66 protein-coding genes (2 of these 66 cut by a window edge) are annotated in these 53,742 nt (G+C 61.3%); 33 read left to right on the top strand and 33 right to left on the bottom strand.

The genetic code is table 11. The features are described from left to right. The 3 genes in view from JP75_RS15870 to hemC are tightly spaced (at most 24 nt apart) and all read right to left on the bottom strand, a layout consistent with a single transcriptional unit that may run on beyond the window. Positions 1 to 416: the beginning of a COG4223 family protein gene (locus JP75_RS15870; protein WP_035084814.1), read on the bottom strand. 841 nt of this gene lie to the left of the window's left edge; only the first 416 of its 1,257 coding nucleotides appear in the window; the start codon lies at positions 414 to 416; the stop codon falls past the left edge of the window. Between the two features lie 24 nt (positions 417 to 440). Then, complete coding sequence (locus JP75_RS15865; protein WP_152565868.1) at positions 441 to 1,172, bottom strand: uroporphyrinogen-III synthase; 732 nt, start codon at positions 1,170 to 1,172, stop codon at positions 441 to 443. A gap of 8 nt (positions 1,173 to 1,180) precedes the next feature. After that, positions 1,181 to 2,119 (bottom strand): hydroxymethylbilane synthase, encoded by a 939-nt coding sequence (hemC, locus tag JP75_RS15860; protein WP_035084813.1) that lies wholly within the window; start codon positions 2,117 to 2,119, stop codon positions 1,181 to 1,183. A gap of 99 nt (positions 2,120 to 2,218) precedes the next feature. Between hemC and tsaD the strand changes: the two genes are divergently transcribed. The 4 genes from tsaD to JP75_RS15840 are packed head-to-tail and all read left to right on the top strand — an operon-like array spanning position 2,219 to position 4,990. Further along, positions 2,219 to 3,277, top strand: a complete 1,059-nt coding sequence (tsaD, locus tag JP75_RS15855; protein WP_035085124.1) for a tRNA (adenosine(37)-N6)-threonylcarbamoyltransferase complex transferase subunit TsaD — start codon at positions 2,219 to 2,221, stop codon at positions 3,275 to 3,277. After that, complete coding sequence (locus JP75_RS15850; RefSeq protein ID WP_035084811.1) at positions 3,267 to 4,253, top strand: NAD(P)H-dependent glycerol-3-phosphate dehydrogenase; 987 nt, start codon at positions 3,267 to 3,269, stop codon at positions 4,251 to 4,253. Before tsaD ends, JP75_RS15850 begins: the two co-directional genes overlap by 11 nt. A gap of 4 nt (positions 4,254 to 4,257) precedes the next feature. Then, the gene (locus tag JP75_RS15845) at positions 4,258 to 4,551 is read left to right on the top strand and encodes a YciI family protein (RefSeq protein WP_035084808.1); all 294 of its coding nucleotides are present in this window, start codon (positions 4,258 to 4,260) and stop codon (positions 4,549 to 4,551) included. Between the two features lie 4 nt (positions 4,552 to 4,555). Then, positions 4,556 to 4,990, top strand: a complete 435-nt coding sequence (locus JP75_RS15840) for an EVE domain-containing protein (protein ID WP_035084804.1) — start codon at positions 4,556 to 4,558, stop codon at positions 4,988 to 4,990. Positions 4,991 to 5,107: 117 nt separating this feature from the next. Here JP75_RS15840 and JP75_RS15835 read toward each other — a convergent pair whose 3' ends face one another. Then, the gene (locus JP75_RS15835) at positions 5,108 to 5,407 is read right to left on the bottom strand and encodes a hypothetical protein (protein WP_035084800.1); all 300 of its coding nucleotides are present in this window, start codon (positions 5,405 to 5,407) and stop codon (positions 5,108 to 5,110) included. A gap of 119 nt (positions 5,408 to 5,526) precedes the next feature. On the opposite strand from JP75_RS15835, the gene rimM reads away from it, so the two are divergent. The 4 genes from rimM to JP75_RS15815 all read left to right on the top strand — a co-directional run bounded on the left by rimM (position 5,527) and on the right by JP75_RS15815 (position 8,595). Beyond that, positions 5,527 to 6,063, top strand: coding sequence for a ribosome maturation factor RimM (rimM, locus tag JP75_RS15830; RefSeq protein WP_035084797.1), 537 nt, complete (start codon positions 5,527 to 5,529; stop codon positions 6,061 to 6,063). Between the two features lie 9 nt (positions 6,064 to 6,072). After that, entirely contained in the window at positions 6,073 to 6,768 is a 696-nt protein-coding gene (gene trmD, locus JP75_RS15825; RefSeq protein WP_035084794.1) for a tRNA (guanosine(37)-N1)-methyltransferase TrmD, read from the top strand. Positions 6,769 to 7,061: 293 nt separating this feature from the next. Further along, positions 7,062 to 7,604 carry a 50S ribosomal protein L19 gene (rplS, locus tag JP75_RS15820; RefSeq protein ID WP_035084791.1) on the top strand — a complete coding sequence of 181 codons (543 nt, stop codon included), beginning with the start codon at positions 7,062 to 7,064 and terminating at the stop codon, positions 7,602 to 7,604. A 178-nt stretch (positions 7,605 to 7,782) separates the two neighbouring features. After that, entirely contained in the window at positions 7,783 to 8,595 is an 813-nt protein-coding gene (locus tag JP75_RS15815; protein WP_035084788.1) for an exodeoxyribonuclease III, read from the top strand. A gap of 3 nt (positions 8,596 to 8,598) precedes the next feature. Here JP75_RS15815 and JP75_RS15810 read toward each other — a convergent pair whose 3' ends face one another. From JP75_RS15810 to JP75_RS15795, 4 genes are all read right to left on the bottom strand, one after another. After that, on the bottom strand, positions 8,599 to 9,207 hold the full coding sequence (locus JP75_RS15810) for a DUF930 domain-containing protein (RefSeq protein ID WP_035084785.1): 609 nt from the start codon (positions 9,205 to 9,207) through the stop codon (positions 8,599 to 8,601). 113 nt (positions 9,208 to 9,320) lie between these two features. Further along, the gene (locus JP75_RS15805) at positions 9,321 to 9,773 is read right to left on the bottom strand and encodes a Crp/Fnr family transcriptional regulator (RefSeq protein WP_035084783.1); all 453 of its coding nucleotides are present in this window, start codon (positions 9,771 to 9,773) and stop codon (positions 9,321 to 9,323) included. 113 nt (positions 9,774 to 9,886) lie between these two features. Further along, positions 9,887 to 10,570: a response regulator transcription factor gene (locus tag JP75_RS15800; protein WP_035084782.1), complete on the bottom strand. Its 684-nt coding sequence runs from the start codon at positions 10,568 to 10,570 to the stop codon at positions 9,887 to 9,889. A 128-nt stretch (positions 10,571 to 10,698) separates the two neighbouring features. Beyond that, positions 10,699 to 11,382: a YggS family pyridoxal phosphate-dependent enzyme gene (locus tag JP75_RS15795; RefSeq protein ID WP_035084780.1), complete on the bottom strand. Its 684-nt coding sequence runs from the start codon at positions 11,380 to 11,382 to the stop codon at positions 10,699 to 10,701. Positions 11,383 to 11,521: 139 nt separating this feature from the next. Between JP75_RS15795 and leuS the strand changes: the two genes are divergently transcribed. From leuS to holA, 3 genes are read left to right on the top strand one after another with little or no spacing between them, the layout of a single operon-like run. Then, positions 11,522 to 14,134, top strand: coding sequence for a leucine--tRNA ligase (gene leuS, locus JP75_RS15790; protein WP_035084778.1), 2,613 nt, complete (start codon positions 11,522 to 11,524; stop codon positions 14,132 to 14,134). Continuing rightward, complete coding sequence (gene lptE, locus JP75_RS15785) at positions 14,121 to 14,627, top strand: LPS assembly lipoprotein LptE (protein WP_035084774.1); 507 nt, start codon at positions 14,121 to 14,123, stop codon at positions 14,625 to 14,627. The genes leuS and lptE overlap by 14 nt, the downstream gene beginning before the upstream one ends. After that, positions 14,624 to 15,646 carry a DNA polymerase III subunit delta gene (holA, locus tag JP75_RS15780; RefSeq protein WP_035084771.1) on the top strand — a complete coding sequence of 341 codons (1,023 nt, stop codon included), beginning with the start codon at positions 14,624 to 14,626 and terminating at the stop codon, positions 15,644 to 15,646. Before lptE ends, holA begins: the two co-directional genes overlap by 4 nt. Positions 15,647 to 15,742: 96 nt before the next feature. Here the strand turns inward: holA and JP75_RS15775 are convergent, their stop codons facing one another. The 8 genes from JP75_RS15775 to hemE form a co-directional block, all read right to left on the bottom strand. Then, positions 15,743 to 16,618 (bottom strand): ParB/RepB/Spo0J family partition protein, encoded by an 876-nt coding sequence (locus JP75_RS15775; protein ID WP_035084768.1) that lies wholly within the window; start codon positions 16,616 to 16,618, stop codon positions 15,743 to 15,745. Positions 16,619 to 16,628: 10 nt separating this feature from the next. Next, on the bottom strand, positions 16,629 to 17,429 hold the full coding sequence (locus JP75_RS15770; RefSeq protein WP_035084765.1) for a ParA family protein: 801 nt from the start codon (positions 17,427 to 17,429) through the stop codon (positions 16,629 to 16,631). A 22-nt stretch (positions 17,430 to 17,451) separates the two neighbouring features. Then, positions 17,452 to 18,099: a 16S rRNA (guanine(527)-N(7))-methyltransferase RsmG gene (rsmG, locus tag JP75_RS15765; RefSeq protein ID WP_051960775.1), complete on the bottom strand. Its 648-nt coding sequence runs from the start codon at positions 18,097 to 18,099 to the stop codon at positions 17,452 to 17,454. Continuing rightward, positions 18,099 to 19,961, bottom strand: a complete 1,863-nt coding sequence (mnmG, locus tag JP75_RS15760) for a tRNA uridine-5-carboxymethylaminomethyl(34) synthesis enzyme MnmG (protein WP_035084762.1) — start codon at positions 19,959 to 19,961, stop codon at positions 18,099 to 18,101. Before mnmG ends, rsmG begins: the two co-directional genes overlap by 1 nt. Positions 19,962 to 20,136: 175 nt before the next feature. Beyond that, on the bottom strand, positions 20,137 to 21,429 hold the full coding sequence (gene mnmE, locus JP75_RS15755) for a tRNA uridine-5-carboxymethylaminomethyl(34) synthesis GTPase MnmE (protein ID WP_035084760.1): 1,293 nt from the start codon (positions 21,427 to 21,429) through the stop codon (positions 20,137 to 20,139). Between the two features lie 13 nt (positions 21,430 to 21,442). Then, positions 21,443 to 22,708: a transcription termination factor Rho gene (gene rho / locus JP75_RS15750; protein ID WP_035084758.1), complete on the bottom strand. Its 1,266-nt coding sequence runs from the start codon at positions 22,706 to 22,708 to the stop codon at positions 21,443 to 21,445. A 293-nt stretch (positions 22,709 to 23,001) separates the two neighbouring features. After that, a complete protein-coding gene (gene hemJ, locus JP75_RS15745; RefSeq protein ID WP_035084755.1) occupies positions 23,002 to 23,427 on the bottom strand; it encodes a protoporphyrinogen oxidase HemJ in 426 nt (141 codons plus the stop codon). Between the two features lie 8 nt (positions 23,428 to 23,435). Beyond that, positions 23,436 to 24,461 carry a uroporphyrinogen decarboxylase gene (hemE, locus tag JP75_RS15740; protein ID WP_035084752.1) on the bottom strand — a complete coding sequence of 342 codons (1,026 nt, stop codon included), beginning with the start codon at positions 24,459 to 24,461 and terminating at the stop codon, positions 23,436 to 23,438. A gap of 448 nt (positions 24,462 to 24,909) precedes the next feature. On the opposite strand from hemE, the gene JP75_RS15735 reads away from it, so the two are divergent. Genes JP75_RS15735 through dnaQ form a run of 4 tightly spaced genes read left to right on the top strand, consistent with a single transcriptional unit; the run spans position 24,910 to position 27,651 of the window. Continuing rightward, entirely contained in the window at positions 24,910 to 25,512 is a 603-nt protein-coding gene (locus JP75_RS15735) for a Maf family protein (protein WP_035084750.1), read from the top strand. Between the two features lie 2 nt (positions 25,513 to 25,514). Continuing rightward, positions 25,515 to 26,345 (top strand): shikimate dehydrogenase, encoded by an 831-nt coding sequence (locus tag JP75_RS15730; RefSeq protein ID WP_084587718.1) that lies wholly within the window; start codon positions 25,515 to 25,517, stop codon positions 26,343 to 26,345. A 2-nt stretch (positions 26,346 to 26,347) separates the two neighbouring features. Next, a complete protein-coding gene (gene coaE / locus JP75_RS15725) occupies positions 26,348 to 26,944 on the top strand; it encodes a dephospho-CoA kinase (RefSeq protein ID WP_035084743.1) in 597 nt (198 codons plus the stop codon). Beyond that, positions 26,944 to 27,651 (top strand): DNA polymerase III subunit epsilon, encoded by a 708-nt coding sequence (gene dnaQ / locus JP75_RS15720; protein ID WP_035085119.1) that lies wholly within the window; start codon positions 26,944 to 26,946, stop codon positions 27,649 to 27,651. The genes coaE and dnaQ overlap by 1 nt, the downstream gene beginning before the upstream one ends. A gap of 181 nt (positions 27,652 to 27,832) precedes the next feature. Here the strand turns inward: dnaQ and secB are convergent, their stop codons facing one another. Then, entirely contained in the window at positions 27,833 to 28,351 is a 519-nt protein-coding gene (gene secB / locus JP75_RS15715; protein ID WP_035084741.1) for a protein-export chaperone SecB, read from the bottom strand. Between the two features lie 93 nt (positions 28,352 to 28,444). Continuing rightward, positions 28,445 to 28,909, bottom strand: a complete 465-nt coding sequence (locus JP75_RS15710) for an FxsA family protein (RefSeq protein ID WP_244446327.1) — start codon at positions 28,907 to 28,909, stop codon at positions 28,445 to 28,447. Positions 28,910 to 29,045: 136 nt separating this feature from the next. On the opposite strand from JP75_RS15710, the gene JP75_RS15705 reads away from it, so the two are divergent. Genes JP75_RS15705 through JP75_RS15695 form a run of 3 tightly spaced genes read left to right on the top strand, consistent with a single transcriptional unit; the run spans position 29,046 to position 30,741 of the window. Next, positions 29,046 to 29,771, top strand: a complete 726-nt coding sequence (locus tag JP75_RS15705; RefSeq protein WP_035085115.1) for a Tim44/TimA family putative adaptor protein — start codon at positions 29,046 to 29,048, stop codon at positions 29,769 to 29,771. A 23-nt stretch (positions 29,772 to 29,794) separates the two neighbouring features. After that, positions 29,795 to 30,376 carry a Smr/MutS family protein gene (locus JP75_RS15700; protein ID WP_035084738.1) on the top strand — a complete coding sequence of 194 codons (582 nt, stop codon included), beginning with the start codon at positions 29,795 to 29,797 and terminating at the stop codon, positions 30,374 to 30,376. Continuing rightward, on the top strand, positions 30,373 to 30,741 hold the full coding sequence (locus JP75_RS15695) for a helix-turn-helix domain-containing protein (RefSeq protein WP_035084735.1): 369 nt from the start codon (positions 30,373 to 30,375) through the stop codon (positions 30,739 to 30,741). Before JP75_RS15700 ends, JP75_RS15695 begins: the two co-directional genes overlap by 4 nt. Before the next feature lie 272 nt (positions 30,742 to 31,013). Here the strand turns inward: JP75_RS15695 and hslU are convergent, their stop codons facing one another. From hslU to JP75_RS15675, 4 genes are all read right to left on the bottom strand, one after another. After that, a complete protein-coding gene (gene hslU / locus JP75_RS15690) occupies positions 31,014 to 32,324 on the bottom strand; it encodes an ATP-dependent protease ATPase subunit HslU (protein WP_035084732.1) in 1,311 nt (436 codons plus the stop codon). Next, positions 32,321 to 32,839 carry a GNAT family N-acetyltransferase gene (locus tag JP75_RS15685; protein ID WP_035084728.1) on the bottom strand — a complete coding sequence of 173 codons (519 nt, stop codon included), beginning with the start codon at positions 32,837 to 32,839 and terminating at the stop codon, positions 32,321 to 32,323. The genes hslU and JP75_RS15685 overlap by 4 nt, the downstream gene beginning before the upstream one ends. Positions 32,840 to 32,841: 2 nt before the next feature. Beyond that, a complete protein-coding gene (gene hslV, locus JP75_RS15680) occupies positions 32,842 to 33,396 on the bottom strand; it encodes an ATP-dependent protease subunit HslV (protein ID WP_035084725.1) in 555 nt (184 codons plus the stop codon). An 82-nt stretch (positions 33,397 to 33,478) separates the two neighbouring features. After that, positions 33,479 to 33,820, bottom strand: coding sequence for a cupin domain-containing protein (locus JP75_RS15675; protein WP_035084722.1), 342 nt, complete (start codon positions 33,818 to 33,820; stop codon positions 33,479 to 33,481). Between the two features lie 123 nt (positions 33,821 to 33,943). Here JP75_RS15675 and hisB point away from each other — a divergent pair, with 123 nt between their 5' ends. From hisB to coaA, 8 genes are all read left to right on the top strand, one after another. Next, the gene (hisB, locus tag JP75_RS15670; RefSeq protein WP_035084719.1) at positions 33,944 to 34,531 is read left to right on the top strand and encodes an imidazoleglycerol-phosphate dehydratase HisB; all 588 of its coding nucleotides are present in this window, start codon (positions 33,944 to 33,946) and stop codon (positions 34,529 to 34,531) included. 193 nt (positions 34,532 to 34,724) lie between these two features. After that, positions 34,725 to 35,081: a hypothetical protein gene (locus tag JP75_RS15665; RefSeq protein ID WP_035084716.1), complete on the top strand. Its 357-nt coding sequence runs from the start codon at positions 34,725 to 34,727 to the stop codon at positions 35,079 to 35,081. Continuing rightward, complete coding sequence (gene hisH / locus JP75_RS15660; RefSeq protein WP_035084712.1) at positions 35,078 to 35,731, top strand: imidazole glycerol phosphate synthase subunit HisH; 654 nt, start codon at positions 35,078 to 35,080, stop codon at positions 35,729 to 35,731. Before JP75_RS15665 ends, hisH begins: the two co-directional genes overlap by 4 nt. Then, on the top strand, positions 35,728 to 36,459 hold the full coding sequence (gene hisA / locus JP75_RS15655; protein ID WP_035085114.1) for a 1-(5-phosphoribosyl)-5-[(5-phosphoribosylamino)methylideneamino]imidazole-4-carboxamide isomerase: 732 nt from the start codon (positions 35,728 to 35,730) through the stop codon (positions 36,457 to 36,459). Before hisH ends, hisA begins: the two co-directional genes overlap by 4 nt. Then, on the top strand, positions 36,456 to 36,785 hold the full coding sequence (locus JP75_RS15650) for a hypothetical protein (RefSeq protein ID WP_051960772.1): 330 nt from the start codon (positions 36,456 to 36,458) through the stop codon (positions 36,783 to 36,785). Before hisA ends, JP75_RS15650 begins: the two co-directional genes overlap by 4 nt. Next, positions 36,782 to 37,582, top strand: coding sequence for an imidazole glycerol phosphate synthase subunit HisF (gene hisF / locus JP75_RS15645; protein ID WP_035084710.1), 801 nt, complete (start codon positions 36,782 to 36,784; stop codon positions 37,580 to 37,582). Before JP75_RS15650 ends, hisF begins: the two co-directional genes overlap by 4 nt. A gap of 156 nt (positions 37,583 to 37,738) precedes the next feature. Next, positions 37,739 to 38,056 carry a phosphoribosyl-ATP diphosphatase gene (locus JP75_RS15640; protein ID WP_035084707.1) on the top strand — a complete coding sequence of 106 codons (318 nt, stop codon included), beginning with the start codon at positions 37,739 to 37,741 and terminating at the stop codon, positions 38,054 to 38,056. Continuing rightward, the gene (gene coaA / locus JP75_RS15635; RefSeq protein WP_051960771.1) at positions 38,056 to 39,009 is read left to right on the top strand and encodes a type I pantothenate kinase; all 954 of its coding nucleotides are present in this window, start codon (positions 38,056 to 38,058) and stop codon (positions 39,007 to 39,009) included. Before JP75_RS15640 ends, coaA begins: the two co-directional genes overlap by 1 nt. Positions 39,010 to 39,156: 147 nt before the next feature. Here the strand turns inward: coaA and JP75_RS15630 are convergent, their stop codons facing one another. Further along, the gene (locus JP75_RS15630; RefSeq protein ID WP_035084701.1) at positions 39,157 to 39,507 is read right to left on the bottom strand and encodes a VOC family protein; all 351 of its coding nucleotides are present in this window, start codon (positions 39,505 to 39,507) and stop codon (positions 39,157 to 39,159) included. Between the two features lie 145 nt (positions 39,508 to 39,652). On the opposite strand from JP75_RS15630, the gene dapB reads away from it, so the two are divergent. Then, complete coding sequence (gene dapB, locus JP75_RS15625) at positions 39,653 to 40,465, top strand: 4-hydroxy-tetrahydrodipicolinate reductase (protein WP_035084698.1); 813 nt, start codon at positions 39,653 to 39,655, stop codon at positions 40,463 to 40,465. Positions 40,466 to 40,480: 15 nt separating this feature from the next. After that, positions 40,481 to 41,095 (top strand): 2,3-bisphosphoglycerate-dependent phosphoglycerate mutase, encoded by a 615-nt coding sequence (locus JP75_RS15620; RefSeq protein WP_035084696.1) that lies wholly within the window; start codon positions 40,481 to 40,483, stop codon positions 41,093 to 41,095. A 51-nt stretch (positions 41,096 to 41,146) separates the two neighbouring features. Here the strand turns inward: JP75_RS15620 and JP75_RS15615 are convergent, their stop codons facing one another. Continuing rightward, positions 41,147 to 42,016, bottom strand: coding sequence for a methylated-DNA--[protein]-cysteine S-methyltransferase (locus JP75_RS15615; protein WP_035084694.1), 870 nt, complete (start codon positions 42,014 to 42,016; stop codon positions 41,147 to 41,149). Positions 42,017 to 42,091: 75 nt separating this feature from the next. Then, entirely contained in the window at positions 42,092 to 42,577 is a 486-nt protein-coding gene (locus JP75_RS15610) for a DUF2244 domain-containing protein (RefSeq protein WP_160194701.1), read from the bottom strand. Between the two features lie 45 nt (positions 42,578 to 42,622). On the opposite strand from JP75_RS15610, the gene nth reads away from it, so the two are divergent. Beyond that, entirely contained in the window at positions 42,623 to 43,297 is a 675-nt protein-coding gene (gene nth / locus JP75_RS15605; protein WP_035084689.1) for an endonuclease III, read from the top strand. A 147-nt stretch (positions 43,298 to 43,444) separates the two neighbouring features. Here nth and JP75_RS15600 read toward each other — a convergent pair whose 3' ends face one another. Next, complete coding sequence (locus JP75_RS15600) at positions 43,445 to 43,897, bottom strand: DUF2214 family protein (RefSeq protein WP_035084687.1); 453 nt, start codon at positions 43,895 to 43,897, stop codon at positions 43,445 to 43,447. Positions 43,898 to 43,954: 57 nt separating this feature from the next. Here JP75_RS15600 and JP75_RS15595 point away from each other — a divergent pair, with 57 nt between their 5' ends. Both JP75_RS15595 and JP75_RS15590 read left to right on the top strand, forming a co-directional pair. Continuing rightward, complete coding sequence (locus tag JP75_RS15595; protein ID WP_035084684.1) at positions 43,955 to 44,515, top strand: TetR/AcrR family transcriptional regulator; 561 nt, start codon at positions 43,955 to 43,957, stop codon at positions 44,513 to 44,515. A gap of 238 nt (positions 44,516 to 44,753) precedes the next feature. After that, positions 44,754 to 45,755, top strand: a complete 1,002-nt coding sequence (locus JP75_RS15590; protein WP_035084681.1) for an adenosine kinase — start codon at positions 44,754 to 44,756, stop codon at positions 45,753 to 45,755. 189 nt (positions 45,756 to 45,944) lie between these two features. On the opposite strand, the gene JP75_RS15585 is transcribed toward JP75_RS15590, so the two are convergent. Continuing rightward, complete coding sequence (locus tag JP75_RS15585) at positions 45,945 to 46,712, bottom strand: TIM barrel protein (RefSeq protein WP_035084678.1); 768 nt, start codon at positions 46,710 to 46,712, stop codon at positions 45,945 to 45,947. Then, complete coding sequence (gene pyrF, locus JP75_RS15580) at positions 46,709 to 47,410, bottom strand: orotidine-5'-phosphate decarboxylase (RefSeq protein ID WP_035084675.1); 702 nt, start codon at positions 47,408 to 47,410, stop codon at positions 46,709 to 46,711. The genes JP75_RS15585 and pyrF overlap by 4 nt, the downstream gene beginning before the upstream one ends. Positions 47,411 to 47,564: 154 nt before the next feature. On the opposite strand from pyrF, the gene JP75_RS15575 reads away from it, so the two are divergent. Further along, complete coding sequence (locus tag JP75_RS15575) at positions 47,565 to 47,999, top strand: MarR family winged helix-turn-helix transcriptional regulator (RefSeq protein WP_051960770.1); 435 nt, start codon at positions 47,565 to 47,567, stop codon at positions 47,997 to 47,999. Here the strand turns inward: JP75_RS15575 and JP75_RS15570 are convergent. Both JP75_RS15570 and JP75_RS25405 read right to left on the bottom strand, forming a co-directional pair. Next, on the bottom strand, positions 47,996 to 48,601 hold the full coding sequence (locus JP75_RS15570) for a histidine phosphatase family protein (RefSeq protein ID WP_035084673.1): 606 nt from the start codon (positions 48,599 to 48,601) through the stop codon (positions 47,996 to 47,998). The two genes, JP75_RS15575 and JP75_RS15570, sit on opposite strands and share 4 nt — an antisense overlap. A gap of 3 nt (positions 48,602 to 48,604) precedes the next feature. Next, positions 48,605 to 49,150 (bottom strand): NADPH-dependent FMN reductase, encoded by a 546-nt coding sequence (locus tag JP75_RS25405; RefSeq protein WP_051960769.1) that lies wholly within the window; start codon positions 49,148 to 49,150, stop codon positions 48,605 to 48,607. Positions 49,151 to 49,273: 123 nt separating this feature from the next. Between JP75_RS25405 and JP75_RS15560 the strand changes: the two genes are divergently transcribed. Then, a complete protein-coding gene (locus JP75_RS15560; RefSeq protein ID WP_035084670.1) occupies positions 49,274 to 49,681 on the top strand; it encodes a VOC family protein in 408 nt (135 codons plus the stop codon). A 306-nt stretch (positions 49,682 to 49,987) separates the two neighbouring features. Here JP75_RS15560 and dnaJ read toward each other — a convergent pair whose 3' ends face one another. The 3 genes from dnaJ to JP75_RS26595 all read right to left on the bottom strand — a co-directional run. Next, positions 49,988 to 51,121, bottom strand: coding sequence for a molecular chaperone DnaJ (gene dnaJ, locus JP75_RS15555; protein ID WP_035084667.1), 1,134 nt, complete (start codon positions 51,119 to 51,121; stop codon positions 49,988 to 49,990). 452 nt (positions 51,122 to 51,573) lie between these two features. Next, positions 51,574 to 53,478, bottom strand: a complete 1,905-nt coding sequence (gene dnaK, locus JP75_RS15550) for a molecular chaperone DnaK (protein ID WP_035084665.1) — start codon at positions 53,476 to 53,478, stop codon at positions 51,574 to 51,576. 258 nt (positions 53,479 to 53,736) lie between these two features. Then, positions 53,737 to 53,742 carry the 3' portion of a hypothetical protein gene (locus JP75_RS26595; RefSeq protein ID WP_035084662.1) on the bottom strand. Its footprint extends 327 nt past the window's final position, so the window shows 6 of its 333 coding nt (coding positions 328-333); the start codon falls outside the window, past its right edge; its stop codon occupies positions 53,737 to 53,739.

The following is a 53,742-nucleotide window of genomic DNA, read 5'->3' as shown; positions in this document are numbered from 1 at the left end:
GTGACGGTTTCGAGCTCCGGCACGGCCGTGGCAATGGTTGCTATACGCGGATCCGCCGGCTGCGGCGCCGGAGCGACCGCGGGCCAATAGCCCAATAGTGCCAGCCCATAGGCGGCACCCAGACCCACGATACCCCCGACAAGACCAGCAAGCCACGCCGCCCCTGCCCCAGCTTCGGCCGAAGGAACCAGCGGCGGTGTGATCGGCTTTGATTCGGGTTTCGGCGTCGTCGCGCTGGCCGGACCGGGCTTGAACGCTTCGGGCTTGGCCTCCGGCTCAGGCTTCGCTGTCGCGCTTGGCTTGACCGATTCGGCCGGGCGCGCCGTGCCTTCGAGCACCGGCGGCTTTACCGCGCCGGACTTGCCGGCGGGGCTGGTTGGGGTTGCGGCGCTTGCCTTGTCCTTGGGATCAGCCATGTGCCTTCCTTTTGCCTGGCCCGATCATGACCCAGATTGCTCGCGGGCAAAAGCCAGCGCCAGGGACATCATCGCTTCTTCATCCGGCCGATCGGCCAGATGCACGCGGGTAAAATGCTGTTCGACAAGCGGCTGCGCCACGTTTTCCGAGAGGCAGAACAGCACGAGGTCGCGCCTTTTTGCCGCGCTCAGCCTCGGCCCGACGAGATGGCAGAAAATTTCGGCCGTTCGCCGCGAATAGACCAGCGCCGCGCCAAGCTCGCCGCTTTCGAGTGCCGCCAGCGTCCCATCGGGAAAACTTGATTCGGCGACCATGTCATAGACCGTCGCCGTCACCACCATGATTCCATGGGGCACGAGCGCCTGGGCGAGATCGCCACTGAGATGTTTGCCGGCCGGATAAAGCACCGGCCCCTCGATCCCAGCCAAAGCCAACATGGTCGACAGCCGCTCGAATGTACCGCCGGCGCTGAACACTTCGTCAAATCCAAGCGCCCTTGCCTCATGCGCCGTGCGATCGCCCACCGCATAGACCGGCAGATGCAGCAAGTCCGCCAGCACCCCCTTGTCCTCCAGCGCCCGCAAGGCATTGGTGCTGGTGACCGCCAGGGCAGCAAATCCCGATAGATCAGGCAGGTGAAAATCGAGCGCCGCCCGGGTCAGCAATGGCGCTGCCACTGCCTCGATGCCGAGCGCCGCCAGCCGGTCGATACTGGCCTGGGCGTCGGGCTCGGGGCGGGTGACAAGCATGCGCATGATCTTTTTCACGCCATCCACTGTTCGAGCCAATCGGGCCCGGCCTGATCGAGCAGGTCTTTTCCGACTTTTTCGCCCAAGGCCTGGGGATCACCACCGCTGGCTTCAGCGCGAAATGTCGTCTGCCCATCAAGGCTCAGGATTTCGCCCTTGAGCGTCAGGGTGCCGGCCTGCTCTTGGGTCCAGGCGCCAACCGGCGTGCGGCAGGACCCGTCGAGCACGGCCAACATGGCTCGCTCGGCCGCGATCCGCGCATGCGTCGGCGCATGATCGAGCGGGGCGACGAGATCGAGAAAGCGCCTGTCGCCACTGCGCACGGCAAGCCCGATGGCCCCCTGGGCCGGCGCGGGCATGAAATTGTCGACGTCGAGAATGCTCGTGGCGCGATGCGTTTCACCGAGCCGATTGAGGCCGGCCATGGCGAGCAGCGTCGCATCCGCTACGCCATCCGCCAGCTTTTGCAGCCGCGTATGCACATTGCCGCGGAAGGGCACGATGTTGAGATCAGGTCGCAGCCGCAAGGCCTGCGCGGCGCGGCGAATGGACGAGGTGCCGAATTTTGCGCCCTCGGGCAATCGGTCGATGCCCGCCGCCTTCAGGGACAAGAAAGCATCACGCACATCTTCGCGCTCGAGAAACGCCGCCAGCGCCATCTCTGCGGGCAAGCCCGTCGCTACGTCCTTGCTCGAATGCACCCCGATATCGACGCGCCCCGAAAGCAGCGCCTCGTCGATCTCCTTGGTGAAAACGCCTTTGCCGCCAATGGTCGAGAGAGAAACATTGGCGTCCTGGCTGCGATCGCCGCCGGTCGAAAACACTTCGATGTGAATGTCGTCTTCACCAACGCCATGCGCTGCAGATAGCAGGCTGCGCACCAGTTTCGCCTGGGCCAGCGCCAGCGGGCTACCGCGCGTTCCGATCCGGGCGAAGGGGGCTGGCGATTGCATTATGGCTCTGTCCTAGTGTAGCGAAAACCGTCATGGGCGCCTCGCGCCGCCTCACCCTTGGGAGTAGACCAGTTCGTCGTGACCGGGCAAGCGCAAGCCATCATTCTGGGTATCGAGACAAGCTGCGATGAAACCGCGGCTTCCATAGTCGTGCGGGATCAATCCGGCCACGGCACCATTCGTTCCAACGTGGTGCGCAGCCAGCTCGACGAGCATGCCGCCTTTGGCGGCGTGGTGCCCGAACTTGCCGCCCGCGCCCATGTCGAATGGCTCGATCACATCATCGCGCAGGCGATCGACGAGGCCGGCATCGACCTCAATGACATCGACGCCGTCGCTGCCACGGCCGGCCCTGGCCTCATCGGCGGCGTGCTGGTCGGCCTCACCACCGCCAAGGCGCTTGCCGCCTCGCTCGACAAACCACTGATTGCCGTCAACCACCTCGAAGGCCATGCCCTTACCGCACGGCTGACCAATGGCGTGAAATTTCCGTACCTGATGCTGCTCGTTTCCGGCGGCCATAGCCAATTCGTGCTGGTGCGCGGCGTCGGCGACTATGAGCGCTGGGGCGGCACCATCGACGACGCGCTGGGGGAAGCCTTTGATAAGGTCGCTAAGCTTTTGTCACTGGGCCATCCCGGAGGCCCCGCGGTCGAGCGGATCGCCCAGCAGGGCGACCCCAGGCGCTTCAAGTTCCCGAAACCGCTGCTGCGCGAAGAGCGGCTCGATTTTTCCTTCTCCGGTTTGAAGACTGCCGTGCGCCTGCAGGCCGAAGCGCTGGCGCCGCTGAGCGACCAGGACGTCGCCGACATCGCGGCCAGCTTTCAGGAGACAGTGGCACAGATCGTCGGTTTCCGAGCACGCCAGGCGCTCGAGAAATTTGCGGCTGAGTTTCCGGGCGAACCGATTCGCCTCGTCGTGGCCGGCGGCGTCGCCGCCAATCGTCGCATTGCCGAGGCGCTGCAAAAGCCCTGCACCGAGTTCGGCGCCGATCTCATCGTGCCGCCCATTGCGCTTTGCACCGACAATGGTGCCATGATCGCCTGGGCCGGCGCCGAGCGCCTGGCGCTCGACGATACCGATAGCCTGACCATTGCCGCCCGGCCGCGCTGGCCGCTGCAGGACGAAGACATGCGGGTGAAAAGCCATGGCACTTGAGACAGTTGCTGTTCTCGGGGGAGGCGCCTGGGGCACCGCTCTCGCGCAGGCCGCCGCCATGGCAGGCCGCAAGGTGACGCTGGTCCTCCGCAACCCGGCGCAGGCCGACGCACTCAACGCCACCCATGTCAATGAAGCCGCCCTGCCCGGCCAGGTACTGCTCTCCAATATCTCGGCCAGCGCCGAGCCAGTCCCCGCCGATATTTTTATCCTCGCCGTGCCGGCACAGGCGACGCGAACACTGCTCACATCGCTTGATGCGAAATTGCTGACAGGCAAGCCGGTCGTGCTTTCGGCCAAGGGGCTCGAAACCGGCACTCTGGCCCGGCAGAGCGAGATTTTGGCCGACATGGCGCCCGATGCCATTGGCTATGTACTCTCGGGCCCAAGCTTTGCCGCCGATGTCGCTGCGGGCCGGCCGACCGCCGTCACCCTTGCCGGCGACGATGCCAGCGCCACTTCGGACCTTGCCACCGCGCTCGCTGGCCCCAGTTTTCGGCCCTATGCGGCCGATGACCGGATTGGCGTCGAAATCGCCGGTTCGCTGAAAAATGTCTATGCCCTCGCCTGCGGCGCCGTCGAAGGCGCCAATCTCGGTGCCTCCGCCCGCTCGGCCCTCATTGCCCGCGGCTACGCTGAAATGGCCCGCATGGTGCATGCCCTCGGCGGCTCCGCCCATACGCTGACCGGCCTTGCCGGCCTCGGCGATCTCACGCTGACCTGCACTTCGGTGCAGTCGAGAAACTATCAGTTCGGTATGGCGCTCGGCGCCGGGCGTCGGACGGCCGACATTTTGGCTGGTGGCGCTAAGCTCGCCGAGGGTGTTGCCACCGCGCCGGTCGCCGCGGCCCTTGCCAAAAGTCTCGATGTCGACGCCCCGCTGGTCGACGCCGTCGACGCCTTCGTTGCCGGCCGCGCCGATATCGCCACCATCGTTGCGGGCTTGATGTCCCGCCCGCTCAAGAGGGAACACTGAGAAAATGCTCTATGCCATGATCGCCAAGGACGCGCCCGGCGCCCTGCAGACCCGCCTCGATACTCGTCCGGTCCATCTCGAGCACCTGAAGTCGCTGGGCAATAAACTGGTTTTTGCCGGTGCCCTGCTCAATGCCGAAGAGCAGCCGGAAGGCTCCATCGTCGTCTTCGCAGCCGAAACTCTGGCGGAAGCCGAAGCCATGGCGGCCGCCGATCCCTTCGTGCCGGCCGGCGTCTTTGCCAGCTACGAGGTCAAGCGCTGGCGCATTGCCATCAACAACACCTCAGTGGAGTTCTGATCCCATGGCTTACTGGCTGATGAAATCCGAGCCGGACGTTTTTTCCTTCGACGATCTCGTCGCCAAGACCGGCCGCGGCGAAGTGGAAGAGTGGCATGGCGTTCGCAACTATACGGCGCGCAACAATATGAGGGTCATGGCCGTCGGCGACGAAGCCTTCTTCTACCACTCCAATATCGGCAAGGAGATCGTCGGCATCATGAAGGTGGTGGCATCAGCCCATCCCGATTCGACCGCCGAACTCAATGCCAAGGGCGAAGTGGTGTGGGAATGTGTCGACGTGCAGTCGGTAAAGCCGTTTCCGCGTCCGGTGACCCTTGCAGAGATCAAGGCCACGGAAGCGCTGGCTGAATTCGAGCTGGTGAAATATTCGCGCCTGTCGGTGTCGAAGGTCAGCGAAGCTGAGTGGAAGATGCTGTGCAAGATGGGTGGCTTATAAGCGTCCCGAAGGGCGGGCGCTGCGTCCCACCCTCCTCGTCACCACCGCAAGATGGATTGCCGGGACAAGCCCGGCAATGACGACAGATTGGGAAATGGATTCACGTGAAACGTTGGCTTAGTCCCGCGGCACGAAGGTAAACTCGGCCTCGTTCCCACCCGCTGGGTCATCGGTCACTTCAATGGCCAAATTACCCTTCTCCAGTGCCACGAACCACTCCTCCCAGCTTACCAACTGAAACCCGTCGATCCGGTCCGGCCCCTCATTGCCCTCGGCATTGAGTGCGTCCTGCCCGAACGTGAGCTGCAGCACCGTGCGGATGCCGGTGCCGTCGGGCACATCCATCAGGACGGGATTGCCACCGCGTGCCTCCACCCATTCACGAATAGCCCTGCGGTCGGTGAGAATTTGGGACATGACGCTCTCCTTGGAATCTCTTGCGAGAAGAAAGCGCCATGCGGCGCAAGGTTCCGCCGTTTGCGCTGGGGCACAAGCCTGCTAAGGGTGCAGCTCTCTTTCAGCCAATAGGGACGAAAATGGCAGCGCCAGAGAACCGCATTCTGATGGGCAAGATCGGCGCCGCCCATGGCATCAAGGGCGAAGTCCGCATCACCACTTTCACCGGCGATCCCGAAGCCATCGCCAGCTATGGCCCGCTCGACACCGACCGTCCCGGCCTCACCGTGACCATCGAGACGGCGCGCCTCAACAAGACCGTGCTCGTTGCCCGCCTCAAGGGTATTCGCGATCGCAATGCGGCAGAGCTTCTCAACGGCGTTTCCCTTTTCGTCGATCGCAGCCGCCTGCCCGACCCGGATGACGAGGACGATTTTTATCACGCCGACCTCATTGGTCTCGATGCCCGCCTCGATACCGGCGTCAGCATTGGCGAAGTTTCGGCCCTCCTCAACTACGGTGCCGGCGATCTCCTCGAAGTGCGCGACCCGCGCTCGGGCGATACCTTTCTTTACCCCTTTACCAAGGCCGTCGTGCCGACCATCCGCATTGCCGACGGCTTTTTGGTGATTGCCCCGCCGCTCGACGCCGAGCCGGGCGAGGAAGAGCCGGACTGAGCGGAATAAATGTTTTCGGCTGATATTATCACCCTCTTTCCCGATCTCTTTCCGGGGCCGCTCGGCGCCTCTGTCCTGGGCCGCGGCATGGCCGACGGGCTCTGGACCCTGCGCGCCACGCATTTGCGGGATTTTGCCACGGACAAGCACCGCACCGTCGACGACACCCCTTCGGGTGGTGGCGCCGGCATGGTGCTGAAGCCCGATATTCTCGCCAAGGCCATCGATGCCATTGCCCCCGCCGGCGATCCGCGCCCACGCATTCTCATGTCGCCTCGGGGAAAACCGCTGACCCAGGCCCGCGCCCATGAACTGGCGACCGGCCCCGGCGCCGTCATCGTCTGCGGCCGCTTCGAGGGTGTTGACCAGCGCGTCATCGATGCGCGAAATCTCGAAGAGATTTCCATAGGCGACTATGTACTTGCCGGCGGCGAGGTAGCGGCCATGGTGCTGCTTGAAGCCGTGGTTCGGCTGATCCCCGGTGTGCTCGGCGCTTTGGACAGCCGCGACGAGGAGAGTTTTGAAAACGGGCTGCTCGAATATCCGCACTATACGCGGCCCCAGACGTTTGAGGGCACGGATATTCCCGCCGTCCTGACCTCCGGCGACCACGCCAAAATCGCCAGATGGCGGCATGAGCAATCGCTGGCTCTGACCAGAGCAAGACGGCCGGATTTGCTGAAGGCAGATCTCCAAAGAAATTGATATCCCCCTCAGTCGTCATTGCCGGGCTAGTCCCGGCAATCCATCTCGCCTCCGCATGGACCACCGGGACAAGCCCGGTGGTGACGACGGATTTGAAGATTTGGCGTTCGACCTCTTTTAGGCGCCCAAAAGACCCAAAACGCTGGACTCTCCGCCTGTTTTACCCTATGAGCCGCCCATTCGTGCGTCCGGGATCGGACCCGGCGTGCGCCAAGACCAAAAAGACTACCCTCCGTTATCAAACAAGACCGGGTGACAAAGTCGCCCCACGATAAGATCAGAACGGATCGAAAATGAGCAGCATTATCGAACAGCTCAATGCCGAGCAGGTTGCCCTGCAGGCTGCCAAGCGCGAACTCCCTGAATTCACCCATGGCGATACCGTCAAGGTGTGGGTCAAGATTCGCGAAGGCGACAAGGAACGTCTCCAGGCCTATGAAGGCGTCGTGATTGCCCGCTCCGGCGGCGGCATCACCGAAAGCTTCACCGTGCGCAAGATTTCGTACGGCGAAGGTGTGGAACGCGTCTTCCCGCTTTACTCGCCCAATATCGCTTCGGTCGAAGTGATCAAGCGCGGTAAGGTCCGTCGCGCCAAGCTCTACTACCTGCGTGATCGTCGCGGTAAATCGGCTCGTATTTTCGAATCGACCAACGCTCGTACCCGCAAGATCGAAGCCGGCGAACGCGAAGCAGCCCAGGCCGCTCGCGAAGCCCGCGAAGCTGAAAAGATCGCCGCTGCCGAAGCCTTTGCCGCCGAACAGGCCGCCAAGGACGCGGAAGCTGCAGCCGCCGCTGCTGCCGCAGCATCGGCTGAAGGCGAAGCCAAGAGCGAATAAGCTTTTAGCTCAAGCTTGAACGATTAGAGCCCGGCCGCAAGGTCGGGCTTTTTTGTTGGCCACTGACACCTCCCGTCAGCAGTCCGCCCTGCCCTGCCATTTCCGGCTTTACCCCTGCCCCGGCTTGGTCCTAAAAGTGCCTCGGCCCAAAAGCCCTGCAAAAGTCCGGATCTCCCCCATGACCCTTTCCGTCGTCACCTGGAACATCAATTCGGTTCGCCTGCGCCTCGATATGGTGCTCGATTTTCTGCGCCAGTATCAGCCCGACGTCCTGATGCTGCAGGAGATCAAGTGCACCAATGACCAGTTCCCGCGCAATGCCTTCATCGAGAACGGCTATCCGCACATGGCGGTGCATGGGCAGAAGGGCTATCACGGCGTCGCTATCGTCTCGAAATTCCCGCTGACCGACGTATCGAGCCGGGTCTTCTGCGAAATCCCCGAATCGCGCCACGTCTCGGCGCTGGTCGATATCGGCCATGGCCCCTTCACGCTGCACAATTTCTATATTCCGGCCGGCGGCGATGAGCCCGACCCGGAGCTCAACCCAAAATTCAAGCACAAGCTGGGGTTCCTGTCCGAGCTGAAAACCTGGTTCAACGAGCCGGTGTTTCAGCGTGGCCATCTCATCGCCGGCGATTTCAACATTGCCCCGCACGAGAACGACGTCTGGAGCCACAAGCAACTCCTGAAGATCGTCAGCCACACGCCGGTCGAAACCGAAGCGCTCAATGGCCTGCTTACGGGCGGCCATGGCTGGGTCGATATCGTGCGCAAGCACGTGCCCTATGACCAGAAACTCTATTCCTGGTGGAGCTATCGCAGCGCCGACTGGAACGCCGCCGACAAGGGCCGGCGTCTCGACCACATCTGGTCCACCGCCGATGTCGCCGATCAGTCCATTGGCGCGGAAATCATCCGCCCCGCCCGCGGCTGGACCGACAAGCCATCGGACCACGTGCCGGTGATCGCGCGCTTCGCAAAACCATAGAAATCACTCGTCGGTGCCGTTGAGAAAGTGAGCTTCCCACTCGCTTTCCGGCACCAATTCGCCCAAAACATATTCGAAGGCGGCCACGCTGCGGATATCTGATGCCACCGCGCAGCGATAACGGATATGGCGCCATGTTCCGTGGCTGCGGAAGGCCCCGCCATCGGCAACGAGATCGAGCCCGGCCACATCGATCGAATCGAAGGCATAGCCAACCAGCGCATCGGGCGCCTCCCCCGGCTCCGTCTCGCGCAACTGCTCCAGCGCTTCGATATTGCAAAGCTGGATGACCTGCTCCTCGTTCGCGAGGAGCGGAAAGTTTTCCCGCACCTCGCTGTTTACAGGGTCATCAAGGATCGATGCCGCATAAAACTGCGTCGCCGCGGTCATGCCATCGCCCTGCTCCGGCGCGGATGGTGCCTCCCGGGGTTCCGGATTTTCGACCGGCGCGGCAAGCGGTTCGACCTCAAGACTTGGCGCTGAGAGCATCTTGGCCGCTGCCGTAGGCCTGGCCGGCGCCTCGGCTTCGGGGATGAGATCGACGATAATCGCGCCCGAGGGCGGGACGGGCAGCGGCTTGGGCACCGAAAGCCAGAAAATCGCTGCGAGCAACAGACCATGCGCCAGGAGCGATCCGGCGAACGAACCTTGTTTCCGCCAATGCAATTGAACCGCGCCCCGCATAGGTTGGGCGTGAACCGGCTTTGCGGCTGATTTTGGGAGTTTCAGCGGCTCTTCATCTTCCGCCGCAGCGGATCGAGCGCGCCGAGATAGCCGTTGAGCTCGCGTTCGATGCGCTGCGCCGCTTTCTGAGCCAGCTCAGGATATTGCCGAACCAGCTTCAAGAATGCCGTGCGCGGCACGAAGAGCAGTTCGCAATCGGTGACGGCGGTGATGGTCACGGGCCGTGGCTTGTCGAGAATCAGCGCCATGGTGGAAACGACGCTGCCCGGTTCCGACAGCGCATAGGGCTTTCCGGCCTCGACGCCCTCATTGCGCGCCTTGAGCGTGCCTTCGATCAGCACATAGGCGCCCTCGGGCACGGTTCCGGCCTTGTAGATGACTTCGTCGGCTTCGACATGGCGGCGATCGCTGGCAAAGCCCAGCATGCGCCGCTGCTCGTCGTCACATATCATGAAGAAATCGGCCCGCCCCAGAATGGCGGCCGCATCGTCCATTCTCATCAGCCACAGACCCGAATGCGCCCCGCCCGCCGAAAAGCTTCCGGCGGGTCAACGCATCTGTCTATAGGGCAGTTTTTCCACTTTATGAACACCCTTGACGGGCTTGCTCATGGAACGAGGCGATATCCCCCGTCTTCCGTCACCAGAAGCCGTGCATTGGAGGGGTCGCGCTCGATCTTTTGGCGCAGACGGTAGATATGCGTTTCGAGCGTATGGGTGGTCACGCGATTATTGTAGCCCCAGACTTCCTTGAGCAGCACATCGCGCGTGATCGTCTTCGGACCCTGGCGGTAAAGATACTTCAAAATGGAAGTTTCCTTGTCCGTCAGCCGCACTTTTATGCCGTCATTGCTCTCGAGGAGCTTTGCTGCCGGCTGAAAGCTGTATTGGCCGATGGTGAAAACGGCATCCTCGCTCTGGTCGTGCTGGCGCAGGGCCGCATTGATGCGGGCGAGCAGCACGGGGAAGCGGAAGGGTTTGGTGAGATAATCATTGGCCCCCGAATCGAGCCCCTTGATCTCGTCGGCCTCGGTGTCGTGCCCGGTCAGCATCAGCACCGGGCTCTTGAAACCTTCCTGGCGCATCAGTTTGACGGCGTCGCGGCCATCCATGTCGGGCAGGCCGACATCGAGAATGGTCAATTCGACATTGTTCTCGCGCAGGGCTTTCAGCGCATCATTGGCGGTGCCGGCTTCGACAATGTCGAATTCAGGCTGGCTCTTGAGCTGCTCGACCAGGGTTTCGCGAAGATCCGCATCGTCGTCTACAACAAGGATGCGTCGCTTATTCATTGCAGTCTCCGGACTTTTACATTCAGCGGACCAAGATCACATCATTGCGACCTGTTCTTGGCCCGCCAATCACATCGACGTTATTCGGCTCAAAGTAACGCCGGCACCCCGGAAAAAGTTGCAGCGCCTCAAATTTGATCGCGCCGGCCGAAGAGCGCGGAGCCGACGCGAACATGGTTCGCCCCCATGGCGATGGCCGTTTCGAAGTCGCCGCTCATGCCCATGGAGAGGTTTTCGACCCCTGACAGTTTCGCCAGCCCCGCCAATTGCGCGAAGTAAGGCCCGGCCGGCTGTGCATCGGGCGGAATGCACATCAGGCCCACAATATCGAGGCCATGCACCTCGCGGCAACGCGCCACGAACGCTACCGCCTCATCGACCGGAATGCCCGCCTTTTGCTCTTCGCCGCCAATATTGACCTGCACGAAACACGGCAGACGTTTTCCCGCGCGGCTCATTTCCTCGGCCAGAACACCGGCAAGCTTTTCGCGGTCGACCGTCTCGATGACATCGAACAGGGCCACGGCTTCGCGCGCCTTGTTGGTCTGGAGCGGCCCGATCAAATGCAGCTCGACATCGGGAAACGTCTCGCGCAGCCCCGGCCACTTCTCCTTGGCCTCCTGCACGCGATTCTCACCAAAAACACGCTGCCCCGCTTCGAGAAACGGCCGCACTTGGTCCGCGTCAAAAGTCTTCGATACCGCAATGAGTTCGACGCTTTCGGGCGGCGCGCCGAAGCGGCGACGCGCCTTTTCCATGCGAGTTTTGATGGTATCGAGCGCCGCGCGGGCGCTGTTGACGCGATCGGCCATGAGAAGGCCCCGTTTCTGTTGACCTTGAGGGGGATTTCTGGTGATGGTCCGGTAGCCAAAATCCCCCAAAAGCGCAAGCTGGCCCAGCCCTTTGAGGTCAAACGCGCGCTTCGGACAAAGAATTTTCAAGGACGAGCAAGTGAGCGGCGAACGCTACAATCCGCGTGAAAGCGAACCGAAATGGCAGAAAATCTGGGACGATGCGAAAAGCTTCGTCACCGCCAATGACGATCCGCGCGAGCCCTACTATGTCCTTGAAATGTTCCCCTATCCGTCGGGGCGCATCCATATGGGCCATGTGCGCAACTATTCCATGGGCGATGTCGTCGCGCGCTATTATCGCGCCCGCGGCCGCAATGTGCTCCACCCCATGGGCTGGGACGCTTTTGGCCTACCGGCCGAAAATGCCGCCATCGAACGCAAGACCCATCCCGGCACCTGGACCTATCAGAACATCGAGGCGATGAAGGCCCAGCTGAAATCGATGGGCCTTTCCATCGACTGGACGCGCGAATTCGCCACCTGCTCGCCCGAATATTACCAGCACCAGCAGGCGCTGTTCATCGACATGCTCGAAGCGGGCCTGATCACCCGCAAGAACTCCAAGGTCAACTGGGACCCGGTCGACATGACCGTGCTCGCCAACGAGCAGGTGATCGATGGCAAAGGCTGGCGCTCGGGCGCCGTCGTCGAACAGCGCGAGCTGACCCAGTGGTTCTTCAAGATTTCCGACTTTGCCGAAGACCTGCTCGAAGCGCTCGACACGCTGACCGAATGGCCGGAAAAAGTCCGCACCATGCAGCGCAACTGGATCGGCAAGTCCGAAGGCCTGCGCCTGCTCTTCGAACTGGAAAAGAGTGACAAGACCGATGCGTCAAGCATCGAGGTCTTCACCACCCGCCCGGACACCATCTTTGGTGCCTCCTTCGTCGGCCTCTCGCCCGACCATCCGCTGACAACTGCTTTGGCTGCTAACAATCCTGGCCTCGCGGAGTTCGTTGCCGAATGCCATCGCCATGGCACCGCCACGGAAACGCTGGAAAAGGCGGAAAAGCAGGGTTTTGATACGGGTCTGCGCGTCAAGCACCCGGTCATCGAAGGTCAGACGCTGCCGGTCTATGTCGCTAATTTCATCCTGATGGATTACGGCACCGGCGCCATTTTCGGCTGCCCGGCGCATGATCAGCGCGACCTTGACCTGGCCCGCAAGTATGGCCTCAGCGTCATTCCCGTCGTGCTGCCGCACGGCGCCGACCCGGCAACATTCGAAGTCGGCAATGAAGCCTATGTTGACGCCGGCAACATCTTCAATTCCGGTTTCCTCGACGGCCTCTCCATCGACGACGCGAAGAAAAAGATCGCCAAGCACTTTGGCGCCCGCACCGTCGACGGCAAGGTACAAGGCAAGGTCGAAGTAAACTATCGCCTCCGCGACTGGGGCATTTCCCGCCAGCGCTATTGGGGCTGCCCGATCCCGGTCATCCACTGCGAAGTGTGCGGCACCATTCCCGTGCCCAAGAAGGACCTCCCGGTCCGCCTGCCCGAGGACGTCACCTTCGACAAGCCGGGCAATGCCCTCGACCATCACCCGACCTGGAAGCACGTCCACTGCCCGCAATGCGGCGGTTCCGCCCGTCGTGAAACCGACACCATGGACACGTTTGTGGACTCGTCCTGGTATTTTGCTCGTTTCACGGCCCCGCAGGCCGACACCCCGACCATTCCCTCGATCGCCAATCGCTGGCTGCCGGTCGACCAGTATATCGGCGGCGTCGAGCACGCGATTCTGCACCTGCTCTACTCGCGCTTCTTCACCCGCGCCATGAAGGCGACCGGCCATGTCGACATCAGCGAGCCGTTCAAGGGCCTCTTCACCCAGGGCATGGTGACGCACGAGACCTACAAGTCTCAATCAGGCGAATGGGTGAACCCCACCGAGATCGTCATCGAGGCCACTGGCGACACCCGCACCGCCCGTGATCTCAAGACCGGCGCGCCGATCAGCATCGGCTCGGTCGAAAAGATGAGCAAATCCAAGAAGAACGTCGTGGACCCCGACGAGATCGTCGCCACCTATGGCGCCGATACCGCCCGCTGGTTCATGCTCTCGGATTCTCCGCCGGAACGCGACGTGCAGTGGACGGAGGCCGGCGTCGAAGGCGCCAGCCGCTTCCAGCAGCGCGTCTGGCGCTTGGTCAACGAATCGATCGAGATTGCCAAACAGTCTGCGGACACTGTTTCGACAAACGATGCTTCTGACGCCTTGGCCCTGCGCCGCATCATCCATCGCTCGGTTCACGGCATAGCCGGGGATATCGAAGGCCTGCGCTTCAACCGTGCCGTGGCACAGATCTATGAACTGACCAACGCCCTCACGAAGGCACTCGGCAGCAATCTGGGCCAAGCCCAGCGCGCCGCCATCGCCGAAGGCGTCGAAAAGCTTACGATTCTTTTGAGCCCAATGATGCCGCACCTCTCGGAAACCTGCTGGGAAGTGCTTGGAAAGACTGGTCTTGTTGCCGATGCGCGTTGGCCTGATGTCGATCCCGCTTTGCTCGTCGACGACGAAGTGACCCTGCCGATCCAGATCAACGGCAAGCGTCGCGCCGAAATCACCGTTGCCAAGGGCCTTGCGTCAGCCGAAGTGGAACAACGCGTCTTGTCACTCGACGAAGTTGTCCGCATCCTAGAGGGCAAAGCCCCGAAGAAAATCGTCGTGGTCCAGGACAGGATCGTCAATGTCGTTGTCTAGGCTCAAGCGCTTCGCCCTGATCGTCCCCCTTGCTCTGGCTTCGGCCGGGCTTGGGGCCTGTTCCTTCCAGCCGGTCTATTCTGGCGCGCTGGCAGAAAACCCGCAATTGCAGCTCGCCTATGCGGCGCCTAAGACGCGGCTGGAACAGATCGTCTATCAGGAACTGGCCTTCCGCCTCGGCAAGACCACCTCGCCCACGGCGCCGCTGGTCTCGGTTACCGTCTCCGCCGGCGACGCCGAGCCCTATCTCAGCGCCACAGCCAATCCCAACAAGCCCCGCGAAATGACCGTAACGGCCACGCTGACGATCACGCCGCGCGATGGCGTCGACAGCAAGCCGATCACCATTACCCGGGTCGCAAAAGCCCAGCACACGCGCAGCGGGCAGGTCCTGGCCGACGAACAGGGGATCATCGAGGCCCAGGAGCGCGCCGCCCGTTCCGTGGCTGAATCGCTGCGCCTGGCCGTTCTGGCGGCAACAGCCAAGGGATGACCGCACTCAAGGCCCATGAGGTCCAGCGCTTTCTGGCGCGGCCCGACCTCACCGAAGGCATCTTTTTGGCCTATGGCCCCGATGGCGGCCTCGTCCGCGAAACCGCGCAGCGCCTGATTCGCTATTTGAGCGGCGACGACCCCGCCTCCGCCGACGTTTTCGTCTTCGACGGCCCCGAAGTCGATGCTGAACCCGGCCGCCTGATCACCGAGGCCCGCAGCACCTCGCTTTTTGGCGGCAAGCGCATCATCCGCGTGCGCAATGCCAGCAAAAGCCTCGTCATGCCGCTCACCGAGCTCCGCGACGACCCCGGCGGCACCGCTATCGTGCTCGAAGCCGGCAATTTAGCGCCTCGCGACGCCTTGCGGGCCCTGGTAGAAGCCGCAAAACTCGGCCGCGCCCTGCCCTGCTACCCCGATACCGACGAAACGCTCACCAACCTGATGCGTGAAACCTTCAATCAGGCTGGTATCCGCACCGATTCCGACGTCATTCCCACGCTGCGCGAAATTTTGGGCAATGATCGCGAAATCACCCGGCGCGAGCTCGAAAAACTCGCCCTTTTTGCCGCCAGCACCAAATCCCTGACGCGCGAAGACGTTCTCACCCTCTGCGCCGACAACGGCGCCCTCGCCATCGACGCGATTCTCGACGCCACTGGCGGCGGCCACGCCGAAAAGCTGGAAATGGCGCTCAATCGCGCCCTCACTTCGTCCGTCAATCCGCAGCAATTGCTGGCCATGCTGACCAACCATTTTGCCAATCTTCGCCGGTGGCGCGTCGAGGTGGATTCCGGCAAGAGCCCACGCGCGGTGCTCGACAACGTAAAACCAAAGCCGCATTTTTCGCGCGCCGGCCAGCTCGAACAGCAGCTTCGTCTCTGGACCGATCCAGCTCTCGCCCAAGCCTCCGACCGGCTCCTGCAGGCCACCAGCGACAGCCGCCGCAAGCCCGCCTTGGCGACCGCGATTTTGCACCGCACCACTCTAGCCCTCTGCATGATGGCCGCAACGCATTGATCTTAAACGTGTTTCACGTGGATCATTGCTCGTAGAGACAAAAAAGAAGGCCCCGGCTCACGCCGGGGCCTTCTCAATTTCGGCATTCTGAGCAGCCTAATTATGCTGCCCGGTGAGTTTTAGACACAGCGCATCGAGCTGCTCCAGCGTCTTGTAGCGGATTTCCACCCGCCCGCCGCGCTCCGAATGGTTCAGCGACACGGACAGACCCAAAACATCCGACAGACGACGCTCCAGCGCCACCGTATCAGCATCGCGCACCGGCTCACCGGGCGAAATTTTTCGCGCCGGCGCCTCTCGCTGCTGGCTAAGCGCTTCCGCTTCGCGGACAGACAGTCCCTTGTCGACGATCTGCCGCGCCAGGCCCGATGGATCTTCCACCGTAATCAGCGTGCGCGCGTGACCGGCGGTAAGAGTGCCACTCGACACCATGCCGCGCACGTCTTCGGGCAATTTCAGCAAGCGCAGGGTGTTAGCCACATGCGAGCGGCTCTTGCCGATCACCTGCGCCAGGTCCTGCTGCGTATAGTCGAACTGTTCAATGAGCTGGCCATAGCCCATGGCTTCTTCGAGCGGATTAAGATCGGCACGCTGCACGTTTTCGATGATGGCGAGCTCGAGCGCTTCCTTGTCATCGACTTCACGCACGATCACGGGCACATCATGTAGCCCCGCCTTCTGCGCCGCGCGCCAGCGGCGCTCGCCGGCAATCAGCTCGAAAATATTGGGATCATCGGTCGGCCGCACCAGCAGCGGCGACATAACGCCCTTTTCGCGGATCGAATTGGTCAGCTCTTCAAGCTGATCGGGATCGAAAGTCCGCCGCGGATTGGCGCGGTTGGCGATAATGAAATCGACTGGCAGGCGTTTTCCCGCCGAACCGGTGTCAGTGACGCGCGCTGCTTCCAGGGAAGCCATATCACCGATGAGAGCAGCCAGACCCCGGCCAAGTCGTGTGGGTTTGTCGTTCATTTTAGAACTCCTAGGCTGCTGCCAGCCGCCGCTCGCGGCGGATGACTTCGGTGGCGAGGCGCAAATAGGCCTGGCTGCCGGCGCATTTCAGATCGTAAAGCAAAGCCGGTTTTCCGTAGGACGGCGCTTCGGAAAGCCGCACGTTTCGCGGAATAACCGTGTCATAGACGAGATCGCCCATTTCGCTGCGCACGTCGGCCAGCACCTGCTCGGAAAGATTGTTGCGCTTGTCGAACATGGTCATCACCACGCCCTGAATGGACAGGCGCGGATTGAGCGTCGAGCGAATCTGCTCGATGGTCTGAAGGAGCTGGCTGAGGCCTTCCAGCGCAAAGAATTCACACTGCAGCGGCACCAGCACCGCATCGGCCGCCACCAGGGAATTAACCGTAAGCAGGTTCAGCGAGGGCGGGCAATCGATGAGAATATAGCTGACCGGCTGATCATTGATCCGCAGGTCGGAAAGCTGCTTAAAAGCGTCGCGCAGCTTGAAGGCGCGATCGGCCTGCCCCGCGATCGTCAATTCTACGCCCAGGAGGTCCATGGTCGAGGGAATGATCGCGACGTTCGGCACGCTGGTCATGATCGCTGCCTGCGCGACGCTGGCTTCGCCAACCAGCACGTCATAGGACGAGACCTCGCGATTATCGCGCGAAATGCCGAGACCGGTGGAAGCATTGCCTTGCGGGTCGAGATCGACAATCAGCACGCGCTCGCCAATGGCTGCCAGCGCCGTCGCCAGATTGATCGCCGTGGTCGTCTTGCCGACGCCACCCTTTTGATTTGCCAGGGTCAGGATACGGGGTGCCAAGAGAAGGCCTCCAGTTGTGCCGCTAAGACGCTGATTTTCTTTTGAGATTTGTGATCGTTAGGATCACGCCGCCCGGATCAGTATCACTCTTGTTTACTACCACGTCATAGTGCCAATGCGCACCCGATTCCGTGAGTTCATCAACATGTTCCCGCCCTTTATGGAGGATCGCCCTTGTTTTCGCAGCGAAAAACGGCTCCATCCAATCACAAAGGAGTGGCAGCGCGGCGAGGGCGCGGGACGTGATCACATCCGGGACCGGTGTTTCACGTGAATCAATTTCGTCGCTACGCCGGCCAATGACCGTCACGTTGAGATCGAGCTCACGCGCCACCGTCCGCAGAAAACTGACCTTTCTTGCGGTCGGCTCGACCAACACAAAATGGCGATCAAGTCCCTTGCTGGCGATGGCCAGTGGCAAAGCCGGAAAGCCGCCCCCGCTCCCGAGGTCCATGAACTCGCGATCCCCGACATTTAGCCGTGGTAATACCTGCAAGCTGTCGGCAAAGTGCCGTTCCCAGACAGAAGCCAACGTTTCACGTGAAACAAGATTCTGCACTGCCTGCCATTTCTTCAGCAGGGCAGCATAGGATTCCAGATCGCGACCAACTGCATCCAGCGAGCGGCCAAAATGCGCCGCGTAGGGCGCAATCGCCTCGTAGTCGGCCATCAACTGGCCTTCCGCAGATCGCCGCGACGGATCACGGCAAGCAATAGAGTGATGGCAGCCGGAGTCATTCCATCCATCGCTTGAGCCTGGGCGATCGTCTGCGGCCGGAACTGCGTCAGCTTCTGCCGCAGCTCCATGGAAAGGCCGGGAATGGCGTTATAGTCCAACTCATCCGGAATCTGGCGTTGCTCGTCACGACGCGTGCTTTCGATGTCAGACTGCTGGCGGTCGAGATAGACGGCATATTGCGCATCGATGCCAAGCTGCTCTCGAACACTTTCGGAAATGTCAGAAAGCTCCGGCCAGAGCTTTGTAACATCGTCCCAGCCCAGATCGGGATAGGACAAGATTTCAAACGCACTGCGACGTTTGCCGTCTTCGTTAATGGCAATACCAGCCTTGCGGGCCTCGCTAGGCGAGGCAATCGCAGTACGAAGGCGCTGCCGGCCGTCATTGAGGGCAACGACTTTGGCCGAAAACAGTTCACGACGCTCCTCGCCCACCAGGCCGTTGTCGACCCCAAGCGGGGTCAGGCGCTGGTCGGCATTATCGGCACGAAGGTGCAGACGGAATTCTGCGCGCGAAGTGAACATGCGGTACGGCTCGGAAACACCGCGGGTGACGAGATCGTCGATCATCACGCCAAGATAGCTCTCGGTGCGCGACAGGATCATCGGATCCTGGCCGCTTGCCGCCAGCGCGGCATTGGCGCCCGCGAGCAAGCCCTGGGCACCGGCTTCTTCGTAGCCGGTGGTGCCATTGATCTGGCCTGCCAGGTAAAGGCCCGGCTGGCGCTTCACTTCCAGCGTTGGCCGCAATTCTCGCGGGTCGACATAGTCGTACTCGATGGCATAGCCCGGCCGCACGATCTTTACATTTTCCAAGCCTGGCATGGAACGCAAAAAAGCGTCCTGCACTTCGGCCGGCAGCGAGGTCGAAAGGCCATTGGGATAGACTGTGTGTTCCTCAAGCCCTTCCGGCTCCAGGAAAATCTGGTGGCTGTCGCGATCGGCAAAGCGCACGATCTTGTCTTCGATGGAAGGGCAATAACGCGGGCCGCGCGACTGAATGCGACCAGAATACATGGCCGACCGGTGCAGGTTATCCTGGATGATTTTGTGCGTTTCGGCGGTCGTCCGGGTGATGTGGCACGACACCTGTTGTGTCGTGATCGACTTGGTCAGCGCCGAAAAGGCTTCGGGCGGGTTGTCGCCCGGCTGTTCTTCCAACACGGAATAATCGATGGAATCCTTGTCGAGCCGCGCTGGAGTGCCAGTCTTCAACCGACCCAGTTGCAGTCCCAGATTCTCAAGGCGCGTCGAAAGCCCCAGCACTGGCTTCTCGCCCACACGGCCAGCGGGGGTGGTTTCCTCGCCACGGTGAATGAGGCCGCGCAGGAAGGTGCCGGTCGTAAGAACCACGGCCTTGGTTGAGAAGTGGCGGCCATCGAGAAGCACAACGCCTGAAATAGCGCCGTCGGTCACTTCCAGATCGTCGACCTCGCCCTCGATGACGTCGAGATTGGCCTGGGCGGAAATGGCCGCCTGCATGGCATTGCGATAGAGTTTTCTATCAGCTTGGGCGCGCGGACCGCGCACGGCCGGCCCCTTGCGGCGATTGAGCACGCGGAACTGGATGCCGGCTTCGTCGGCCACACGACCCATCAACCCGTCCAAGGCGTCGATCTCGCGGACCAGATGGCCCTTGCCCAGGCCACCGATGGCCGGGTTACAGCTCATTTCGCCGATGGTGGCAAAGCGATGGGTGACGAGCGCCGTGGGGACGCCAAGCCGCGCGGAGGCCGCCGCGGCCTCACAGCCGGCGTGACCGCCCCCGACGATAATGACAGCATAGTCAGTCATAGGAATTTTCCTGAACGGCTCACTGGCGCACAAAATGGCGCAACGAAATCTGAGCGATCAATTGAAGTTTGACGCTCTCATACAGCGTCTTTGGCCCCAAGAAAACCTCTCGCTGTGTTTCACGTGAATCACGAGACGGCTGGGCGTCGTGTCCCAAGACAACGTTTCACGTGAATCATTTGCCAATGCAGAAGCTGACAAACAAGCGATCCAGTACCTGCTCCGCGTCAACTCGGCCGATCATGCGCTCAAGGGCAAGTGAGGCGTGGCGGAGTGCCTCGGCGGCCAGCTCCCAATTGCTGTGGTAAAGGACGGCTTCGTCTACTGCGGAAACGGCTTGCTCCAGCCCTAGCCGATCGCGCTCGTGGCTGACCAAGGATGGTTCACCGCCGACGAGATTTTCACCTATGGCTCGGAGGCGATCTACCAAGGCATCCAGGCCAAATCCGGTGGCGGTCGATATCTGAAGGTCATAGCTGCCTGTGGGGCCGAGGTCGGACTTAGTGCCAATCCGAACGACTGTCGCATTCGTGGCCGGTTGAAGCGCAACCTCGGTATCGGGCGCTTCTAGCCAAAGCAAAATGTCAGCATCCTGGATGGCGCGTTCGGCGCGGCGAATGCCTTCGGCTTCCGCGCGACTATCCGTCTCGCGCAGACCGGCAAGATCCAAAAGGATAAAGAGCTGGCCGCCGATATCGAGTGGTACTTCCCGAACGTCGCGCGTCGTGCCGGCTTCGTCGGAAACGATGGCAATGTCGGATTTCGACAGAGCATTGATCAGGCTGGATTTTCCGGCATTCGGCGCACCGGCAAGGGCCACGCGAACCCCTTCGCGGACGATGCGGCCGCTGTTGATGCTGGCCAAAGCCTCAACCAGAGAATTTTTGAGATTGGCCAGTTCGTCGACAAAACTGGACGGCAGTTCCTCGGTAACATCGCCCTCGTCGGAAAAGTCGAGCCGCGCTTCAATCTCAGCCCGCAGATCGAGCAGGACATCACGCCAGGTTTCGACCCTTTCGGTGAGACGACCATCGTAGCGTGCCAAAGCCTGCTGGCGCTGCTTTTCCGTTTCGGCGCTCAGGAGGTCACCAAGACCTTCGACAGCGATCAGGTCAAGCTTGCCGTTTTCAAAGGCGCGCCGGGTAAATTCGCCGGGGCCGGCCAAGCGAATACCAAAAGTATTTAGGCTACGAAGGATCGCCTTTACACCCGCAGGGGAGCCGTGAACGTGAAACTCGGCGCAGTCTTCGCCGGTAAAACTGTGCGGGCCCGGAAACCAGACCACTAGGCCCTGATCGAGCTGAGTGTCCGCACCGATCCGGCGCAGGGCCATTGTCCGCGGTACCGGCAGTTCACCAGCGAGGTACAAAAACGCCTCCCGGACTCTGGGGCCCGAGAGGCGGATAACCGCAACGCCGGAGGGAAGAGCGCCCGAAGAGAGCGCCATGATCGTATCGCCGGCGAGCATTTTTTTTGGGCTTTTAGGTGTTCATCGAGTCGAAGAAATCCGAATTGGTCTTGGTCTGGCGGACCTTGTCCATAAGGAATTCCATCGCGTCGATCGTGCCCATCGGATTGAGGATACGGCGGAGCACATACATCTTCTTGAGAATATCGGGCTCGACCAGCAGCTCTTCCTTGCGGGTACCCGACTTGGTAATGTCGAGCGCGGGGAAAATACGCTTGTCGGCGACCTTGCGGTCCAAAATGATTTCCGAGTTACCGGTGCCCTTGAATTCTTCGAAGATGACTTCGTCCATGCGCGAACCGGTATCGATCAGCGCCGTCGAAATGATGGTCAAGGAACCACCGTCTTCGATATTGCGCGCGGCGCCGAAGAAACGCTTGGGGCGCTGCAGAGCATTGGCATCGACACCGCCCGTGAGCACCTTGCCGGAGCTCGGAACCACGGTGTTATAGGCGCGGCCGAGGCGGGTGATAGAATCGAGAAGAATGACGACGTCGCGCTTGTGTTCGACAAGACGCTTGGCCTTCTCGATCACCATTTCGGCGACCTGAACGTGGCGCGATGCCGGTTCGTCAAAGGTGGAGGAAATGACTTCGCCGCGCACCGAGCGCTGCATGTCCGTCACTTCTTCCGGACGTTCGTCAATGAGAAGAACGATAAGATAGCATTCCGGGTGATTGGTCGCGATGGATTGTGCAATATTTTGCAACAATACCGTCTTACCAGTACGCGGAGGAGCAACGATCAGGGCGCGCTGGCCCTTGCCGAGCGGCGCCACGAGATCGAGAAGCCGCGCCGAACGATCCTTCAACGTCGGATCGGGCAGTTCCATGCGGAGCCGTTCTTCGGGATAAAGCGGGGTAAGATTGTCGAAATTGACCTTGTGGCGAACCGCCTCGGGGTCTTCGAAATTGATGGTGTTGACCTTGAGCAGCGCAAAATAGCGCTCGCCTTCCTTGGGAGAGCGGATTTCGCCCTCGACCGTGTCGCCCGTACGAAGGCCGAAGCGGCGGATCTGGCTGGGGCTGACATAGATGTCGTCAGGGCCCGGAAGGTAGTTTGCGTCAGGAGAGCGGAGGAAGCCAAAGCCGTCTGGCAGGACCTCGACCACGCCCTCGCCGACAATGTCGATGTCCTGCGATGCGAGTTCTTTCAGAATCGCGAACATCAACTCCTGCTTGCGCATGGTCGAAGCATTCTCGACTTCGAGTTCTTCGGCGAACGCCAGCAATTCGGCCGGGGATTTGGCCTTCAGCTCACTGAGCTTGATATTCTGCATGGATGCGATGGACCCTTGGGGTAAATCGTAGAGGAGAGATTTTTATTTTTTTGGGGAATGCACCGCGCATTGCCGGAATCGGCCGCGCATAAGGAAGGATGCTTGATGGCTTCATGTAGCGTGATCGAAGCCGGTATTCAAGGCGGAAAACCAAGAGCCTCAGTCGATTTTGGCGGATTCACGTGAAACTTCGAGGCGTTCCGCGTAGCGGATGAAAGGCTCCAATGGAGCCTTTCAAGCCGAGAAGGCCATGAGAGCTATGCTCGAATGGTACGAACACTTGGAACCCATCCTCAAAACGGCTTCACGATCACCATGATGACGATACCGATCATCAGCACGGTCGGCACTTCATTGATGATCCGAAAATACTTTTGTTCCTTAACATTCTCGTCGCGGGCAAAGCGCTTTTGGTGACCCACCAGAATGCCGTGCACGCCGCTCATCGCCAGAACCATAGCCGCCTTGGCCCAGGGCCAGCCCGAACCCCAATCGACGCCGCCGAGATGGATCATGGTCAGGCCAAACACCCAGGTCGCGATCATCGCCGGATTGATGATCCCCTTGAGAAGCCTGCGCTCCATAACCTTAAACGTTTCGGACTGCACGGAGCCGATTTCGGCCTTGGTGTGATAGACGAAAAGCCGCGGCAGATAGAGCATGCCGGCCATCCAGGCGATGACCGAAATGACATGCAGCGCCTTCACCCATTCATACATTTTTTCAACTAGCCCTTCTTCACCAGCTCAACGAGCCGCTCAACGTGTTCGATCGGGGTTTCGGGCACAATGCCGTGGCCGAGATTAAAGATATGCGGGCGCTTCGCAAACGCTGCCTTGATCTCGTGGACGCGCTCTTCCATCGCCTTACCGCCGATGACGAGCCGCAGCGGATCGAGATTGCCCTGCACCGGCAAAGTCTTTGGCAGAAAATCGTCGGCAAAGGACAGCGGTGTCGCATAGTCGAGGCCCAGCGCATTGACCCCAGTCTTTTCGGCATAGCGCTTCAAATTGCCAGCCGCGCCGCGCGGAAAACCGATAACAGGGGCATCAGGCACTTTTGCTCGCACGCCTTCGACGATCCGCCGATTGGGCTCGATGACCTGAGCTTCAAAAGCCGCATCGTCGAGATTGAGCGCCCAGCTTTCAAAAAGCTGCACCACATCGGCGCCGGCCTGAAACTGGGCGACGAGGTAATCAATGCTGGTTTCAACCAGCACATCCATCAGCTTCGAAAATGCGGCGGGGTGTTCTAGCGCAAAGCGGCGGGCGACCCATTGGTCGGGCGAGCCCCTGCCGTTGAGCATATAGGTCGCAACCGTCCAGGGAGAGCCGCAGAAGCCGATCAGGGTCTTTTCGGGAGCAAGGACCCCACGCAGCCGGCGCACCGTCTCCAGCACAGGCGCCAGATGATCCAAAGCCCCGCCGTGCTCCAGCCGATCCACATCACTTACGGTTAGAGGCTCAAGGACTGGTCCTTCTCCCTGTTCAAAGCGAACCTTTTGTCCCAGTGCATCGGGGATGACCAAAATGTCCGAGAACAGGATTGCCGCGTCGAGATCGAACCGACGAAGCGGTTGCACCGTTACCTCGGTCGCAAAATCAGGATTGTAGCAAAGATCCAAAAAGCTTCCGGCCTTGGCGCGGAGCTCGCGATATTCCGGCAGATAGCGTCCTGCCTGTCGCATGATCCACATGGGCGGGGTGTCCTGGCGTTCTCCGAGGACCGTTGCGAGCAATCTTTTCTTGGCCACTGCACTCACCCTTCCGTCCCCTTCGAAAACCCAAAAGAGACTCTTAGTCTTCCTATCTTCTTCTTTATGGCGGTGTGTATCCGCAATTCATGGCGCTCCACAATCGGCACCCGCGGCGGCACTTCAGCACAGCGCTTCGTTAACGCTTTGTTAACATCTGTGGCCGGCCTCACTGGCCCGGCCCGTTAATGGAGTTTAAGAGGAGCTTAACAGGGCGACTCCCGAGTCAACGATTCGGTAACGCCTGTGGATGAGGGGTGTGAAAAGCCGCTCCCGCCGTTTCCGCTTATCCCCATAGATTCCCCCAGCCCCCTTCCGAAAATCTCGGAAAGGAATTGTTAACTTTTTATCGAATAGGTCGAACAAGTTTCGGCCCTTCGGAAAGTTACGAGTCTTTCCCCCAATTCGGCCTTGAGCTGGGGATGACAGTGTGGAAAAACTTCTCCCCATGCTGATCCTCGCCTCCGCAAGTCCGACGCGCAAATCCTTGATGGAAAAGGCTTCTTTTTCCTTCTCCGTGGTTCCCGCGTCTGTCGATGAACGGGCTCTTGAAATAGAGGCTTTGGAGGCCGGTGCCGATGGCCGGGATCTCGCGGGACTCTTGGCCAGGGCCAAGGCCGAAGCGGTCTCAAAACTCCATCCCAACGCCTATGTGATCGGTGCCGATCAAACTTTGGCTCTCGGCACGGAATTGCTCCACAAGCCTTCTTCGCGGGAAGACGCGGCGCGCCAGCTCGATCACCTCGCCGGCAAGACCCATCGCCTCCATGCTGCGGTTGCCCTGGTGCGCAATGGCGAATTGCTCTGGTCCGATATCGAAACCGCCGAATTGACCATGCGCCCGTTCGAGCCGGAAGAACGCGACCTGGTGCTCGATCTCGAGGGCGATGCGGCCCTGACCGCCGTTGGCGGCTATCGCCTCGAAGGCCCGTCCATCCGCCTCTTCGAGACGATCACGGGCGATTATTTCACTATTCTGGGCCTGCCGCTCTTGCCGCTGATCGGCGCACTGCGCGATATCGCTCCGGAGCTTCTTTCCATCAGGGCTTGAACGTGACCACCAAAGCTTTCGTCATCGGCCATCCCATCGCCCATTCGCGCTCGCCGCTCATTCACGGCACCTGGCTTGCCGAGCATGGCATTGACGGCTCTTATGAAGCGGTGGATGTGGCGCCGGCCGAACTCCCGGCCTTTTTCGAGCGGCTCCGTTCAGGCGAATTTGCCGGCGGCAATGTCACTATCCCGCACAAGGAAGCGGTGTTTGCGCTCTGCGACAGTGTCGATGATCTCGCCAAAACCATCGGCGCCGTGAACACGCTCGTTGTTCGCGATGGAAAAGTGCACGGCTACAATACCGACTATCTCGGTTTTCTCGGCAATCTCGATGCCGCGGCGCCCGGCTGGTCCGATGGTCCGCGCGATGCATTGGTGATCGGCGCCGGCGGGGCAGCCCGCGCCATTCTCGTTGCTCTGCGCGAGCGCAATTTCGGCCGGGTGCATGTGCTCAATCGCACCCTTGCCAATGCCGAAACGCTGGTCGAGGAGATCGAGGGTCCCTTCGAGGCGCATGGCTTTGAAGCCTTTGCAGAACTCGCGCCAAAGGTCGGCATTGTCGTCAATACCAGCTCTATCGGCATGCATGGCAGCCGCTTCGATTGGCTCGACATGAGCCTCCTCCCCAAGGGCAGCCTCGTCACAGACATCGTCTATACCCCGCTCATTACCCCCCTCCTCGCCGATGCCCAGGCCCATGGCCTAAAAATCGTCGACGGCCTTGGCATGCTGCTTCATCAAGCCGTGCCTGGTTTTGCCGATTGGTTCGGCGTGCGGCCGCAGGTGACGCCGGCGCTGCGCGCCCGTATCGAAGCGACATTGGGTCATTGACCATGTGGCGGATCGGGGTCACGGGATCGATCGCAACCGGCAAATCGACTCTGCTCGCCGCCTTCGAAAAGGTCGGTGTCCCGACATTTTCGGCCGATGCGGCCGTCGCCGCGCTCTATGAGGGCGAAGCCGTCGCTCCGGTCGAAGCGCTCTTTCCCGGGGTCACAAAAGACCAAAAAATAGATCGGCAGGAATTGGCCCGGCGCCTTGCCGCCGCGCCGCAAAATTTCACGAAGCTGGAAGCCGTGGTCCATCCGCTGGTCCGGCAGAAGATTGCCGCGTTCATGGATGGCGCCGAGGCTGCAGGTTACGTCGCCGCAGCCGTGGAAGTCCCGCTCCTCTTCGAGAGCGGTTATGATTACGGCTTCGATGCCATTGCCGTGACCTTCGTCGACCCGAAAATCCAGAATGAACGCATCATGGCGCGGCCGGGCATGACCGTGGAAAAGCGCGATACCCTGCTTGCCCGGCAGATGCCGCAGGATGAAAAGAAGAAGCGGGCCACCTATCTCTTCGATACCGAGCGCCCGCGCGAGGAAATCGACGCCCAGGTCGCGGCTTTGATCGCCGACCTCAAGGCAAAGGGACCAAAAATATGATCCGGGAAATCGTGCTCGATACCGAAACCACGGGCCTTTCCCATGCCGAAGGCGATCGCCTGGTCGAAATCGGCTGCGTCGAGCTGATCAATCATATTCCTTCGGGTGAGCATTTTCACATTTACCTCAACCCGCAACGCTCCATGCCCGAAGAGGCTTTTCGCGTACACGGGCTGAGCGAGGAATTTTTGTCCGACAAGCCCCTGTTCAAGGACAAGGCGGTGGAGTTTCGAAACTTCATCCACGATGCGCGGCTCATCATCCATAACGCCCCCTTCGATATGGGCTTTTTGAATGCCGAGCTGGGCTGGGCTGGCCTGCCCATCCTCGACAACGAAGTCATCGATACCGTCATGCTCGCCCGCAAGAAGCACCCGGGCGCCCGCGTCAGCCTCGACGCGCTCTGCAAGCATTACGGCATCGACAATTCCCGCCGCACGCTGCACGGCGCGCTCCTCGACAGCGAGATCCTTGCCGAAGTCTATCTCGAGCTGATCGGCGGCAAGCAGGTGAGCCTGGCGCTGATGGCCGAAGTCGAAAGCGACGGCAGCGACGCTCTTGCGACGCGCGTCGCGGCTCTGCCCCGCCCCATTCCCCTGCCCTCGCGCGTTACGGCTTCGGAAGCTGCAGCCCACGAAGCGTTTGTCGGCAAAATGGGCGAAAGCGCGATCTGGGCACAATATGCCGAGGTCGCGGCGGCGGAATAGCGGCCTTCCCATCTCAATTCTCCCCCCTATCGTCACCACCGGGCTTGTCCCGGTGGTCCATGCGGAGGCGAGATGGATTGCCGGGACAAGCCCGGCAATGACGACGGCCTTGATATCTGGCAAAAAAACAAAAAACCCCAGCTCTCGCCGGGGTTCTTCAAACTGAAAAAATCCAAAAGGATCAGTTGGGCAGGTCGGTGGCCGGGGCGGCAGCGGCGCCGCCTTCCTGCTGCTTGGCAGCGAGGGCCGCAAGGTTCTGGCGGTAGATGGCCATGAAATCGACCGGCTCCATCATCAGCGGCGGGAAACCGCCCTGCTGGGTAACATTGGCGAGGACCTGGCGGGCAAACGGGAAGATCAGGCGCGGGCATTCAACCATGAGCAGGCCGCTGAGCTGGGCTTCTGGAATGTTTTTCAGACGGAAGACGCCGCCATAGACCAGTTCCACGTTGAACAGCAGCGTCTCTTCGCGATTGGCCTTGGCCTTGAGGTTCAATTCGACCGCATAGAGTTCGTCGGACTGCTTCTTGACGCCGACCGAAATCGAAACGTTGAAGGCCGGATTGCCGCCACCGGCCATGATCGAGCCGGGTGCGCCGGGGTTCTCGAAGGAAAGGTCGCGCACATACTGGCCCACCAGGTTCATGCTGGGTGCGGTGCCGGGTTCCGGCGCTGCGGCGCCCTGGTTTTCGTCGGCCATCTTTGGTCCCTCTAAAAAATTCCGATTGGAACGGTCTTGCCGGTGGCTACCATCTTTGCCGGAGGTGAACAAGCAAAGAGGCCTTTTGCAACGCTATTTGCGCTGCCAATCGTCGTCATCGAGATCGATGGTTCCCGGTCCGTTAAGATGGGTCGGCGTCGGCTCGGATGGGGAAGAGCGGCGATAGCTGGTCGTCGTTTCAACCACGGTCATATTTCGCGTCAGGGTCTTGTAGAGCCAGGCACGCACCGGCGGCAGCAGCAGCAGGATGCCGACGAAATCGCCGAGAAAGCCGGGAATGATCAACAGCACTGCGGCGACGGCCAGCAGCATGCCGTCGAACAGCGTCTGCCCCGGCAGCGTGCCGGTCTGCATATTGGTGCGCATGCGGTTGAGCACGCCGAGCCCCTGCTGGCGCAGCACGAAGCCGCCGATGATGATGGCGGCGATGACGAGGCCCAGCGTCGGCAATACGCCAATGGCGCGGCCGACCACGATGAACAGCGCGATTTCGATCAGCGGCAGCGCGAGAACGAAAAGGGGAATGAAGCGGATCACCCGGGTCATCCTTTGTTTGTGAAGGGCGCGGCAAATCGCGCTACCTTGAGTGAACTGGTTTTGAGCTAAAGCTTTCCCTATATATAGGAAACGAAAAGCGCTCCGCGAGCGCCCAACTTCTCAGGTGCACCGATTCATGGACGATTTTCTCGATCTGCCCACTCTCATCGCCATCGTGGTTGCGGTTTTCGTGCTGTTCCGCCTCCGCTCGGTCCTGGGAACGCGGACGGGCAATGAACGCCCGCCTGTCGATCGCTCGCGCTCGACCCCGACCGAGAAAAAGGCCGCCAATGCAGACGAAACCGTCGTGCCGATCCGGCCGCGCCCGACCGACGGGCCCAATCTCGACGACGAGCGCCGCACCCGCAAGCTGGAAGCCGAAATCGATCAGGCTGCCGCGGGCAATGCCGATCTCGCCGCTGGTCTCCGCGCCGTAGCCGAAGTCGACCCGACCTTTACGCCAAAATCCTTCCTCGAAGGCGCCAAGCAAGCTTACGAGATGATCGTCACCGGCTTTGCCGAAGGTGATCGCCAGACGCTCAAAAACCTCCTCGACAAGGACGTCTACGACAGCTTTGCCCGCGCCATCACCGAGCGCGAGGCCGCCGGCCAGAAGAACGATTTTACCTTTGTGGGCCTCCCCAAGATCGCCATCGTCTCGGCCGAATACGACAAGAAGAACGTGCTGGTGACGGTCGACTTCCACGCCGAAGTCGTCTCGGCCATCCGCGACAAGGACGGCAACCTGGTGGAAGGCAATGCCGACCAGGTACAGACCATTGCTGACGAATGGACCTTTGCGCGCAATCCCAAATCGCGTGACCCCAATTGGAAGGTCATCACCACGAGCCAGCTCGACTAAAGTTTTTTGCGGCAGGCCCTTCCATGTCAAAGCGCGACCCCAAGCGCCTGCCGCACGATTTCCACCTGTGGACGACCGTGTCCGCCACGGTCGAACCCCTGCGCCGCAAGGGCCTGTTAAAACTCGGCCACGGCACGCTGCCCATCCCCGAGCCTGAGCCGGCCCCCGCCATCAAGGCGCCGCCCAAGATGGGCAAACCCAAAAAGCCGTTCCTGCCGCCCTATCAGGCGCCGACCCAGCCGGTACAGGTGGTGGAAAAGAACGTCGATCCGGCGATCCACAAAAAGGTCCGTCGCGGCCGTATCGACATCGACGGCACCATCGATCTTCATGGCATGACCCAGACCGAGGCCCGCGAAACCCTGCGCCGCTTCATCGGTGCCCGCGCCGCCCGCGGTGACCGCACCCTGCTGGTCATCACCGGCAAGGGTGCCAAGACCGAAAACGACTATATCGCCGCCATGACCGAGCGCGGCATTTTGCGCACCATGCTGCCCATCTGGCTGTCCGAGCCGGGCCTGTCGCACATGATTTCCGGCTGGAGCCTTGCGGCGCGCGGCCATGGTGGGGAGGGCGCCTGGTATGTGCGCCTGCGCCGTCCATGACCCCGCTTGGCGCAAAATTTCGGGCGTTGCGCGAGGCCCGCGGCATTTCGCTCAAGGAAATGGCCGCCGCGTTGAATGTGTCGAGCGCCTATCTCTCAGCCCTCGAACACGGCCGCCGCGGCACGCCGACGAGTTTTTTGCTCCACCGCATCATCGCCTATTTCAATGTCATCTGGGACGAAGCCGAAGAGCTGCAACGGCTCGCCGAACTGTCGGACCCGAAAGTGACCATCGACACTGGCGGCCTTGCCCCCGAAGCCACCGAGTTCACCAATCGCTTGCGCGACAATATCGAACGGCTGGAGCCGGAAGACCTCAAATTTTTGCGGGATGAACTGGTGAAGCGGGCCACAAAGAAGCGGTAGGCCACTGCCCCTCCCCTCGCCCCTTGAGGGAGAGGGACAGACCAACTTTGCGTTCAGCAAATTGGTCAGGGTGAGGGGTATCCATCCTCCGCAGAGGGGCGAGTGATACCACCGCAAGAATACCCCTCATCCGCCCTTCGGGCACCTTCTCCCGCAAGGGGAGAAGGTAGAACAGTGACCGCCACCATTCCCCCGAAAGCGGGAATCTCTGTTTGGACGCGTAAAAGAAAACCCCCGCTTTCGCGGGAGTTTTACCTCACGGCAATCGAGCCCTAGAGCACGAACTTGCTGAGGTCGGTATCCTTGGCGAGAACCCCCACCTTTTCGCGGACAAAGGCGGCATCGATGGCCACCGTCTGCCCGGCCTTGTCAGGCGCATCGAAGGAAATCTCTTCGACCAGCCGCTCCATCACCGTCTGCAACCGCCGCGCGCCGATATTTTCTACGCTCTCATTGACCTTCACCGCCGCGTCGGCAATCGCCTCGATGGCATCGGCGGTAAAAGTCAGCGTCACCCCCTCGGTGCCCATCAGCGCTACGTACTGGCGAACCAGGCTCGCCTCGGTGTCGTTGAGGATGCGAATGAAGTCTTCGCGCGTCAGCGCCTTCAGTTCCACCCGGATCGGCAGGCGACCCTGCAATTCCGGCAGGAGGTCGCTGGGCTTGCTCACATGGAACGCGCCCGAAGCAATGAACAGAATATGGTCCGTCTTCACCGGCCCATATTTCGTCGACACCGTCGTGCCCTCGATCAGAGGAAGCAGGTCCCGCTGCACGCCCTCTCGCGAGGGACCACCGGAAACGCCACCCTCGCGGGCCGCAACCTTGTCGATTTCGTCGATGAAGACGATGCCGTGGTTTTCCACGAGCTCGATGGCTTCGGTCTTGAGCTGTTCCTGGTCGAGCAGCTTGTCGGCCTCTTCGGCGATCAGCGGCTCATAAGCGTCCTTTACCTTGACCTTGCGCTTCACCCCGCGACCGCCCATGGCCGACTTGAACATGTCGGAGAGGTTGATCATGCCGATGCCGCCATTGGGCATGCCGGGAATTTCGAACCCGCCCGTATTCGGGGCCGGCTGCATCTCGATCTCGATGTCCTTGTCGTCGAGTTCGTTGTTCCTGAGCTTGTTGCGGAACGAGTCGCGCGTCGACGGCGTCGCCGAAGTGCCAACCAATGCGTCGAGCACGCGCTCTTCGGCATTGTGATGCGCCTGTGCCTGCACATCGCGCCGGCGCTTGTCGCGCAACACGGTGATTCCGGCTTCAACGAGATCCCTTACGATCTGTTCGACATCCCGCCCGACATAGCCGACTTCGGTGAATTTGGTGGCTTCCACCTTCACGAACGGCGCCTGCGCCAGGCGGGCCAGGCGCCGCGAAATCTCGGTCTTGCCGACACCGGTTGGCCCGATCATCAAAATATTCTTCGGCGTCACTTCGCGGCGCAGCTCGGGGGAAAGCTGCTGCCGGCGCCAGCGATTGCGCAGCGCCACGGCCACGGCGCGCTTGGCGTCGTGCTGGCCGACAATATTGCGGTCCAGCTCCGAGACGATTTCGCGCGGCGAAAAATTGGTTTCTGTCATTCTGTTGCTCCTGGTGCCTTGTCGAGGAAGCGCACCATCAGGTGTTCGTCGATATATCGACCGTTCACATAGAGGTAGCGGGGCTCTGTCCCATAGGTCTCAAAGCCCAGCTTTTGGTAGAGGCGGATCGCCGGCTCGTTCTCGGCCCAGACCCCGAGATGGACCTGGATGACTTTGTCCCGGGCGTGCTCGATCAGATGTTCGCAAAGGGCCTTCGACATGCCGCTGCCGCGATGTTTTGGCTGCACATAGACCTGGATCATCCAGCCCCGGTGCCTCTCCTTGGCGGCATCATTGCGCATGAAGGCATTGATGCCGCCAATGGAGCCATCCGGCATTTCGGCACCAAAAACCGTCAGGGTTTCCAGCATCTGCCTGATGTCGGCATCGGTCCGCAGCGCAAAATTCTCCGCCGAAGACACAAAGGCCTCGGGATGATTGGCCAGCGCCTCGTGCCTTATGGCCCGATAGGCCGCCACATCTTTCACGCCGAGTTGCCGGATGGAAAAGGTCACGGTTAGAGCTCGATGGTTTCGAGGGTTACGTTGCCGTTGGTGTAGACGCAGATTTCTTCTGCGATCTTCATGGCGCGGCGGGCGATATCTTCGGCATCGAGATCGGTTGCCTGATGCAAGGCCAAAGCCGCCGAATGCGCATAATTGCCGCCCGAGCCGATGGCGATCACGCCATGGTCGGGCGTAAGAACGTCGCCCGTGCCGGTAAGAACCAGCGTATCGGTCTTGTCGGCTACGATCATCATGGCTTCGAGCTTGCGGAGGTAGCGGTCGGTCCGCCAGTCCTTGGCCAATTCGACGGCGGCGCGCATGAGCTGATCAGGATACTGTTCCAGCTTGCCTTCGAGCCGCTCGAAGAGGGTAAAGGCGTCGGCGGTCGAACCGGCAAAGCCGCCGATCACCTTGCCGCCGGCCAGGCGGCGCACTTTCTTCGCCGTATGCTTCATCACCGTCTGGCCCATGGAAACCTGGCCATCGCCGGCGACCACGACCTTGTTGCCCTTGCGCACGGAAACGATCGTCGTCCCGTGCCACCCGGGAAATGCACTATCACTCATTTGGGGAGGTACTCCGAACTGTTGAGTCCTATTTAGGCGCGGCAAGCCGGATTGCAACACAGCCCCGGCCTCGCCACGCCGCCTATTCCAGCCAGTCGATCACGCTTGTGCCATTGGCGTGAATATTCACCGCCTTGAGCAGGCCCGGGCCGAGATTGGTATATTTGTGCGGCACCCCGGCCGGGCAGACGAGGATCTGGCCCGCCTCGGCCTCGAACTCTTCCTCGCCAATGACGAAAAGCGCGCGGCCCACCTCGATGATGAAGGTCTCCGAATAGGGATGGGTATGGAGTTTCGGGCCGTGCCCAAAACCCTCGCTGCTGTGAAAGATCACGGTGATCGGCGCGCCATGGGTGCCGCCTTCCCAAATGCCGTTCCAAAGGCCCGGCGCCGTGGCCCATTCGTTCTGCTCGATGATTTGCATAATTGTCCCTCCAACCCCGGCGGCAGACTGCGCCCGCCGCCCATGGACCGCAAGCCGGCAGCAACGCCATCTTTATGCCTTTGCGCATATCTGCTAGTGGAGCCGCAGTTTTGGAGACACGCCATGCGCACCGCCACCATCGCCCGCAAGACCAACGAGACCGAGATCTCCGTCTCGATCAATCTCGACGGCACCGGCGCGCATAAAATGGCGACCGGCGTCGGCTTCTTCGATCACATGCTCGACCAGCTCTCGCGCCATTCGCTCATCGACATGGACGTTTCCTGCAAGGGCGACCTGCACATCGATTTCCACCACACGGTGGAAGATGTCGGCATTGCCCTCGGCCAGGCCATCAGCCAGGCGATTGGCGACAAGAAGGGCATCCGCCGCTATGCCTCATGCGACCTGCCCATGGACGGCACGCTGACCCGCGCGGCGCTCGACGTTTCGGGCCGGCCCTTCCTCGTCTTCAAGGCCGAGTTCAACCGCGACAAGATCGGCGATATCGACACCGAACTGTTCCGCGAGTTTTTTCAAGCCTTCGCCATCAATGCCGGCATCACGCTGCACATTGAAAACTTCTACTTCGACAACAACCATCATCTGGCCGAGTCGATGTTCAAGGCCGTGGCCCGGGCTCTCCGCGATGCGCTCGAAATCGACCCCCGCCAGGCCGACCGCGTCCCCAGCACCAAGGGCACGCTGTAAGCTCAAAAGTAGCCCTCATGGTGAGGTGCTTTGCGCGAGCAAAGCCTCGAACCACGAGGGCGTGGCACCAAAACTCCACTCGCTCGACCCCGTGGTTCGACAAGCTCACCATGAGGTCTCTTGGGGTGCCCTCGCCCTTCCCCCATCGTGCATTTTGCACTAAGTGGACCTCATTCCGTCCTGGGAGTTCCCCGTGACCCTTTTCGCCCTTTATCGATCTGTCGATGACCCGACCGCCCTGCCCGTGGCCGTCTCCGAGCGCTTTTCCTGGTTTTCGGCCCTGTTGCCGCCCGTCCATGCGCTCATCTATCGACATTGGGATCTCTTGGGCCTTTTCGTCGTCGGCCTCGTCGCGCTGGTTTTTGGCGCGCGCTATCTCGGGCCCGATGCGAGCCTCTGGCTCTACATTCTCCTCGCTATCGCCTGCGGCTTTGCCGCGCCGGGCGCCGAGCGTCGTGCACTGAAACGTCGTGGCCTTGTCTCCGCGGGCCACCGCTTCGCTGCCGATGCCGACCTCGCCCGTCTTGCCGTTATGGAATCTCGTCCATGAGCACTGTTGCCATTATCGACTATGGCGCGGGCAATCTCCGCTCCGCCGCCAACGCCTTCGAGCGCGTCGCCGCCTCGCTGGCAAACAGCCCCGAAATCATCGTCACCGCCGACCCCGAAGTCGTCCGTCGCGCCGACCGCATCATGCTGCCCGGCGTCGGCGCCTTCGCCGATTGCAAAGCCGGCCTCGACGCCGTCGCCGGCATGACGGCAGTTCTCGAAGAACGCGTCATCCGCGGTACCACGCCCTTCCTCGGCGTCTGCGTCGGCATGCAACTCCTCGCCAGCGAGGGCCGCGAAAAGGTCATCACAGAGGGCCTTGGCTGGATCCCCGGCGCCGTCGAAAAGATCAAGCCGTCCGATCCGAACCTGAAGATTCCGCATATGGGCTGGAACACCATCTCGGTCGTAAAACCCCATGCCCTCCTCGCCGGCATTCCGGATGGCCCCAATGGGCTGCACGCCTATTTCGTGCACTCCTATCACTTCCTCACCGAAGACCCGGCGCATCTCCTCGCCACCACCGATTACGGTGGCACGGTGACCGCCTGCGTCGGTCGCGACAATATTTTCGGGACGCAGTTCCACCCGGAAAAGAGCCAGGCCCTCGGCCTTAAACTGATCGAAAACTTCTTGGGGTGGACGCCGTGATCCTCTTTCCAGCCATCGACCTCAAGGACGGTCAGTGCGTGCGCCTGAAACTTGGCGACATGAACCAGGCCACCGTCTTCAACGACGACCCGGCAGCGCAGGCAAAGTCATTCGAAGACCAGGGCTTTGAATATCTGCACGTCGTCGACCTCAACGGCGCCTTTGCCGGCGAGAGCGTCAACGGCGCTGCAGTCGAGCAAATCCTGAAGACGGTAAAATTCCCCGTCCAGCTCGGCGGCGGCATTCGCACGCTCGACCATATCGAAGCATGGCTCGACAAGGGCCTCGCCCGCGTCATCCTTGGCACGGTCGCTGTCAGAAATCCGGAACTGGTGAAGGAAGCCGCCAAAAAATGGCCCGGCCAGGTCGCCGTCGGCACCGATGCCAAGGGCGGCATGGTGGCGGTGGAAGGCTGGGCGGAAACCTCCGAGCTTTCCATCGTGGAACTCGCCAAGCGCTTTGAAGGCGCCGGCGTCGCGGCCATCATCTATACCGACATCGACCGCGATGGCATCTTGACCGGCATCAACTGGGATTCCACCCTTGAGCTCGCCCGCTCCACGCCCATTCCGGTCATCGCCTCCGGCGGCCTCGCCTCGATGGACGATATCGAGCGCATGACGCGCCCCGAATATCAGGTGCTCGAAGGCGCTATTTCCGGCCGCGCGCTTTATGATGGTCGGATTGATTCACGTGAAGCACTGGCAAAGCTGAGGGCCGTGGCGTGAGCGAAGAGCGGCCTGCCAGATTTGCATGGTGGGCCTATTGGCTCTTTCTCGTCGTCATCGCGCTCTTCGCTTTTGCGCCGGTGCTCTCGGTGCTGGCTGCCAGCTTTATTGCCGAAAGCAATGGCTGCGCGCTCAATGAGGGCAGCATCAATACCTGCGTGGTCGGCGGCAATGATCTCGGCCCGACCATCTACACCCTCTTCGTGCTCGGCTGGTTTGCCATAGCCACATTGCCGCTTGGCGGTGCCGCGTTCTTCGTCTGGCTCGCCACGCTCATCATTCACCGCATCGCCTGGGGGCAGATGCAGAAGGGCAAACGCTCATGACCCTGAAAACTAGAATCATTCCCTGCCTCGATGTCGCCGGTGGCCGCGTCGTAAAGGGCGTCAACTTCGTCGATCTCATCGATGCCGGTGATCCCGTCCAGGCTGCCATGGCCTATGACGCGGCCGGCGCCGACGAGTTGACCTTCCTCGACATCACCGCCAGCCACGAAGGCCGCGACACGATTTTCGACGTCGTCGCCCGCACGGCCGAACACTGTTTTATGCCCGTAACCGTCGGTGGCGGCGTCCGCTCCATCGAAGATATCCGCAAGCTTCTCCTCGCCGGTGCCGACAAGGTGGCGATCAATTCCGCCGCGGTGAACGATCCCGACTTCATCGCGCGCGCGGCGGATAAATTCGGCAATCAGTGCATCGTCGTTTCGGTCGATGCCAAGCAACGGCTCGACGCAAAAGTCGGCGGCGACAACCGATCCGAATGGGAAATCTACACCCATGGTGGCCGTCGCCCCACCGGCATCGACGCGGTCGAATTCGCCGCCAAAATGGTCGAGCGCGGTGCCGGCGAACTGCTTGTGACCTCCATGGATCGCGACGGCACAAAATCCGGTTTCGATCTGAAACTGACCCGCATGATCGCTGATGAAGTGGAAGTCCCCGTCATCGCCTCGGGCGGTGTCGGCAAGCTGCAGGACCTCGTCGATGGCGTCACCGAAGGTCACGCCAGCGCGGTCCTTGCCGCCTCCATCTTCCACTTCGGCACTTTTACGATTCCCGAAGCCAAGCGCTATATGCTCGAGCACGGCATTGCCATGCGCATGGATGCGGCTGCGGCTTGAGTAGGGATTGCTCTTAATCAAAATTCCATCACAGGGTCATTCCCGCGAAAGCGGGAACCCCTGTTTGGGCTCTCTCAAAGTAAACAGAGGTTCCCGCTTTCGCGGGAGTGACATCGAGGTGGAGCTGTGGCGTCACAGCGTGGAGAAACCCTGCCCATGACCCTTGAAGAACTCGAAGCCCGCATCGCTCTCCGCGCTGCCGCCTCGCCCGAGGAAAGCTACACCGCCAAACTGATTTCGCGCGGCATGAACAAGACGGCGCAGAAGCTGGGCGAGGAAGCCACCGAAGCCGTCATTGCCGCCGTCACCGGCGACAGGGCAGAGCTGGTGAAAGAGTCGGCCGACGTCCTCTACCACCTCCTCGTCGTCCTGAAGGCCGCGAACGTTCCGCTCGCCGACGTCATGGCCGAGCTCGATGCGCGGACGGCCCAGTCCGGCCTCGCCGAAAAAGCCTCCCGATCGGAAAAGCAGTAATGGCGCCTCGCTCCCCCGCGCTCGACCCCTATCACAATTTTACCAAGGCCGAATGGAGCAAGCTGCGCGATGGCCAGCCGATGACGCTCGACCAGGGCGATATCGATCGCCTGCGCGGCCTCACCGATCCGATCTCATTGGAAGAAGCCGAAGAGGTCTACCTGCCGCTGTCGCGCCTCCTCTCCTATTATGTCGAGGCTATCCAGGGCCTCCACAACGTCCAGTCGCGGTTCCTGCAAACCCCGCATGGCCACAAGGTGCCTTTCATCATCGGCGTCGCCGGCTCAGTCGCAGTGGGAAAATCGACCACTGCCCGTATCCTCCAAGCCCTACTCTCGCGCTGGCCCAATAGCCCCCGCGTCGACCTCGTTACCACCGATGGCTTCTTGTACCCCAATGCGGTCCTCGCCGAAAAAGGCCTGATGGAACGCAAGGGTTTTCCGGAAAGCTACGATCGCGCCCGCTTCGTCAATTTCCTCGCCGATATCAAATCGGGCAAGGCGGCTGTGAAGGCGCCGGTCTATTCCCACCTCGTCTATGACGTCGTTGCCGACACTGAAATCACTGTCGATCGCCCCGACATTCTCATCGTCGAAGGTCTCAACATCCTGCAGGCCGGTGAACTGCCGAAAACCGGCAAGCCCATCATTTTCGCCTCCGACTTCCTCGATTTTTCCGTTTACATCGACGCCGACAATGACGATCTCGAAGCCTGGTTCATGCAGCGCTTCTTCCGCCTGCGCGAAACCGCCTTCAAGGACCCCACCTCCTTCTTCCGCCGCTTCGCCGAAATGAGCGAAGAGGAAGCCGGCACTTTTGGTCGTCAGGTCTGGCGCTCGATTAACCTCCGCAACCTCGTCGACAACGTCTTGCCCACGCGCGGCCGCGCCGACTTGATCCTGAAAAAGGGCAAAAACCACCTGATCGAGAATGTGAGCCTGCGACGGGTTTGACGAACTCTCGTCCCAATCACCGGCCAGCACCCTCCCCTTGACGGGGAGGGTTGGGGAGGGGTGATCACACCCCATGACATCGCGGCTCCCGACCCCCTCCCACCCTCCCCCGTCAAGGGGGAGGCGCTGCATCGAGTACGTGTTTACCTAATACGTCCCCGGCTGCGGCTGGCTCAGGACGATCAAATTCCCATCGGGATCGCGGAGCTTCGCGGTGCTGAAGAAATGGCCGATCGCCTTGGCCACCGGTTTGATGCCAAACATTTCGAGCCGCCCCAGCTCATCCGCGATATCGTCGACAATAAGAGTAAGAACGCTCGCGCCGGCCCGGTCGGCGTCGGTCGCCACATGCACCCAGCCACCCCCCGGCAGCTTCCATTCGGCAACGTCGGCCATGGGTCGCGCATCGGCTTTGCGGCCGAACAGATACTCATACCAGACGAGGGATTCGGAGAGACTGTCGACGGCAATGCTGGCCAGCGCATTGGTGATGGTCATTGCGGGTCCATGTGTTCGCTTTGCGCCAGCCTAGAGTCTCCCGCCAATTGTGTCGATTGCGAAGCATTCATCCAATCGCCGCATGGAGTTGGCGGCTGGCCATGGCACTGATATAGGCGTTGGCGACTATATTTGGAGACGAGGCATGACCGAGCTCAGAACCATTGTCGCCGGCGCCGGCGGCCGCATGGGATCTGCCAATATCAGGGCAGTTGCTGCGAGCCATGGTCTCAAACTCGTCGGCGCAGTAGATCGCCCCGGTGCATCCTCTCTGGGCAAGGATGCCGGCATTCTCGCCGGCATTGAGGCACTCGGCGTCACCATCACCGACGATATCTCATCCCTCCTCGATCAAGCCGACGTCATCATCGATTTCACGGCTCCCGCTTCCAGCGTGGCGCTGGCCAAGCTGGCTGCGACCAGGGGCCTCGTCCACCTCATCGGCACCACCGGGTGCTCTGAAGCCGACGATGCTGAAATCGCCGCTGCCGGTGCCGCCGGCGCGCGCATCGTAAAATCCGGCAACTTCTCCCCCGGCATGGTCGCCCTCGCCGTCCTCGTCGAAAAGGCCGCTGCAGCCTTGCCCGACTACGACGTCGAAGTTCTGGAAATGCACCACAACCTCAAGGTCGACGCTCCCTCGGGCACGGCCCTGATGCTGGGGGATGCCGCCGCCAAGGGCCGCAATATTTCGCTCAAGGACCATTCAGTTAGGGTCCGTGACGGCCACACCGGTCCGCGCGAGTTCGGCACCATCGGTTTTGCCACCCTGCGCGGTGGCAATGTCATCGGCGACCACATGGTCATTCTCGCCGGCCCCTCCGAGCGCATCGAGTTGAACCACCGCGCACAAGACCGCACCATCTACGCCAACGGCGCCGTCCGCGCCGCCCTCTGGGCCACCCACCAGCCCGCAGGTCTCTATTCCATGGCCGACGTCCTCGGCCTCAACGACTAACTTGGGATTGAAAAAATGTCCGGCACACTGATCCTGGTCCGTCATGGCCAGAGCGAATGGAACCTGAAAAATCTCTTCACCGGTTGGCGCAATCCCAACCTCACCGAGCAGGGTGAAGGCGAAGCCCGCGCGACGGGCAAGGCGCTCAAGGCACAAAAATTCGCGCCCGACCTCTTCTACACCTCGGCCCTGCGCCGCGCCCAGCACACGCTCGATCTCATCCTCGAAGAGATGGGCATCCTCAATGTGACGATCACCCGCAACGTGGCGCTCAACGAGCGCGACTACGGCGATCTCTCCGGCCTCAACAAGGACGACGCGCGCGCAAAATGGGGCGAAGAGCAGGTTCTTATCTGGCGCCGCTCCTTCGACGTACCCCCTCCGGGCGGCGAGAGCCTCAAGGACACCGCGGCCCGTACCCTGCCCTATTACGAAGCCGAAATCCTGCCCCAGCTCAAAGCCGGCAAGACGGTTCTCATCGCCGCCCACGGCAACTCGCTCCGCGCCCTTGTGATGGCCATCGAAGGTCTTACGCCAGACGAAATCCTCGCCCGCGAAATCGCCACGGGTGAACCGACGGTCTACAAGATCGGCCCGGATGGAAAGCTGGTCGAGCGGTTGAAGCTCTGATTTCTGACTGTAGGATTCACGTGAAACGCGGCCCTCGGGCCGCGTTTTTCTTTAGTGCGCCGCCGAAACCACCCCGGCCTCCCAGCCGAGAATAGCCCGCTTGCGCGGCACGCCCCAGTGATAGCCGGTCAGTGCGCCCGATGTTCCCACCACCCGGTGGCATGGCACCACAAAGCTGATTGGATTTTTGCCGACCGCCGCGCCCACGGCCCGCGACGCCGTCGGCCGCCCGATATGGTTGGCGACACTCGAATATGTGACTGCCTTCCCGCACGGAATCTTGAGCAGCGTCTCCCAGACCTTCACCTCAAAATCCGTGCCGATAAGAACCACCCGTACCGGGCGATCCGGCGACCAACGGCCAGGTTCAAAAACCTGCGCCACCATGGGCGCAATCCGAGCATCGTCCCGCGTAAACCGCGCCTTGGGCCAGCGATTGGCAAGATCGGCAAACGCCTCTTCCACGGTCATATCTGCATCGGCAAAGCCCAGCCCCGACATGCCATATTCCGTGGCCGTCACTACGGCGAGCCCGAAGGGCGATGGCGCCACGCCCCAGAACATGTCGATCCCCTCACCCCCGGCGCGAAACACCCCGGGCGGCATGGCTTCATAAGTCACGAAGAGATCGTGCAGCCGCGACGTGGAAGACAGCCCCACCTCATAGGTCGTGTCCAAGACGCTGGCCTTGTCGCGCAGCAGCGACTTTGCATGGTCGAGCGCCACCGCCTGCGCGAAACTTTTTGGACTGAGCCCGCACCAGCGCCGAAAGAGATCGGTCAATTGCCGCTCTGTCAGCCCGAGGGCCCGCGAAAACTTGCCGAGATCGGTCGCATCCGGACCGTTCTCGCTGAGATAGCGAATGGCCGCGCGAATGGTGTCGTAGTCGCTGGCCGGGGCGATATGGGCAAGCTGGTTCATGGCCGTATCTTTCAATTGAGCTTTTGCCCTTTTTAGTCCGGGAAGATAGCGGTTCGCGACCCGGTTTTGACGCGTCTAGCCTTGGCGCGCCTTGCGCATGGCCTGACCAAAAGCGCGCGCAAAACTCGACTTGTCATTGATCGCCAGAAAGGCGCCGATCTCGATGCGCTCATTGCCATGGCTGAGATACATGGCGGTCGTGCGTTCATTCTCGTCCCGATCCAACACCAGCCGCACCTTCTTGGGGTCGAACCGGCGCATCTGCCTGTCCCCGCCCCGACCCGCAGTGACCACTTCGATCTGGCCGGGCCAGACGGTAATCTGTTCGGTCAACCGCGCGCGCCGCGCCTGCCGCAGCGAAAAGGCGAGGAGCCCGCCCGCGGCAATGGCAAAACCCAAAATGCCGGGCAGCAGAAATTCCGGCACGGCAACAAGGAAGGGCAGGCCCAGAAGCCCTGCCACGGCAAGGCCGATCCAGCCACCGGCGGCGCGCAGCGATCTGTCCGGCCGCAGGGTGGCCGAAAACAGGGGACTGGTCGTTGTGCTGGTTTGCATTGGCATGATGGACTCGCCCTGAAATATTGGCAGAGATTCGGGGTCGAGAGAATGCCAAGTCCTAAAAAAGTGAAAAAACTGAACCGCGCCCAGGCCGAGGCAATTTTCGAGCGCTTTCATCAGATCGAGCCCGAGCCCAAGGGCGAACTCGACTATATCAACGCCTATACTCTGCTTGTAGCGGTGGTCCTCTCCGCCCAGGCGACCGATGCCGGCGTCAACAAGGCAACGAAACGTCTCTTCGAGCTCGCCCCCTCGCCCGCCGCCATGGTCGCCTTGGGCGTTGAGCAGATTACCGAATTGGTCAAAACCATCGGCCTTTATCGCGGCAAGGCCAAGAACGTCTTTGCCCTCTCCCAGATTCTCCTCGACCAGCACGGCGGCGAAGTCCCCGACAATCGCGAAGCCCTCGAAGCCCTGCCCGGCGTCGGCCGCAAAACGGCCAACGTGGTCTTAAACATCTGGTTCAAGCAGCCGACCATTGCCGTCGACACCCATCTGTTCCGCGTCGGCAACCGCACGGGCCTCGCCCCAGGAAAAACCCCGTTGGCGGTGGAACTGGCGCTGCAAAAGCAGATCCCCGAGCGTTTCATGCTCCACGCCCACCATTGGCTGATCCTCCACGGCCGCTATATCTGCAAGGCGCGAAAACCCGAATGCTGGCGCTGCCCGATCAGCGAATGGTGTCTTTTCGAGCCGAAAATGCCGCTGCCAAGAGCGGCTTAGAAGCTTACTCGCGAAAGCGGGAACCTCTGCGTGCTACTCCGCGCTTCCCCCATCGTCACCACCGGGCTTGTCCCGGTGGTCCATGCCTCCGCAAAAACTGGATTGCCGGGGCAAGCCCGGCAATGACGATGAACTAGGTGTGGGAGCTCAACTCCCATAGCCCCGCGCCATGGCCGCCGCGAAGAGCGGGATCAGCAGCAGCACGCCTGCTTGCAGATGCACGAACCGTCGGCTCGCCCCGATGTCTCCTGCCGGCACCACATAATCAGCCATCCCCTCGCCGGCCTTTGCCCAGCGCCTTATGGCCAGGGTGGGCTGGATGGTAAGAAGCCCCATCACTAGGAACAGTGCCATCTTCCCCCAAAAGGCGTGATTGCCGAGATAGTACCAGGGATCGACGCCCCCGAACCAAACCCGCAAGATGCCAACGACGATCACCACCGTCGCCATTGCGCCATAGGCGCCATCAATGCGGGCCAACTGCCCGAGCCGTGCCCCACCCAGCCCCGGCCTGATCAGCGCAAATTCCGCCGCAAAAATCCCCACCAGCGAAAAGACCGCCAGATGGTGGGCGCAAGCCAATATCAAATTCCAATCCATTGCCCTGTCCTCACCCAGGTGTTAACGGTGCTTACTTTTAGTTCCTATATGTAAACAATGTCAACATCTGCCAATTCGCCCTATCATCACGGCAATCTGCGTCAGGCTTTGCTTGAAGCTGCGCTGATCATTCTGGAAAAGGAAGGCGAGGTCGGCCTTGGCCTGCGCGACCTCGCTCGTGCCGTTGGCGTCTCGGCCGCCGCGCCCTATCGCCATTTCGATTCCCGCGCCGCCTTGCTCGAAGCGCTCGCCGTCACCGGCTTCCAGCGCTTTTCTGCTGCCATGGAAGCGGTAGCCGCTAGCAATCCGCCCGATCCCATGGCCGCCCTGGGCAAGACCTATGTGCTTTTCGCCCTCAGCAACGCCAATCTCTTCCGCCTGATGTTCTCGCCCCAACTCAAGAAAGACGGCCGCCCCGGCCTACGCATGGCAGCCGACGCTGCCTTCGATACCCTGCGCCATGTCGTCGGCGGCGACATGCAGACCGGCCGCATCAAGGCGCTCGCCGCCTGGGCGAAAGTCCACGGGTTGTCCATCCTGCTGCTCGATGGCCAAATCGCGCTGAGAGCCGGCGAAGATACCGAAGCGCTGATCGCGGAGATTATCGGAAGTCTGTAGCGGGTTCGGCGTGCTTAGCCCCCACCCCACCCTCATTCCCTCCCCATCAAGGGGAGGGAGGCGCTTGCCTTGGCCCCGCGGTTCTATCGTCTCCCTCCCCCCTGTGGGGAGGGATCAAGGGTGGGGGTACGGCAAGAACAACGACACCGGCGATCCCCCAAAAAACCCAAAACATTGCCCCCGTCCCCCGCCTGCGCTAAACCCTCTCCCGATTTTCCTTGATCCCCGGACTGCCCGCATGACCCAGACCCGCTTCGACGTGCTGACGATCGGTAACGCCATTGTCGACATCATCGCCCCTGTCGAACCCGGCTTCATCGAGCGCGAAGGCATGAAGGAGGGGATCATGCACCTGATCGATACCGATCGGGCTGAAGACCTTTATTCAAAAATGCCGCTCACCCGGCAGCAGATTTCCGGTGGCTCCGCCGCCAATACCGCTGCGGGCGTCGCCTCGCTCGGTGGCCGCGCTGCCTTTGTGGGCAAGGTGGCCGATGATCCCCTCGGCGATGTCTTTGCCAACGACCTCGACGCCATCGGCGTCTACTACAACACCTCGCGCCTCAAGAACGGCGCGCTGACCGCTCGCTCGATGATCTTCCTGTCGGAGGCCGAGCGCACCATGAACACCTATCTCGGCGCCTGCCACCAGCTCACCGAAGCCGATATCCGCCCCGACGAAATCGGCGGCGCCGCCATCACCTATATGGAAGGTTTTTTGTGGGACCCGGTGGAAGCCAAAAAGGCCTTCGTCCTCGCCGCCCACTATGCCCACAAGCATGAGCGCGCCGCGGCCTTCACGCTGTCGGACCCCTTCTGCGTCGACCGCTACCGCGCCGAATTCCTGGACCTGATCCGCTCCAAGACGATCGATTACGTCTTTGCCAATGTGCACGAGCTGAAATCGCTCTACGAAACCGACGACCTCGGCACCGCCGTCCGCGCCATCGCTCAGGATGCCGAACTCGCCGCCATCACCATGGGCGCCGAGGGTGCTATGGCGGTCTACAATGGCGAAGTCGTCTCGGTTCCCGCCTTCCCCATCGACAAAGTCGTAGACGCCACTGGCGCGGGCGACCTTTTTGCCTCGGGCTTCCTCCTCGGCATGGCCCGCGGCCAAAATCTCGAATCGGCCCTCAAAACCGGGTGCCTGGCCGCCTCCGAAGTGATTTCCCACATTGGCGCAAGGCCTTTGCTGGATCTGGAGGATCTCAGCAAGCAGCATGGTCTGGCGGGCTAAGAGCTACCCCACCCGCCGCGCCCTCCCTCGCCCCTTGAGGGAGAGGGACCGGATTTTTGCGTTCAGCAAAAATCCAGGGTGAGGGGTATCCGTCCTCCGCAGAGGAGCGAGTTAGGGCACCGCAAGAATACCCCTCATCCGCCCCTACGGGGCACCTTCTCCCGCAAGGGGAGAAGGAAGACCCTGGGCTTACCCGAGCGAACTGCGCATCTGAATCAGCGCCGCCTCCGTCCCAGCCGTAGGCCGGAACTCCAGCCCGACAAATCCATCATAGCCCTGCCCCCGCAACCACCCGAGCGGCCGCTTCAAATCCAGCCCCCCACTCCCCGGCTGATTGCGCCCGGGATGGTCCGCCACGTGCACATGCACAATGTGCCTTGCCCGATCCCCAACCACCTCTTCGGGCACCTCGCCCATCACCATGGAATGATAGAGATCATAGGTGATTCCGATCTCCGGCCGATCGACCGCATCCATGATATCGAGCGCCTCAACCGTGCTCGTGAGATAATATCCCGGATGATCCACGCGATCATTGAGCGGCTCCAGCCCCAGCTTCACGCCAGATCCCTTCAAAACCTCAGCCGAGCGCTGCATGGCAATCGCCAGCCCCTCATGCTGCTTCGCCCTCTCGATCCCCGGCAGCAACGGCCCCGACTGGCAAATGAGCACGCCTGCCCCGAGCCGCAGCGCCACATCCCGGCTCTTTTCGAGCCCGGCGAGAAACCGGTCATGATCCCCCTCGCGCGTCAGCTCGGCAAAAGGCTCCGCCACGATCCCGGCGAGCTTCACGCCAGTTTCACCCAGCACGCGCTCCACCGCATCGGGGTCCTTGTTCGACCACAGCCAGAACTCCACCGCCTCGAACCCCGCCGCCTTGGCAAGGCGCACCCGCTCCACCGGATCGGGCGTTTCCGGCACGAACAGCATTTCAATGCAGGCTGAATAGCGCATCAGGCGAGCCTCGTCCCGGAACCAGCCATCTCGGCCAAAATCGCCCGCGCCGCTGCCGCCGGGTCCGCCGCCTCGACGATCGGCCGCGCCACCACCAGATGGCTCGCGCCCACCGCCAGCGCCTCTGCCGGCGTCATCACCCGCTTCTGGTCGCCCAAGGCCGCACCCGCGGGACGAATCCCCGGCGTCACGATCGCCATCTTCGGCCCCAAAATCGTCCGCACCATTTCCGCCTCATGCGAGGAAGCGACAATGCCGCCGATCCCGACTTCCTTGGCCTGCTGTGCGCGGAGGGCCACCAGTCCCGCCGCATCGCGCTCATAGCCAGCTTCCTTCACATCGGCATCGTCCATGGAAGTGAGCACCGTCACGCCCAGCACGCAAAGGTCAGACCCCTCCGCCGCCTTGGCTGCCGCCTTCATGCATTTGGGATAGGCGTGCACCGTCAGCATCGCCGCGCCGGTCGCGGCAATCGCCGCCACGCCCTTTTCGACCGTGTTGTCGATGTCGAGCAGTTTGAGGTCAAAGAACACCTTCTTGCCCGCCGCGATCAGATCCTTGCCGAGTGCAAAGCCATCGGCGCCGTAAAAGCACTGATAGCCGATCTTAAAGTAGTCGACGGTGTCGCCCAGCGCGGTGACGATCTCCTCGGCACGGGCGCGCGTCGAAACGTCGAGCCCCACGATCAAATGGCCGGCCATGGCAAAATCCCTTCTGTCGCTGATTTGGGTTGGGGTCGCACATCGACGAGCCCGGGGCAAGACGAAATCACCGACCCTATGATGCCATAGCACCTTGCGGGAAAAATCCTATGCCGCCATAAGACAGCCGATTCATCTCTGTCTCGAAAGCAAAATGCAGCAGCAGGCCCTTTCCACCCTGGTCGCCTGGATGCGGCTCGATTCCGCCATCGCCGCCTTCCATCTCGAGCTGAAACAGCGCCACGGCATTACCGGGCTGCAGCTCGCCGTGCTCCACACGCTGGCCGAACGCCCCCATATGGCCCTTGCTGCCCTCAGAAAAGGCCTCGACATGCACGCGGCAACCCTGGGTCAATCCATCGACGAACTCCGCCGCCTCGACCTCTGCATCGTCCGCACCGACCCGCGCGATCGCCGCGCCCGCCTCGTTGCCATCACCCAAAAAGGTCTCGACCTGGTGGGCGCCGTCCCCCTCGCCGGCCCCAATCGCCTGCGTCAGCTCGAAACCGACCCGGCCCGTCTCGATCGTCTCACCGAAGCCCTCGCCGATGCGCTCGACCTTTTTGCCCTCAGCGAAAAGAAGGCCTAGCGCCACCACTCGTCTGGCAGGTCTTCCATAGCCATCCATTCGGTGTGCAATTCCGTCCCCGCCAAATCGAACACAAAGGCATTGCCGCCGCCGCGGTGGCCATGCCGGCTCTGGTCCTCGCTGCGCGCAATCTTTCGCCCGCCGAGATGGCATTTGAGTAGCGTCCCCACCGCCCCATGCCCGCAAAAAATCACCGAAGTATCGGGCGGCACGCTTCTTAGGGCGGCCAGGACAGTCTCGACGATACGGCGCTGCGCATCCGCCGCCTTTTCCCAGCCATCGATGCTCTCCTCCGGCTCGGCAAAAAACCGGTCCGCCGTTTCCTCGAACAGCGCCGGCGGCAAAAATCCCGTAGCGCTACGATCGTTCTCGCCCATCAGGTGATCGGCCAATACCGGCGTCCCCGCCTGCGCCGCGACGATCTCGGCCAGTTCCAGCGCCTTGGTTTCCCGGCTCGAAAACACAAAAGTGCCCGCCGGAACAATCCGGCGAGCCGCAAAAGCTTCGGCTCTCTCCCGCCCCTCCTCGGAAAGCCTCCAGAGCGGCACCGGCACGGCCGGGTCCATGCGCACCTGCGGATGGGTCAGATAGAGAGCCTTCATCGCCTAGCCTCGCGAAAAATGCGTCAGTTCCTGCACCATCTGTTCCACCTTGCGGACGATCGCCGGCTCCACCGGATTACCCTCCGCATCGAGCGATTCTTCCGCCGGTCCGATGCCCAAGAGCGTCGGCACCACCAGCGCCCCGACCTTCGAGAGCGAATCCCGCAGATGGCTCAGACTCCAAATCGTCCCATATTTCCCCGAGCTGACCCCACCAATCCCGAACACGGCATGCCGGAACGGGCTCGGCCTCTGCCGGCTGATCCAGGTAATGGTGTTGACGATCAGCGGCGACACCCCGCCATTATATTCTGGCGTCGCGATGAAGACGATGTCATGGCTGCGCCACATCTCGGCCAGTTTTATCGCCGCCTCTGGTACCGAATCGACCTCGAGATCCTCGTTGAAGATCGGCATGGGGAAGTCGCCAAGGTCCAGCTCGGTGACCTCGACGCCCGCCTTCGTCAGGGCCCGGCCCATATGCTGCTGCAGGACACGATTGTAAGATCCCTTGCGGATCGAACCGGAAAGGGTGAGCGCCGTCTTCATGGTGACTCCAATTTAGTCTCGTCTGTCGAAAATGGCTTGGCTCGTCCGTCGAAGGCAAGAGGATTGACTCGGCCAAGGCAATCTCTCATTACTTAAGACAATGCCTAACTATTGGAGCGAAAAATGCCCTCGATGATTTTCGTCAACCTGCCGATCGCCGATCTCGCCGCTTCCATGGCCTATTACAAGGCGCTGGGTTTTGATCACAATCCCGATTTCACCGACGAGACGGCCGCCTGCATCGTCATCTCCGACACGATCTTCGTGATGGTCCTCACCCACGAAAAATTCAAGGAATTCGCCCGCCTGCCGATTTCGGATGCGAAGAAGGAAACCCAGGCGCTCTACGCCCTCTCGCGTGACAGCCGCGAAGCGGTGGATGCGATCGCCGAAGCTGGTTTGAAAGCCGGCGGCAAGGAAGTGCGCGACGCCCAGGACATGGGTTTCATGTATTCGCGCGCCGTCGCCGATATCGATGGCCACGTTTGGGAATATGTCTGGATGGACATGTCCGGCATGCCGACTGAGTGAGGCACCGGCCGCAGCGGTCGCAGTAGACCTCATCCTGAGGTGCGGAGCGAAGCGTAGCCTTGAAGGGCGAGGGCGTGGCACAAAGCCTCCACTCGCTCACCCTCGTGGTTCGAGGCTTTGCCATGCAAAGGCACCTCACCATGAGGGTTTTGGGAGCCTCACTCAAAAACAAAAATCCCCGCTCGCGCGGGGATTTCATCGTGGCGAAAGGTGCCGTCCTTCTGAGCCGGAGTCTTCGTGCCATTCGAGCATAGCTCTCATGGCCTTGAGGCCTAAAATCGCCCCGCCGGGGCGATTTTTGCGGCCTCAAGCCTCAAACATCTTCTTGAGCTTATCGAAGAACCCGCCCGATTGCGGGCTGGTATCCTTCGTCTCGAGCTCGGCAAACTCTTCCAGCAGTTCACGCTGGCGCTTGGAGAGGTTCTGCGGCGTCTCGATGTCGAGCTGAACATAGAGGTCGCCGATATCCTTGCTCCGCAACACCGGCATGCCCTTGCCCTTGAGGCGCACCCGCTGCCCCGGCTGCGTGCCGGTCGGCACCTTCACCTTGGCCCGCGCGCTATCAAGCGTCGGCACTTCGAATTCCCCGCCCAAAGCGGCCGTGGTCATCGAAATCGGCACGCGCGCATAAAGATCGGCGCCATCGCGCTGGAACAGATCATGCGGCTTGATCGAGATGAAGATGTAGAGATCGCCCGGCGGGCCGCCCCGCACCCCGGCCTCGCCCTCATTGGCAAGGCGAATGCGCGTGCCGTCCTCGATCCCTTTGGGAATGTCTACCGAGAGCTTGCGGTTTTCCTGCCGACGGCCCTGGCCACCGCAATCGGTGCAGGGCTGGTCCATCATCTGGCCGCGACCCTGGCAGACGGGGCAAGTGCGCTCGATGGTGAAGAACCCCTGCGCCGCACGAACCTTGCCATGGCCATTACACTGCCGGCAGGTATGCGTCCCGGTGCCCGGCTTCGCGCCCGACCCTTCGCAAGTATCGCAGCCGACCAGCGTCGGCACGTCGATCTCGACGGTGCGGCCCTCAAAACTCTCTTCGAGCGAAATTTCGAGATTATAGCGCAGGTCCGAACCGCGCAGCTTGGAGGCGCCACCCCCACCGCGACGACCACCGCCGCCCATGAAGTCACCAAAAATGTCCTCAAAAATATCGGACATGGACGACGTGAATTCCGGCCCGAAACCACCGCCGGCACGCCCGCCACCCTGTTCGAAGGCGGCGTGACCGAACCGGTCATAGGCGGCGCGCTTCTGGCCGTCCTTGAGCGTATCGTAGGCTTCGTTGATTTCCTTGAACTTGTTCTCGGCCTCGGCATTGCCGGGATTGCGGTCCGGGTGGAACTGCATGGCGAGTTTGCGATAGGCGCTTTTCAGGGTCGCCTCGTCGGCGCCCTTCTGGCAGCCGAGCACTTCGTAAAAATCGCGTTTGGCCAAAAATCTTCTCCGAAACAGCCGGTCGCGCTTTCCGCGCGCCCCGCTTAGGCAAGCCCTAACATTTGTCCCTAGATGGCAATCGACCCCACAACCCGCAAGGGGCCTGGGGTCGGCAAGTTTTAGGGCCGTGTTGGATGTGCTTTATCAAGAGAGCGCCAAAGGGGCAACTTTACTGACGCAGCCTCCGTGATTCACGTGGAACGTTTTGCGGTGATCGCCCCATCCACCGATCTCCCCTCGCCCCTTGAGGGAGAGGGACAGCAATTCTGCGTTCAGCAGAATTGCAGGGTGAGGGGTATCTATCCTCCGCAGAGGAGCTTGTAGGGGACACCGCAGGAATACCCCTCATCCGGCGCTGCGCGCCACCTTCTCCCGCAAGGGGAGAAGGGGGACTGACGCAATAAAAAAGGCCCAGTGTTTCCACCGGGCCCTTCTTCGAAAAATGACAAAAATTACTTCTTGTCGTCGTCCTTGACCTCTTCGAAGTCGGCGTCGACGACGTCGTCGTCTTCTTCGTCACGGGTGCCGTTGGCCTTGGCTTCGGCTTCAGCCTGGCTGGCCTTGTACATGGCTTCGCCGAGCTTCATCGAGGCCTCGGCCAGCGCCGAGGTTTTTTCCTTGATCACTTCGGCATCATCGCCATCGAGCACGGCCTTGAGGTCGTTGATCGCGGTTTCGATCGCGCCCTTGTCCTCGGCCGAAACCTTGTCGCCATAGTCCTTCAGCGACTTTTCGGTCGAGTGGACGAGCGATTCGGCCTGGTTCTTGGCTTCGACCGCTTCGCGCTTGCGCTTGTCGGCTTCGGCATTGGCTTCGGCGTCCTTCACCATCTTCTCGATGTCGGCATCGCTGAGACCACCGGAGGCCTGGATGCGGATCTGCTGTTCCTTGCCGGTGCCCTTGTCCTTGGCCGAGACGTTGACGATGCCGTTGGCGTCGATGTCGAAGGTCACTTCGATCTGCGGTACGCCACGCGGTGCGGGCGGAATGCCGGCGAGGTCGAAATTGCCCAAGAGCTTGTTGTCGGCCGCCATTTCGCGTTCGCCCTGGAAGACCCGGATGGTCACGGCCGACTGATTGTCTTCAGCGGTCGAGAACGTCTGGCTCTTCTTGGTCGGAATCGTGGTGTTGCGGTCGATAAGGCGGGTAAAGACGCCACCGAGCGTTTCGATGCCGAGGCTAAGCGGGGTCACGTCGAGCAGCAGCACGTCCTTGACGTCGCCCTGCAGCACGCCGCCCTGAATGGCAGCACCAAGCGCAACGACTTCGTCGGGGTTGACGCCCTTGTGCGGTTCCTTGCCGAAGAGCTGCTTTACGGCTTCCTGCACCTTGGGCATGCGGCTCATGCCGCCCACGAGAACGACTTCGTCGATCTGCGATGCGGAAACGCCAGCATCCTTCATGGCCTGCTTGCACGGCTCGATGGTGCGCTGGATCAGGTCATCGACCAGCGATTCGAGCTTCGAACGGCTCAGCTTGAGGGTGAGGTGTTTTGGGCCCGAAGCATCTGCCGTGATGAAGGGCAGGTTGATTTCGGTCTGGGTCGACGAGGACAGTTCGATCTTGGCCTTTTCGGCAGCTTCCTTGAGGCGCTGCAGAGCGAGCTTGTCGTTGCGCAGGTCGATGCCCTGCTCTTTCTTGAACTCGTCGGCGAGGTAATCGACGAGACGCATGTCAAAGTCTTCGCCGCCGAGGAAGGTGTCGCCATTGGTCGACTTCACTTCGAAGACGCCATCGCCGATTTCGAGAATGGAAACGTCAAAAGTACCGCCGCCAAGGTCATAGACCGCGATGGTGCCGGAATTCTTCTTGTCGAGGCCATAGGCGAGCGCAGCCGCCGTCGGCTCGTTGATGATGCGCAGGACATCAAGACCGGCAATGCGGCCGGCATCCTTGGTCGCCTGGCGCTGGCTGTCATTGAAATAGGCGGGAACGGTGATGACGGCCTGGGTGACGGTTTCGCCGAGATAGGCTTCGGCGGTTTCCTTCATCTTCTGCAGAACCATGGCCGAGACCTGGCTCGGCGAATACTTGTCGCCCGAAGCCTCGACCCACGCGTCGCCATTGTCGGCGGCCACGATCTTGAAGGGCACGAGGTTCTTGTCCTTGGCCACGACCTTGTCGTCATAGCGACGGCCGATCAGGCGCTTGACTGCGAACAGGGTATTTTCGGGATTGGTGACGGCCTGGCGCTTTGCCGGCTGGCCGATCAGGCGCTCGCCATCCTTGGAGAAAGCGACCATGGACGGGGTGGTCCGGGCGCCTTCGGCATTTTCGATCACTTTGGGATTGCTGCCGTCCATAACGGCGACGCAGCTATTGGTTGTACCGAGGTCGATACCAATGACTTTTGCCATAAAACTAGCCTCTCTTTACAGCGAACCCACTCATGAAGCCCTTTTTGCAAAGCAGCCTCTATGCCCATAGGGCCGGGTCCCTCGTAGGTTGATTTGCCCGTTCTCGGGCCTCGGGGCGTATATAGGGGGGTGCGCTTGGGGCTTCAAGCGCGTCTGGGGCCAGAAATGCCCAGAAATGCCTTTGCCGGAAAGAAAGGCGCCGCCCCTTGCGAAAAGGCAGCGCCTGCCGGAAATCAGTCGGTGATCGCCAATGACCGATCAATC

The organism is Devosia riboflavina, assembly GCF_000743575.1.
Lineage (GTDB): Bacteria > Pseudomonadota > Alphaproteobacteria > Rhizobiales > Devosiaceae > Devosia > Devosia riboflavina.
Note: the sequence above shows the minus strand (reverse complement) of the source record. Positions and strands in the feature narration are given on the sequence as shown.

Coding starts and splice junctions, on each gene's coding strand:
- JP75_RS15865 (WP_152565868.1), bottom strand. CDS start 1,172: ATGCGCATGCTTGTCACCCGCCCCGAGCCCGACGCCCAGGCCAGTATC.
- hemC (WP_035084813.1), bottom strand. CDS start 2,119: ATGCAATCGCCAGCCCCCTTCGCCCGGATCGGAACGCGCGGTAGCCCG.
- JP75_RS15850 (WP_035084811.1), top strand. CDS start 3,267: ATGGCACTTGAGACAGTTGCTGTTCTCGGGGGAGGCGCCTGGGGCACC.
- JP75_RS15845 (WP_035084808.1), top strand. CDS start 4,258: ATGCTCTATGCCATGATCGCCAAGGACGCGCCCGGCGCCCTGCAGACC.
- JP75_RS15840 (WP_035084804.1), top strand. CDS start 4,556: ATGGCTTACTGGCTGATGAAATCCGAGCCGGACGTTTTTTCCTTCGAC.
- JP75_RS15835 (WP_035084800.1), bottom strand. CDS start 5,407: ATGTCCCAAATTCTCACCGACCGCAGGGCTATTCGTGAATGGGTGGAG.
- rimM (WP_035084797.1), top strand. CDS start 5,527: ATGGCAGCGCCAGAGAACCGCATTCTGATGGGCAAGATCGGCGCCGCC.
- trmD (WP_035084794.1), top strand. CDS start 6,073: ATGTTTTCGGCTGATATTATCACCCTCTTTCCCGATCTCTTTCCGGGG.
- rplS (WP_035084791.1), top strand. CDS start 7,062: ATGAGCAGCATTATCGAACAGCTCAATGCCGAGCAGGTTGCCCTGCAG.
- JP75_RS15815 (WP_035084788.1), top strand. CDS start 7,783: ATGACCCTTTCCGTCGTCACCTGGAACATCAATTCGGTTCGCCTGCGC.
- JP75_RS15805 (WP_035084783.1), bottom strand. CDS start 9,773: ATGGACGATGCGGCCGCCATTCTGGGGCGGGCCGATTTCTTCATGATA.
- JP75_RS15800 (WP_035084782.1), bottom strand. CDS start 10,570: ATGAATAAGCGACGCATCCTTGTTGTAGACGACGATGCGGATCTTCGC.
- JP75_RS15795 (WP_035084780.1), bottom strand. CDS start 11,382: ATGGCCGATCGCGTCAACAGCGCCCGCGCGGCGCTCGATACCATCAAA.
- lptE (WP_035084774.1), top strand. CDS start 14,121: ATGTCGTTGTCTAGGCTCAAGCGCTTCGCCCTGATCGTCCCCCTTGCT.
- holA (WP_035084771.1), top strand. CDS start 14,624: ATGACCGCACTCAAGGCCCATGAGGTCCAGCGCTTTCTGGCGCGGCCC.
- JP75_RS15775 (WP_035084768.1), bottom strand. CDS start 16,618: ATGAACGACAAACCCACACGACTTGGCCGGGGTCTGGCTGCTCTCATC.
- rsmG (WP_051960775.1), bottom strand. CDS start 18,099: ATGGCCGACTACGAGGCGATTGCGCCCTACGCGGCGCATTTTGGCCGC.
- mnmG (WP_035084762.1), bottom strand. CDS start 19,961: ATGACTGACTATGCTGTCATTATCGTCGGGGGCGGTCACGCCGGCTGT.
- mnmE (WP_035084760.1), bottom strand. CDS start 21,429: ATGCTCGCCGGCGATACGATCATGGCGCTCTCTTCGGGCGCTCTTCCC.
- rho (WP_035084758.1), bottom strand. CDS start 22,708: ATGCAGAATATCAAGCTCAGTGAGCTGAAGGCCAAATCCCCGGCCGAA.
- hemJ (WP_035084755.1), bottom strand. CDS start 23,427: ATGTATGAATGGGTGAAGGCGCTGCATGTCATTTCGGTCATCGCCTGG.
- JP75_RS15735 (WP_035084750.1), top strand. CDS start 24,910: ATGCTGATCCTCGCCTCCGCAAGTCCGACGCGCAAATCCTTGATGGAA.
- coaE (WP_035084743.1), top strand. CDS start 26,348: ATGTGGCGGATCGGGGTCACGGGATCGATCGCAACCGGCAAATCGACT.
- secB (WP_035084741.1), bottom strand. CDS start 28,351: ATGGCCGACGAAAACCAGGGCGCCGCAGCGCCGGAACCCGGCACCGCA.
- JP75_RS15705 (WP_035085115.1), top strand. CDS start 29,046: ATGGACGATTTTCTCGATCTGCCCACTCTCATCGCCATCGTGGTTGCG.
- JP75_RS15700 (WP_035084738.1), top strand. CDS start 29,795: ATGTCAAAGCGCGACCCCAAGCGCCTGCCGCACGATTTCCACCTGTGG.
- JP75_RS15695 (WP_035084735.1), top strand. CDS start 30,373: ATGACCCCGCTTGGCGCAAAATTTCGGGCGTTGCGCGAGGCCCGCGGC.
- hslU (WP_035084732.1), bottom strand. CDS start 32,324: ATGACAGAAACCAATTTTTCGCCGCGCGAAATCGTCTCGGAGCTGGAC.
- hslV (WP_035084725.1), bottom strand. CDS start 33,396: ATGAGTGATAGTGCATTTCCCGGGTGGCACGGGACGACGATCGTTTCC.
- JP75_RS15675 (WP_035084722.1), bottom strand. CDS start 33,820: ATGCAAATCATCGAGCAGAACGAATGGGCCACGGCGCCGGGCCTTTGG.
- hisB (WP_035084719.1), top strand. CDS start 33,944: ATGCGCACCGCCACCATCGCCCGCAAGACCAACGAGACCGAGATCTCC.
- hisH (WP_035084712.1), top strand. CDS start 35,078: ATGAGCACTGTTGCCATTATCGACTATGGCGCGGGCAATCTCCGCTCC.
- hisF (WP_035084710.1), top strand. CDS start 36,782: ATGACCCTGAAAACTAGAATCATTCCCTGCCTCGATGTCGCCGGTGGC.
- JP75_RS15640 (WP_035084707.1), top strand. CDS start 37,739: ATGACCCTTGAAGAACTCGAAGCCCGCATCGCTCTCCGCGCTGCCGCC.
- coaA (WP_051960771.1), top strand. CDS start 38,056: ATGGCGCCTCGCTCCCCCGCGCTCGACCCCTATCACAATTTTACCAAG.
- JP75_RS15630 (WP_035084701.1), bottom strand. CDS start 39,507: ATGACCATCACCAATGCGCTGGCCAGCATTGCCGTCGACAGTCTCTCC.
- dapB (WP_035084698.1), top strand. CDS start 39,653: ATGACCGAGCTCAGAACCATTGTCGCCGGCGCCGGCGGCCGCATGGGA.
- JP75_RS15620 (WP_035084696.1), top strand. CDS start 40,481: ATGTCCGGCACACTGATCCTGGTCCGTCATGGCCAGAGCGAATGGAAC.
- JP75_RS15615 (WP_035084694.1), bottom strand. CDS start 42,016: ATGAACCAGCTTGCCCATATCGCCCCGGCCAGCGACTACGACACCATT.
- JP75_RS15610 (WP_160194701.1), bottom strand. CDS start 42,577: ATGCCAATGCAAACCAGCACAACGACCAGTCCCCTGTTTTCGGCCACC.
- nth (WP_035084689.1), top strand. CDS start 42,623: ATGCCAAGTCCTAAAAAAGTGAAAAAACTGAACCGCGCCCAGGCCGAG.
- JP75_RS15600 (WP_035084687.1), bottom strand. CDS start 43,897: ATGGATTGGAATTTGATATTGGCTTGCGCCCACCATCTGGCGGTCTTT.
- JP75_RS15595 (WP_035084684.1), top strand. CDS start 43,955: ATGTCAACATCTGCCAATTCGCCCTATCATCACGGCAATCTGCGTCAG.
- JP75_RS15590 (WP_035084681.1), top strand. CDS start 44,754: ATGACCCAGACCCGCTTCGACGTGCTGACGATCGGTAACGCCATTGTC.
- pyrF (WP_035084675.1), bottom strand. CDS start 47,410: ATGGCCGGCCATTTGATCGTGGGGCTCGACGTTTCGACGCGCGCCCGT.
- JP75_RS15575 (WP_051960770.1), top strand. CDS start 47,565: ATGCAGCAGCAGGCCCTTTCCACCCTGGTCGCCTGGATGCGGCTCGAT.
- JP75_RS15570 (WP_035084673.1), bottom strand. CDS start 48,601: ATGAAGGCTCTCTATCTGACCCATCCGCAGGTGCGCATGGACCCGGCC.
- JP75_RS25405 (WP_051960769.1), bottom strand. CDS start 49,150: ATGAAGACGGCGCTCACCCTTTCCGGTTCGATCCGCAAGGGATCTTAC.
- JP75_RS15560 (WP_035084670.1), top strand. CDS start 49,274: ATGCCCTCGATGATTTTCGTCAACCTGCCGATCGCCGATCTCGCCGCT.
- dnaK (WP_035084665.1), bottom strand. CDS start 53,478: ATGGCAAAAGTCATTGGTATCGACCTCGGTACAACCAATAGCTGCGTC.